Origin of the sequence: Luteibacter sp. UNCMF331Sha3.1 (assembly GCF_900109915.1) — a bacterium.
GTDB lineage: Bacteria > Pseudomonadota > Gammaproteobacteria > Xanthomonadales > Rhodanobacteraceae > Luteibacter.
Map to the genome: position 1 here is coordinate 1,531,276 of NZ_FOBU01000002.1, position 57,671 is coordinate 1,588,946.

The 57,671-nt window shown below is 66.8% G+C and carries 48 protein-coding genes (2 of these 48 only partly in view); 31 read left to right on the top strand and 17 right to left on the bottom strand.

Annotation, left to right across the window (positions count from 1 at the left end; all coding sequences use genetic code 11):
* Window positions 1-3,210, bottom strand: partial view of an autotransporter-associated beta strand repeat-containing protein gene (locus BMX32_RS15345; protein ID WP_089980031.1) — the 5' end (the start) only. It extends 7,680 nt beyond the left edge of the window; only the first 3,210 of its 10,890 coding nucleotides appear in the window; it begins with the start codon at window positions 3,208-3,210; its stop codon lies off the left edge, out of view.
* Window positions 3,211-3,743: 533 nt separating this feature from the next.
* Here BMX32_RS15345 and BMX32_RS15350 point away from each other — a divergent pair.
* From BMX32_RS15350 to BMX32_RS15395, 10 genes are all read left to right on the top strand, one after another.
* On the top strand, window positions 3,744-6,326 hold the full coding sequence (locus tag BMX32_RS15350) for a bifunctional diguanylate cyclase/phosphodiesterase (protein WP_089980033.1): 2,583 nt from the start codon (window positions 3,744-3,746) through the stop codon (window positions 6,324-6,326).
* A 553-nt stretch (window positions 6,327-6,879) separates the two neighbouring features.
* The gene (locus tag BMX32_RS15355) at window positions 6,880-9,069 is read left to right on the top strand and encodes a polysaccharide biosynthesis tyrosine autokinase (protein ID WP_089980034.1); all 2,190 of its coding nucleotides are present in this window, start codon (window positions 6,880-6,882) and stop codon (window positions 9,067-9,069) included.
* Between the two features lie 41 nt (window positions 9,070-9,110).
* Entirely contained in the window at window positions 9,111-10,343 is a 1,233-nt protein-coding gene (wcaK, locus tag BMX32_RS15360) for a colanic acid biosynthesis pyruvyl transferase WcaK (protein ID WP_089980038.1), read from the top strand.
* Window positions 10,344-10,345: 2 nt separating this feature from the next.
* The gene (locus BMX32_RS15365; protein ID WP_089980039.1) at window positions 10,346-11,593 is read left to right on the top strand and encodes a glycosyltransferase; all 1,248 of its coding nucleotides are present in this window, start codon (window positions 10,346-10,348) and stop codon (window positions 11,591-11,593) included.
* A complete protein-coding gene (locus tag BMX32_RS15370) occupies window positions 11,590-13,014 on the top strand; it encodes a lipopolysaccharide biosynthesis protein (RefSeq protein WP_089980040.1) in 1,425 nt (474 codons plus the stop codon). The genes BMX32_RS15365 and BMX32_RS15370 overlap by 4 nt, the downstream gene beginning before the upstream one ends.
* Before the next feature lies 1 nt (window position 13,015).
* Window positions 13,016-13,909: a glycosyltransferase family 2 protein gene (locus BMX32_RS15375; RefSeq protein WP_089980041.1), complete on the top strand. Its 894-nt coding sequence runs from the start codon at window positions 13,016-13,018 to the stop codon at window positions 13,907-13,909.
* A 2-nt stretch (window positions 13,910-13,911) separates the two neighbouring features.
* A complete protein-coding gene (locus BMX32_RS15380) occupies window positions 13,912-15,114 on the top strand; it encodes an O-antigen ligase family protein (protein ID WP_089980043.1) in 1,203 nt (400 codons plus the stop codon).
* A complete protein-coding gene (locus BMX32_RS15385) occupies window positions 15,107-15,616 on the top strand; it encodes a serine O-acetyltransferase (RefSeq protein ID WP_089980045.1) in 510 nt (169 codons plus the stop codon). The genes BMX32_RS15380 and BMX32_RS15385 overlap by 8 nt, the downstream gene beginning before the upstream one ends.
* Window positions 15,613-16,434 (top strand): glycosyltransferase, encoded by an 822-nt coding sequence (locus BMX32_RS15390; RefSeq protein ID WP_089980047.1) that lies wholly within the window; start codon window positions 15,613-15,615, stop codon window positions 16,432-16,434. The genes BMX32_RS15385 and BMX32_RS15390 overlap by 4 nt, the downstream gene beginning before the upstream one ends.
* Before the next feature lie 11 nt (window positions 16,435-16,445).
* Window positions 16,446-17,906, top strand: coding sequence for a right-handed parallel beta-helix repeat-containing protein (locus BMX32_RS15395; protein WP_089980049.1), 1,461 nt, complete (start codon window positions 16,446-16,448; stop codon window positions 17,904-17,906).
* 14 nt (window positions 17,907-17,920) lie between these two features.
* On the opposite strand, the gene BMX32_RS15400 is transcribed toward BMX32_RS15395, so the two are convergent.
* The 3 genes from BMX32_RS15400 to BMX32_RS15410 form a co-directional block, all read right to left on the bottom strand.
* The gene (locus BMX32_RS15400) at window positions 17,921-19,096 is read right to left on the bottom strand and encodes an acyltransferase family protein (RefSeq protein WP_089980052.1); all 1,176 of its coding nucleotides are present in this window, start codon (window positions 19,094-19,096) and stop codon (window positions 17,921-17,923) included.
* Window positions 19,097-19,098: 2 nt separating this feature from the next.
* Window positions 19,099-20,076 (bottom strand): UDP-glucose 4-epimerase GalE, encoded by a 978-nt coding sequence (gene galE / locus BMX32_RS15405; protein WP_089980054.1) that lies wholly within the window; start codon window positions 20,074-20,076, stop codon window positions 19,099-19,101.
* Between the two features lie 63 nt (window positions 20,077-20,139).
* Entirely contained in the window at window positions 20,140-21,591 is a 1,452-nt protein-coding gene (locus tag BMX32_RS15410; protein ID WP_170843688.1) for an undecaprenyl-phosphate glucose phosphotransferase, read from the bottom strand.
* Window positions 21,592-21,991: 400 nt separating this feature from the next.
* On the opposite strand from BMX32_RS15410, the gene BMX32_RS15415 reads away from it, so the two are divergent.
* The 6 genes from BMX32_RS15415 (at window position 21,992) to BMX32_RS15440 (ending at window position 28,561) form a co-directional block, all read left to right on the top strand.
* The gene (locus BMX32_RS15415) at window positions 21,992-22,321 is read left to right on the top strand and encodes a hypothetical protein (protein WP_139206755.1); all 330 of its coding nucleotides are present in this window, start codon (window positions 21,992-21,994) and stop codon (window positions 22,319-22,321) included.
* A gap of 206 nt (window positions 22,322-22,527) precedes the next feature.
* The gene (locus BMX32_RS15420; protein WP_089980403.1) at window positions 22,528-23,565 is read left to right on the top strand and encodes a polysaccharide biosynthesis/export family protein; all 1,038 of its coding nucleotides are present in this window, start codon (window positions 22,528-22,530) and stop codon (window positions 23,563-23,565) included.
* A 47-nt stretch (window positions 23,566-23,612) separates the two neighbouring features.
* Window positions 23,613-24,950, top strand: coding sequence for a UDP-glucose dehydrogenase family protein (locus BMX32_RS15425; RefSeq protein WP_089980061.1), 1,338 nt, complete (start codon window positions 23,613-23,615; stop codon window positions 24,948-24,950).
* Between the two features lie 13 nt (window positions 24,951-24,963).
* Window positions 24,964-25,632 carry a YjbF family lipoprotein gene (locus BMX32_RS15430; protein ID WP_170843689.1) on the top strand — a complete coding sequence of 223 codons (669 nt, stop codon included), beginning with the start codon at window positions 24,964-24,966 and terminating at the stop codon, window positions 25,630-25,632.
* A complete protein-coding gene (locus BMX32_RS15435; RefSeq protein ID WP_089980065.1) occupies window positions 25,629-26,411 on the top strand; it encodes a capsule biosynthesis GfcC family protein in 783 nt (260 codons plus the stop codon). Before BMX32_RS15430 ends, BMX32_RS15435 begins: the two co-directional genes overlap by 4 nt.
* Window positions 26,412-26,431: 20 nt before the next feature.
* Window positions 26,432-28,561 carry a YjbH domain-containing protein gene (locus BMX32_RS15440; RefSeq protein ID WP_170843690.1) on the top strand — a complete coding sequence of 710 codons (2,130 nt, stop codon included), beginning with the start codon at window positions 26,432-26,434 and terminating at the stop codon, window positions 28,559-28,561.
* Here BMX32_RS15440 and BMX32_RS15445 read toward each other — a convergent pair whose 3' ends face one another.
* On the bottom strand, window positions 28,562-28,999 hold the full coding sequence (locus BMX32_RS15445; protein WP_089980070.1) for a low molecular weight protein-tyrosine-phosphatase: 438 nt from the start codon (window positions 28,997-28,999) through the stop codon (window positions 28,562-28,564). It lies immediately after the preceding gene.
* An 82-nt stretch (window positions 29,000-29,081) separates the two neighbouring features.
* Between BMX32_RS15445 and BMX32_RS15450 the strand changes: the two genes are divergently transcribed.
* Entirely contained in the window at window positions 29,082-29,696 is a 615-nt protein-coding gene (locus BMX32_RS15450) for a phosphatase PAP2 family protein (RefSeq protein ID WP_089980072.1), read from the top strand.
* Between the two features lie 242 nt (window positions 29,697-29,938).
* On the opposite strand, the gene BMX32_RS15455 is transcribed toward BMX32_RS15450, so the two are convergent.
* On the bottom strand, window positions 29,939-30,592 hold the full coding sequence (locus BMX32_RS15455) for a MarC family protein (protein WP_089980074.1): 654 nt from the start codon (window positions 30,590-30,592) through the stop codon (window positions 29,939-29,941).
* Between the two features lie 222 nt (window positions 30,593-30,814).
* Here BMX32_RS15455 and BMX32_RS15460 point away from each other — a divergent pair, with 222 nt between their 5' ends.
* From BMX32_RS15460 to BMX32_RS15485, 7 genes are all read left to right on the top strand, one after another.
* Entirely contained in the window at window positions 30,815-31,099 is a 285-nt protein-coding gene (locus tag BMX32_RS15460) for a hypothetical protein (RefSeq protein WP_089980075.1), read from the top strand.
* A 4-nt stretch (window positions 31,100-31,103) separates the two neighbouring features.
* Window positions 31,104-32,672, top strand: coding sequence for a multicopper oxidase family protein (locus BMX32_RS15465; protein WP_089980078.1), 1,569 nt, complete (start codon window positions 31,104-31,106; stop codon window positions 32,670-32,672).
* Window positions 32,669-33,799, top strand: coding sequence for a hypothetical protein (locus tag BMX32_RS18710; RefSeq protein ID WP_170843691.1), 1,131 nt, complete (start codon window positions 32,669-32,671; stop codon window positions 33,797-33,799). Before BMX32_RS15465 ends, BMX32_RS18710 begins: the two co-directional genes overlap by 4 nt.
* Window positions 33,799-34,350, top strand: a complete 552-nt coding sequence (locus BMX32_RS18715) for an SCO family protein (RefSeq protein ID WP_170843692.1) — start codon at window positions 33,799-33,801, stop codon at window positions 34,348-34,350. The genes BMX32_RS18710 and BMX32_RS18715 overlap by 1 nt, the downstream gene beginning before the upstream one ends.
* A 49-nt stretch (window positions 34,351-34,399) precedes the next feature.
* The gene (locus BMX32_RS15475) at window positions 34,400-34,696 is read left to right on the top strand and encodes a hypothetical protein (protein WP_089980080.1); all 297 of its coding nucleotides are present in this window, start codon (window positions 34,400-34,402) and stop codon (window positions 34,694-34,696) included.
* An 85-nt stretch (window positions 34,697-34,781) separates the two neighbouring features.
* Entirely contained in the window at window positions 34,782-35,159 is a 378-nt protein-coding gene (locus BMX32_RS15480; RefSeq protein WP_089980081.1) for a hypothetical protein, read from the top strand.
* Between the two features lie 115 nt (window positions 35,160-35,274).
* The gene (locus tag BMX32_RS15485; RefSeq protein ID WP_244511575.1) at window positions 35,275-36,192 is read left to right on the top strand and encodes a helix-turn-helix domain-containing protein; all 918 of its coding nucleotides are present in this window, start codon (window positions 35,275-35,277) and stop codon (window positions 36,190-36,192) included.
* A 9-nt stretch (window positions 36,193-36,201) separates the two neighbouring features.
* On the opposite strand, the gene BMX32_RS15490 is transcribed toward BMX32_RS15485, so the two are convergent.
* Window positions 36,202-36,510, bottom strand: a complete 309-nt coding sequence (locus tag BMX32_RS15490; RefSeq protein WP_089980085.1) for a hypothetical protein — start codon at window positions 36,508-36,510, stop codon at window positions 36,202-36,204.
* 55 nt (window positions 36,511-36,565) lie between these two features.
* Entirely contained in the window at window positions 36,566-36,874 is a 309-nt protein-coding gene (locus BMX32_RS15495) for a DUF3247 family protein (RefSeq protein ID WP_089980087.1), read from the bottom strand.
* Between the two features lie 218 nt (window positions 36,875-37,092).
* Between BMX32_RS15495 and BMX32_RS15500 the strand changes: the two genes are divergently transcribed.
* The gene (locus BMX32_RS15500; RefSeq protein WP_089980089.1) at window positions 37,093-37,989 is read left to right on the top strand and encodes a manganese catalase family protein; all 897 of its coding nucleotides are present in this window, start codon (window positions 37,093-37,095) and stop codon (window positions 37,987-37,989) included.
* A 56-nt stretch (window positions 37,990-38,045) separates the two neighbouring features.
* Here the strand turns inward: BMX32_RS15500 and BMX32_RS15505 are convergent, their stop codons facing one another.
* Complete coding sequence (locus BMX32_RS15505; RefSeq protein WP_089980091.1) at window positions 38,046-39,533, bottom strand: hypothetical protein; 1,488 nt, start codon at window positions 39,531-39,533, stop codon at window positions 38,046-38,048.
* Window positions 39,534-39,595: 62 nt separating this feature from the next.
* A complete protein-coding gene (locus BMX32_RS15510; RefSeq protein ID WP_089980093.1) occupies window positions 39,596-40,051 on the bottom strand; it encodes a nuclear transport factor 2 family protein in 456 nt (151 codons plus the stop codon).
* A gap of 120 nt (window positions 40,052-40,171) precedes the next feature.
* On the opposite strand from BMX32_RS15510, the gene BMX32_RS15515 reads away from it, so the two are divergent.
* Together BMX32_RS15515 and BMX32_RS15520 are read left to right on the top strand one after the other, a co-directional pair.
* Entirely contained in the window at window positions 40,172-40,546 is a 375-nt protein-coding gene (locus tag BMX32_RS15515; RefSeq protein WP_089980095.1) for a TraR/DksA family transcriptional regulator, read from the top strand.
* 266 nt (window positions 40,547-40,812) lie between these two features.
* The gene (locus BMX32_RS15520) at window positions 40,813-41,634 is read left to right on the top strand and encodes an alpha/beta fold hydrolase (protein ID WP_089980408.1); all 822 of its coding nucleotides are present in this window, start codon (window positions 40,813-40,815) and stop codon (window positions 41,632-41,634) included.
* Between the two features lie 72 nt (window positions 41,635-41,706).
* On the opposite strand, the gene BMX32_RS15525 is transcribed toward BMX32_RS15520, so the two are convergent.
* Genes BMX32_RS15525 through BMX32_RS15540 form a run of 4 tightly spaced genes read right to left on the bottom strand, consistent with a single transcriptional unit; the run spans window position 41,707 to window position 48,251 of the window.
* A complete protein-coding gene (locus tag BMX32_RS15525; protein ID WP_170843694.1) occupies window positions 41,707-43,113 on the bottom strand; it encodes a family 4 glycosyl hydrolase in 1,407 nt (468 codons plus the stop codon).
* The gene (locus BMX32_RS15530) at window positions 43,091-44,038 is read right to left on the bottom strand and encodes a carbohydrate kinase family protein (protein WP_343123859.1); all 948 of its coding nucleotides are present in this window, start codon (window positions 44,036-44,038) and stop codon (window positions 43,091-43,093) included. Before BMX32_RS15530 ends, BMX32_RS15525 begins: the two co-directional genes overlap by 23 nt.
* Entirely contained in the window at window positions 44,017-45,384 is a 1,368-nt protein-coding gene (locus BMX32_RS15535; protein ID WP_089980100.1) for an APC family permease, read from the bottom strand. The genes BMX32_RS15530 and BMX32_RS15535 overlap by 22 nt, the downstream gene beginning before the upstream one ends.
* A gap of 2 nt (window positions 45,385-45,386) precedes the next feature.
* On the bottom strand, window positions 45,387-48,251 hold the full coding sequence (locus BMX32_RS15540; protein ID WP_244511576.1) for a TonB-dependent receptor: 2,865 nt from the start codon (window positions 48,249-48,251) through the stop codon (window positions 45,387-45,389).
* Between the two features lie 591 nt (window positions 48,252-48,842).
* Between BMX32_RS15540 and BMX32_RS15545 the strand changes: the two genes are divergently transcribed.
* Window positions 48,843-51,737 (top strand): TonB-dependent receptor, encoded by a 2,895-nt coding sequence (locus tag BMX32_RS15545; RefSeq protein WP_089980104.1) that lies wholly within the window; start codon window positions 48,843-48,845, stop codon window positions 51,735-51,737.
* Window positions 51,738-51,750: 13 nt separating this feature from the next.
* Here the strand turns inward: BMX32_RS15545 and BMX32_RS15550 are convergent, their stop codons facing one another.
* Window positions 51,751-52,689, bottom strand: a complete 939-nt coding sequence (locus BMX32_RS15550; protein ID WP_089980107.1) for an AraC family transcriptional regulator — start codon at window positions 52,687-52,689, stop codon at window positions 51,751-51,753.
* 115 nt (window positions 52,690-52,804) lie between these two features.
* Here BMX32_RS15550 and rclC point away from each other — a divergent pair, with 115 nt between their 5' ends.
* Window positions 52,805-53,377 carry a reactive chlorine resistance membrane protein RclC gene (gene rclC, locus BMX32_RS15555; RefSeq protein ID WP_089980108.1) on the top strand — a complete coding sequence of 191 codons (573 nt, stop codon included), beginning with the start codon at window positions 52,805-52,807 and terminating at the stop codon, window positions 53,375-53,377.
* Window positions 53,378-53,390: 13 nt separating this feature from the next.
* On the opposite strand, the gene tehA is transcribed toward rclC, so the two are convergent.
* Entirely contained in the window at window positions 53,391-54,371 is a 981-nt protein-coding gene (gene tehA, locus BMX32_RS15560) for a dicarboxylate transporter/tellurite-resistance protein TehA (RefSeq protein ID WP_089980110.1), read from the bottom strand.
* Between the two features lie 163 nt (window positions 54,372-54,534).
* Here tehA and BMX32_RS15565 point away from each other — a divergent pair, with 163 nt between their 5' ends.
* Entirely contained in the window at window positions 54,535-54,876 is a 342-nt protein-coding gene (locus tag BMX32_RS15565; protein ID WP_089980112.1) for a carboxymuconolactone decarboxylase family protein, read from the top strand.
* A gap of 44 nt (window positions 54,877-54,920) precedes the next feature.
* Here the strand turns inward: BMX32_RS15565 and argS are convergent, their stop codons facing one another.
* Window positions 54,921-56,684, bottom strand: coding sequence for an arginine--tRNA ligase (gene argS, locus BMX32_RS15570; RefSeq protein WP_089980411.1), 1,764 nt, complete (start codon window positions 56,682-56,684; stop codon window positions 54,921-54,923).
* Between the two features lie 91 nt (window positions 56,685-56,775).
* Between argS and BMX32_RS15575 the strand changes: the two genes are divergently transcribed.
* A protein-coding gene (locus BMX32_RS15575) for an NAD(P)/FAD-dependent oxidoreductase (RefSeq protein WP_089980114.1) crosses the window boundary here: on the top strand, window positions 56,776-57,671 show its 5' portion. It continues 412 nt past the right edge of the window; the window shows 896 of its 1,308 coding nt (coding positions 1-896); its start codon is at window positions 56,776-56,778; the stop codon falls past the right edge of the window.

Genomic DNA, 57,671 nt, shown 5'->3' on the forward strand with positions numbered 1-57,671 from the left:
GAAGCCGCGATCCGTCGACGTGGTGCCGCCGGTGTACTGAAGCGCGCCGCCCGACTGCAGCACGAGGCTCGCCGGATCGCCGGTGCCCGCGCCGATGCCGCTGGTCACGCCGCCGTTGGACAGCGTGCCTGTCGAGACGACGCCCGCGGCGACCGTGAGCGGGCCGACGAAATCGTTGGCGCCGTTGGACAGCGTCAGCGTGCCCGAGCCGGTCTTGGTGAAGCCGGCGTCGTCGGGACTCGTGACGACCCCGCCGAACGCGAGGTTCGCGGTACCGTCGACCTGGATCGTGCGGGCCGGACCGCCGTTGACCAGGGTGAAACCGCGATCGCTCGTCGTGCTCGGGCCCGTGTAACGCAGCGTGCCGTTCTCGATGACGAGGTTCACCGACCCGCTGCCCGATGCGCCGATGGAGCTCGCGGCGCCTCCGTTCCCGATGCTCCCGACGGAGAGCGTACCGCCGCTGACCGTCGTGGAACCGGTGTAGGTATTCGTGCCTGAAAGCACGACGCTGCCGGTACCCGAACCGCCCGAGACGAAGCTCGTCGGGCCACCGTTGTCGACGATCGCCGAAGCGATAGTGAGGGTGCCGCCGCTGTTCTGCAGCACGCCTAGCGGACTGCCGCCTGCCCCTCCCGTCAACGAGCCGCCGGTGATTCTCTGCGCCGCGACGCCAGCCGCTGGCGAAACGATGATGCTGCCGTCGACGCTCAGCGTATTCGCGGCGCCCACGTTCACGGTCGACCCTGCCGCGGCCGCGTACTTCAGGCCGCCCAGCGCCACGCTGCCGGCGAGCGTGCCGAAATACGCCGTGTTCGGCGCGTTGCCCTCGTCGCTGACGATGTCGCCGGTGAGCCACTGCGAGGCATCGTCCTTGTTGGCGTACGAGGTGAACGCCGTGATGACACCGCCGGATACCTGCGCATAGTCGGTACCGTTCACGGTGGCCCAGCCGCCCAACGCGCCATCCGCGTGCGTCGTGGTGAGGGTGGTGCCGGTGTCGAATCCGAAGTCCATCAGGCCGCCCGTGCGGTCGATGGCACCCAGCCCGACCGTCAACGAGCCGCCCGTCCCGGACGTCGCGTTGATGCGATTGCTGCCGGCCGTGATGGCCAGTCCGTTGAAGCTCTGTCCATTGGCGGCGGCTCGACCCTTGATCGACAGGACGCCGCCGGCCATCGAAAGCGAGGAGGCCGAGCTGACGATATTGCCCGTCGGTGCACCCGGGGCGGAGAAATCCAGCGCGAGGGTTCCGCCGCCGATGGACGTGCTACCCGTATAGGTGTTGCTGCCCGTTAGCGTCTGCGTGCCGGCACCCAGCTTCGACAGTCCGCCCGTGCCGGCGATGCGTCCGCCATAGGTCGTCGCACCCGTCGTCGCGTTGAGCGTGAGGGTCCCGCTACCGAGATCGACGATGCCACCGGTGCCGGCGAGCGATGGCGCCGCGATCGCGAGATCGTTGAGGTCCAGCGTGCCGCCGTTGACGATCAGGCCCTTCGTCGTGCCGAAGGCGCCCGCGCTTCCTGCCACGAGCGTGCCCGATCTGACGGTCGTGGTGCCCGCGAACGTGTTCGCACCACCGAGTACCCAGGTGCCCGTGCCATCCGCTACCAGGCTTCCCGTACCCGCAAGGATCCCGGAGAACGTGTTCGTGCCGCCATACGTGCCCCCAAGGGTCAGGCTATCCGTGCCGTTCCCGCCCGTGGCGAAGTTCGTCGCGCCGCTGAAGTCGAGCCCGCCCGTGCCGTCGTTCGCGAAGACGTTGCTGCCGTCGACGGTCAGCGCACGATCCGACGTCGTGGCGCCGCCGGTATAACTGAGCGTACCGGCCGCTATGTTGATGCCGCCGTCGATGCCGGTACCGAACGAACTGGTGGTGCCGGTGTTGGTCAGCGAATCGGCCTTCACCGTGATCGTGCCGATGCTCGTCGGCCCGCTATAGGTGTTGTCGCCATTGACGACGATCGTCCGTCCCGCGCTGCCGACGAATCCGATGGTGCGCGCGGAAGCACTGCTGATCGTGCCGGTCAGCTCGAAGTCGGCCGTCACGGCGTTGAACGACATGCCCAGATTGAACGCGTTGGTCGTGGCGATGTCGCCGGACAGCTTCAGCGTTCCACTACCGCTATTGCGCAACTGATTGCTGCCGCTCGACGTATTGACGAAGCGGAAGCCGCGATTCGATGCATTGCCCGAGCCGGTATAGATCAGGGTGCCGCCCAGGCCTCCGCCGGCCTGTACGACGACCGTGCCCTCCGCGACACCCGTGGGCGCGCCAAGGGAACTCGCCTCGCCAAGATTGCCGATGGACGTAAAGCCATAGGTGCCGCCGGTGAAGAAATTGGTCGCTCCCCGGTAGTCGCTGGCCGCATTGCTCATCGTGACGCCACTTCGCGCGCTCACGCCCCCGGGCCCGGTGATGGTCGCGGCGCCGGCGTTGCCACCGGAAAAGACCGCTGCCGTTCCGGCGATCGTGACCTTGCGCGTGGCGGCGAGCGACCCGGCGACCGTGAGACCCGTGCCGTTGGCGAGTATGACGCCGTTGCCGGCCGCGCCCAGTGCCGCGTCGTCCTTGATGCCCAGGGTTCCTCCAGTCACGTTGACGTCGCCGGAGAACGTGTTGGCGCCATTGAGGACGATGCCGCCGCCGCCGCTCTTCGTCAGGCCGGCGCTTCCCGCTATCACGGAATCGATGGTCGACGTGCCGGTGTTGACCGCGATTCCCGGGGTCGTTCCCGCCAGCGTGAGCGTGCCGCCGCCCAGCGAGTAACCCGTGGTGTTGAACGTCACGGCGTTCGCCGTGAGCGCACCGCTGAGCGTAACGGAGCCTGCCGTGCCGGCGAAGACCGCGTTATCGAGGCCCGCATTGTTCCAGACGACGAAAGGCCCGGCGATGCCATCGGCCGCGGAGTTCCAGTACGGCGACGACGTATTCCACGTGCCCGTGCCGCCGCTACCGGCGGAGCCGCCGTTGAAATCCCAGTAACGATCGACGGCATGCGCCTCTGGCGCATGCAGCGCGCCAAGCGCCATCAGCAGGCCGACGCGCAGCGTCCACGCGCCTGCTGCGCCACGCGACGCACTTGCCCGTTCGTCGACACCCTTGGTGGCCGCACGGCCGCGGCCCTTGCCGTGGCGGCCAGCGAGTTCGGATGCGACCACCCACGTGCCCAGTGCCCTGGACCATACGATGCGGAATGCACGATTCATCTTGTTGCCCCTGCTCTTCGTTCAGACGGAATGGATGTCGTCAGGCCCGGACGCGGACGCGCCCCTGGGTCGCCATACGGCGAGGGGTCCTGAATCGATAGATTCGGTAACCGGGAGGAATGGCGATGAGCTGGATCGCGCGTCATGCGCGTGACGTCGGCAGCCATGATCCGTGCGCGCGAAAAGTCCTCGCATCCCTCTTATCCGGCTCCGGTTCGCTGCCGGCATCGCGCGTGCGACGAGACCCGCTCCATGACCGGTGCCTCGTCAGCGGCGCGCTCGATGCCCCCTGTTCACCGGTCACCATAGCGAATGCTGTCCGTGACACGTTGTGAGAAAGGTCACCCTCCATGTGATCGATTTCACACTTTATACACATCGGTGAAATCGCGGACTGGTCGTACGACCGGTCCGCGACGCGCCATGCGGCGTTTGTGCAAAAAGGGCCCTGCGACGATGGGTCGGTTGCCGGGGGCGACAGGGGTTGCTAGCTTCCCTGCAGACACGACCTGCCATCCGCCCACCGAGGATCCATGCTGCGAGCGACCCCCCACCTCTCGGCGCGGCTCATTGGCATCGTCGGTGGCCTGCTCGCTCTGATCTTTGGCGTCGGCCTGGTCTACGTCGTGGTTTCCGACCGCACCCGGCGACTCGATGCCGCGCTCGCGCAGAGCGCGGCGTTCGCCAACGGCGGCCAGCGGCTGCTGAACGCGCAGTTCCTCAACCTGCAGCGTGCGATGGAAGGCATCGCCGAGGACAGCCGGCAACTGATGGCGTCGGTACCCGGGAGCGCACCCTCGCTGATCGCGCAGAACATGGAAGGCGTCTCACGCCGTCAGGGCGAACTGCTCGATCTTCTGCTGGTGAACGCGGCGGGAGAAGCGATCACGCCGGGCGCCGGTGACCCGACATTGCCGACCTGGACACGCGAGGACGTCGCCGCGACCGCGCTGCTCCGGCTGGGCCCCCTGCAGAACGTACACGGGGAATGGATCCTGCCCATCGCCGTCCCCACGGGCGACGGACGCTGGGTGCTGGCCAGGCTCAGGCAACGCCAGTTGCAGGATGTGGTCGATCATCTGCGCTGGGGTCGCGACGGCGTGGCGACGATCACCGATCGCTTCGGCACGATCCTGGCGCGCACGGGCGACGGCTCGAACGTGATCGGCCGATCCACCAGTGCCCTCTTCGTGCCCGCCGCGCCCGATGCCGAACGGCGTGTCAGCCGGATCGACGGCAAGGAGCGCCTGATCGCCGTGAGCGCCCCCGAAACGTTCGCCCTCTGGGTAGGGGTCGGTGTCCCCGTCGCGGAGGTACTCGGACCCTGGTACCGGTTCGTCGCCTTCTGCCTGCTCATTTATATCGTGTACTGGGCCGGCTTCATCTACCTCTACCGCCACCTCGCGCTGGCCGCGCACGATCAGCGCGAATACGTGGCGCACCTGACGGAGGCGACGGTGCGGCTGGCCGAGGCGGAGCAGCGCTTCCGCCTCACGTTCGACAAGAACCCGTTGCCGTTCTGGGTCTACGACGTCTCGACCCTCGCTTTCCTGGAGGTCAACGAGGCCGCCGTGCGCAATTATGGCTATACGCGCGAAGAGTTCCGGTCGATGCGCATCACGGACATTCGCTCCGCCCACGATGCCGACAGCCTCAAGGACGTGATCGCCTCGCTGCGCCTCGGCCACGACGGCGATCCGGACCGCGTCTGGATCCATCGCCGCAAGGACGGCAGCACGCTGGACGTGGTCGTGCACGCGGCGGATATCGACATGCCCGGCTACACCGCCCGCCTGGTACTTGCTCAGGACGTGACAGAGCGCATCCGCTCGGAGCGCGCGCTGACCTACCGCGCGACGCACGACACGACCACCGGCCTGCCCAATACCGATGCGCTCGTCGACTATCTCGACCGCGGTCTCGGCCCCGACGCCTGGTACGAGGTGGTGTACGTGCACTTGCGCGGCGTCGACCGCGTCAGCGACACGTTCGGCCTCGACGCGGGACGCAGCGTCCTGCGTAGCATGGCGACCCGTCTCGGCGGCGTCGCGGCGGCGCATGGCATGGTCGCGCATCGCCCCGGCGAGCGCTTCCTGCTCGCCGTCACCGATCCCGCTCGGCGCGACGATGCCATCGCGGCGATCCGGGCCGCGGTCAGCGAACCGGTGGCCCTCAACGACACGCTGCACACGCTGGAACCGCAGATCGGACTGGCGACGCATCCCGACGACGGTCGCGATGCGCGTCAGGTCATCGCCAACGCGGCACTCGCCGCGCATGTGCGGACCGACGACGCCGACGACGTGCATCGCTTCGTGCCCGCGATGGCCGAGCGATCCGTGGCGCGCCTCATCCTGGCGTCCCGCATGCGCGAGGCCATCGACGCCGGCCGTCTTGCGATGCACTTCCAGCCCGTGGTCGATGCGCATGGCGGCCAGGTGCGCAAGGTCGAGGCACTCGTGCGCTGGCCCCAGGCGGATGGTTCGTGGATCCCGCCCAACGTCTTCATTCCGCTATGCGAGGAAACGGGACTGATCGTGCCACTGGGCGAATGGGTCGTGGAGACGGCAGCGTGCGCACACACGTCGCTCGCCGACGCGGGCCTCGGGCACCTGTCGATCGCCGTCAACGTCTCGGCGTTGCAGTTCCGGCGCACCGACGTGGCCGCGCTGGTACGAGACACGGTCCGGCGCCACGACCTGCCCTCGCATGCGCTGGAACTCGAGCTCACCGAGAGCAGCCTCATGGATCCCGTGCACGCCGTCGGCGTCCTGAGCCAGCTACGGCAGCAGGGGACGCGCGTGTCGCTCGACGACTTCGGTACCGGTTTCTCGAGCATGGCCTACCTTCGCGACCTGCCGATCGACACGCTGAAGATCGACCGTTCGTTCGTCGCGGACATCGATACGGACGAGCGCGCCGCGTCCATCTGCCATTCGATGATCCAGCTGGCTCACACACTGGGTATGTCGGTCGTCGCCGAGGGCGTGGAGCGCGCCGCGCAGGAGCGGTGGCTCCGCGACAGCGGCTGCGACTATCTCCAGGGCTTCCACGTCGGTGCACCGGTGACGCTGGCGGAGCTCGTGCCCAACCTGCGGGCCGCCGCCGTGCCGTGACCGCGCCGGTCTCATGCACCGCGACATCCGAACGGGTGTCGCACCATGAATTGCGACTCGAAAACCACGACGCGCTGCACAAGAACTGAACACGGCATTAGCATTTCGTCGAAGCATGACGTAGCGAATTTAACGATATTCTCACGGCGCTGCCTTAATACCGCCATACAGATGCTGGTTAGTTGACGCGCGTCGCAAAACCGGCGCGCATCGCTTTGAGGCCCTGCGCGTCCCCTCTATGCTCAGGCCTTCATCGAACCTCCACGACGCGGAACGGGGGTACGACGACGGCGAAGGACATCGTGGTTTCCACGAAAGGCGTCGGCCCGGGCATCGTCACCGCCCCGGGCCACGATGACGCCCGCCCCACGACATCAACCGACGCGCCCGCGGGCGCGAAGAGCGCGTGCCCGATGGCGCGTCGCATGGAAGCGAGTGCGCGACACCTTGAAAACAGGCATTTCCAGCGTGAAGGAAGCTTCCCCGGCCATTCAGACTAGACACGATATAAACGTCTAGACGTCCATTCACTTTCTGGAAACAAAGCAGCCGCATGACGACGAAGATCGATCCCGCCCATGACGACGACACCATCGACCTCAATGCGTTGTTCGGCACGTTGCTGGATCACAAGTGGCTGATCGTCGCCATCACCGCGACGTTCTTCGTCGCCGGCGTGCTCTATACGATGTTCGCCACGCCGATCTACCAGGCCACTGCCGTGGTGCAGGTCGAGCAGAAGACCCCTAGCCTGCCCGGCCTCAGCGACCTGACCCAATCGCTGGGAACGAGCGGCTCGCAGGCCACCACCGAAATCGCGCTTCTCACCTCGCGCCTCGTGGTCGGCCAGGCGGTCGACGACCTCCATCTGGATATCATGGTGCAACCGCGGCGCTTCCCCGTGATCGGCGAGTACCTGTCGCGCGGTCGCAAGCCGGGCTCACCCGCGCCGGCGCGTTTCGGTCTCAGTCGTTATGGCTGGGGCGGCGAGCTCGTCGACATCTACAAGCTCGACCTTCCCGACACGCTGACCGGCCGCAAGCTGGAACTGCGCGCGGAAGAAGGCCACCGCTTCGCGCTCTACGACGACGACGGCAAGCGTCTGCTCGAGGGCGCGGTCGGGCAGCTCGTCAGCGCCGGTGGCATCACGATGCAGGTGAAACAGCTCGCCGCAAATCCCGGTACGCGGTTCGACCTCGTGGTGCAGCCGAAGCTGACGGCCATCGGCCGCCTGCAATCGGACATCGTGGCGCTGGAGCAAGGCAACGACTCCGGCATCATCGGTCTCACCTACAACCATGCCGATCCCGACCTGGCCCAGGCGGTGCTGACGCGGATCTCCGCCGCCTACGTCCGCCAGAACGTCGAGCGCAACTCCGCCGAGGCCGCCAGCCAGCTGCAGTTCGTCAAGGAGCAGCTGCCCAAGGTGCGGCAGGAACTGGATCGCGCGCAAGCGGCGATGAACGCCTTCCAGACGAAGTCGCACGCGGTCGACCTGAGCATGCAGACCAAGGGCCTGCTCGACCAGATCGTCGCGGTGGAGAACAACATCCAGCAGCTGCACCTGCAGGAGGCCGACGTCGACCGTCGCTTCACGCACGACCATCCCGCGTACAAGGCGCTTCAGCAGCAGATGGGCCAGCTGCAGGCGCAGAAGGACCAGATGCAGAAGCAGATCGGCGACCTCCCCGACACGCAGCAGCAGATCCTCAAGCTCAGCCGCGACGTGCAGGTGAGCAGCACCACGTATACCAGCCTGCTCAACCAGGCCCAGCAGCTCGACATCGCGCGCGCAGGCACCGTGGGCAACGTGCGCGTGGTGGACGCCGCCGCCGTCGACCGCACGCAGCCCGTGCAGCCGCGCAAGGCGCTCGTGGTCGTCGTCGCGACGTTCCTCGGCGGTTTTCTCGCGCTCGCCTTCGTGTTCCTTAAGCAGATCCTCAATCGCGGCGTCGAGGATCCGGCCGCGATCGAGGACCTCGGTCTCCCGGTCTATGCGTCGGTACCGCTCAGCGCCGGTCAGAGCTCCCGGTCGATACGGACGCGGCGCGGCCACGGTGCGCGCGGCCCGTTGCTCGCCATCGGCGATCCGGCGGACCTCGCGGTCGAGGCGATCCGCAGCCTGCGCACGAGCCTGCACTTCGCGCGGCTCGAGGCGAAGAACAACGTGCTGATGATCACGGGCTCCAGTCCCTTCGCCGGCAAGACCTTCGTCTCGGCGAATCTCGCGGCGGTCATCGCGCAGGCCGGGCAGCGCGTGCTGTTGGTGGACGGCGACATGCGTCGCGGCACGCTGCACCAGCTGCTCGGCACCGAGGCCGCCAACGGTATGTCCGACATCCTGGTCGGTGACGCCACGATCGAAGACGTTCGCCGCAAGGGTCCCTTGCCGAACATCGATTTCATCAGCCGGGGCCGCGTGCCGCCGAATCCGTCCGAACTGCTGATGCACGAGAACTTCACCCGTTTCATCGAAACCGTGATACCGGCCTACGACCTCGTGATCATCGATACGCCGCCCATTCTCGCCGTCACCGACGCGGCCGTCATCGGGCACTACGCCGGCACGAGCCTGCTCGTCGCGCGTTTCGGTCTCAACAAGGCGCGCGAGCTCGCACTGGCGAAGCAGCGTTTCGAGCAGAACGGCGTGTCGCTGAAAGGCGCGATCTTCAACGCGGTGGAACGGCGCACGTCGGGCTACTCGACCTACGCCTACTACAAGTACAAGGCCGAACCGGCCTGACCCGTTCCTTCGACACCGGATACATGGACGAAACGAGCACTATGGCGCGCATCCTGATCATCGGCAACCACACCTGCGGCAACCGCGGCGACTGCGCGATCCTGCGTGGCCTGCTGCAGTGCCTGGAAGACGCGTCGCCGCACAGCCACATCGACGTCACCAGCCGCTTCCCCGTCAGCTCGAGCTGGCTGCTGGGGCGCAAGCTCCTGCCCGATACGCTGAACGCGTACTACCACGAGGCCGGCAAGAAGCGGTTCGGATCGCTGCGTGCCCGCGCACTTCGCCGTATCGTGCCGCGCGCGCTCTTCGGCCACCTCCGCCGCCGTTGGTGGTCGCGCTTCGTACCCCTGCCCCGTCGCCATCGCGACTACGTGGCGGCGCTGCGCTCGTACGATCTCGTGATCCAGGTCGGCGGTTCGTTCTTCGTCGACCTCTACGGACCGACGCAGTACGACCAGAGCATCTGCGCGATGCTCGCCGACCGGCCCGTGTACATGATCGGACACAGCGTGGGGCCTTTCGATCACGCGTTCTTCCGCACCATGTCGCAGGACATCATGGCGCGCGTGAATGCCCTCGCCCTGCGAGAGGAAGTCAGCGTGCGCCACATGGTGGCGAGCGGCATTCCACAGGACAAGGTGCGCTGGGCCGCCGACACCGCATGGCTGGTCGACGCGGGTGCGCCGGTATCCGTGGATACCGCGCGCCCCACCGTCGCCGTCACCTTCCGCGAACTGGCTCCCTTCGACAAGCGACTGGGCGTGACGCAGGCGCAGTACGAAACGGCGTTCGCCGCGCTGCTCGACGACGTCATCGATGCCGGCTACCGGGTCGCGGCGTTCTCCACCTGCACGGCGATCGACGGCTACCCGAAGGACGACCGGATGATCGCGCTGAAGGTGAAGGCCCGGCTGCGCCGGCCCGACGCGTTCCACGTCGAGATGGACGAACTCAACGACGTCGAACTGGGCCAGCGTCTCGGCGCCTGCGTGCTGACCATCGCGACCCGCCTGCACAGCGCCATCATCTCCATGAACTTCGGCACGCCTGCCGTCGCGCTCAACTACGAGCACAAGTCCGAAGGCGTGATGAAGCGCCTTGGAGTCGACGAGTTGGCGATGCCGGTGCCCGCGCTGCTCGACGGCTCGCTGCGGGACAAGGTGCTCGCCCTCCTCGCCGACGAGGCCCTGCGGCCCCGCGTCGCCGCCGCCGTCGTGCGCGAGAAGGCCTTCGCACGCGAAGCCGTGCTCGCCACGCTGGCGATCGGAGCGTGACCATGACCGTCCTCTTCGTGCTGCCGGAGTTTCCGCGCTACTCGGAAACGTTCGTGATCGATCAGATCGTCGGACTGCTCGATCGGGGCTTCGACGTGCGCATCCTCGCGGTGAGCCGCGGCCAGGACCCGAAGACCGGCGACATCGTGTCGACGCGCGGGCTGATGGACCGGGCCACGTTCGTGTTCCCCCAGGCCGCCAGTGGCGCCCGCAAGTGGACGCTGCTGCTGCGCCGGCTGCGCGACGTGCTCCCCGGCCTGCCCGACGCGCGCGTGCGACGGGCGCTGTCGGTGCGTCGCTATGGGCATGCGGCGAAGAGTCTGGTCCTCGCCGGCGCCGCGCGGCGCCTGGCGCAGCCGCTCCGTGCGGACGCGATCATCGCGCACTTCGGGCCCATGGGCGTGCTGGCCGCGAACCTGCGTTCGCTGGGACTGCTGGAGGGGCCGCTGTTCACGGTGTTCCACGGCTACGACCTTTCCCAGCACGGCGTGCTCGCGCGGCATGCCGACGACTACCGCCGCCTCTTCGACAGCGGCGAACGCATGCTGCCGATCAGCGAACGCTGGGCGCTGAAGCTCGCCATGCTCGGTTGCGACACCGACAAGATCCAGGTGCACCGCATGGGCGTGGACCTCGACAGCTTCCCTTTCCGCGCGCCGGTCGCCGGCATTCCCGATGCGTCGCGTACGCTGCGCGTGGTCAGCGTGGCCCGGCTGGTCGAGAAGAAAGGCGTCACCTATCTCTGCGAAGCCATGGCGCTGCTGGCCGCGCGGGGCGTACCCGCCACGCTCGAGGTGATCGGCGACGGTCCATTGCAGGCGTCGCTCCGGCGCTTCGTCGACGACCGCGCGCTCGGCGACCGGGTGTTCCTGAGCGGGCGACGCGACAAGGCCTACGTCCAATCCGCGCTCGCGGCGGCCGACGTGTTTGCCCTTCCGAGCGTGACCGCCATCGACGGCGATCAGGAAGGCATTCCGGTGTCGCTCATGGAAGCGATGGCCAGCGGCGTGCCCTGCCTGTCCACCGTCCATAGCGGCATCCCCGAACTCATCGAAGACGGTCGCTCCGGCTGGCTGGTGCCCGAGCGCGACGCGCCCGCGCTGGCGGACAGGCTGGAAGCGATCCAGCGCGGAGACTACGACATCGCCGCGCTGGCGCGTCGCGCCCGCTATACCGTCGAAGCCCACTTCGACCAGCGGCGCCTCCACGACGAGCTGGCCACACGGCTCGCGATGGAGACGCCGGCATGATCTCCGCGCGCCGGGACGCCCTGTGGACCGCGGGTTCGACGATCGTCAGCGCCGCGAGCCAGCTGCTGCAGATCGCCGTTCTCGCCCATCACGTCGACGCGCACCTGCTCGGCGCGCTGGCGATCGTCAACGTCGTCAACGCCGTCGCCACGCTGCTGCAGGACATGGGCCTCAGCAGCTATCTGATCCACCGCCAGGACATCACGCGGCCGGAGCGCACCTCGCTGTTCTACATCAGCGTGGGCCTCGGACTGCTGTCCGCGCTGGTGCTGCTCGGCCTGTCGTGGCCGGTCGCCGGTTTCTACGGCTCGGAGGACCTGGGCGGACTGCTGCGCCTGTCGACCATCAACTTCGTGCTCCTCGGCTTCGCGGCGCAATATCAGGCCAGTCTGATCAAGGCGTTCCGGCTTCCGAAACTCGCGCGCATCGAGGTGATCGGCCGACTGTCCGGTCTCGCGACGCTGCTCGTGCTGGTGCTCGGCTTCGGCGCCTCGATCGAAGCGGCGGTGTACGCGATGATCATGAACAGCCTCGTGCGCCTCGTCTGCTTCGTCGCGGTCGCGGAACGCGACTGGCACCCGGGGCGCGCGCTCGACCGCGGCATCGTACGCCAGGCCCTGCGTTACGGCGCGTTCCAGCTCGGCTCGCAGGTGATCAACCAGCTGCGCAGCCAGGCCGATCAGATCATCCTCGGCAAGTTCCTCGGCCTCGCGTCGCTGGGCGTGTACTCGCTCGCGAAGGAACTGGTCCTGCAACCCACGAAGCTGATCATGCCCGTCGTGCAGCGGCTGGCCCTGCCGCGTCTCGCGACCCGCCAGCACGACCACGAGGCCATGCGCCGCATGTACCTCACGGGGCTGCGCGGCGTCGCGGTATTCAGCGCCTGCGTGTTCGTGATGCTCGCCGTCGTCGCACCGTTCGCCGTCACGATCCTCTACGGGCAGCGCTACGCGGGCGTATCGGCGCTGATTCCGCTCATGCTGCTCTTCGGCATGCTCCGCCCGCTTGGCTCGCTGATCGGCGCCCTGAGCCAGAGCCTCGGGCGCTCGGACATCGAGTTCGTCTGGAACCTGAAGATCTGCGGCATCACGCTGGCGGTGAGCATCGCGGGCGCGATGTCCCGGTCCCTCGCGGTGATGGCGGTCGCGCTGGCGGCCAGCCAGGTCATGGCGACCGTGCTCTCGTACTACTTCTTCTCGTCGAAGATCATCCGCATCACGGCGGGCGAGTTCTTCCGCGCGTGGGTCGTGGAAACCTTCCTGCCCTACGCGTTCCTCATGCTCGCCGTGGTGCTCGCACCGGGCGAGGACTGGAAGGCGAGCGTGGTGCGCTTCGCCCTCGTCACGCCGCCGCTGCTCTGGATCGTCTGGCGCAGCCGCGACACCTTCCTCAGCCGATCCGTCCAGCCCGTGGGCGTCTGACATGCATACGAACGAATCCTCGCCGCCGCTGGTGAGCGTCTACATTCCCACGCGCAATCGCTCCGCGCTGCTGCGCCGGGCCATCGATTCGGTGCTCGCGCAAAGCTGGCCGGCCATCGAGATCCTGGTGTGCGACGAAGCGTCCACGGACGATACCGCGGACGTGATGGCGGACTACGACCGCATGTTTCCCGGCCGTTTCACCTATTTGCGCAACGAGACGCCCCAGGGCGCCTGCCGCGCGCGCAACCGTTGCATCGATCATGCGCGCGGCACCTACGTGACCGGGCTCGACGACGACGACCTGTTCCATCCGCAGCGCATCGAGTGCCTCGTTCGCCTCTACGAACGCCATCGGCCTTCCTTCGCCTGCACCCGATTCCGCTATTTCGACGACGAGGGCCGCATCGCCGCGCAACGGCAGCGCCGTTTCGACGACAGGGAGCGCGATGCCTCCGACGAGCTGACGCTGCCCGCGCTGCTCTACAGCAACCTGGCGGGCAACCAGGTGCTCACCGAGCTGTCGCGCATGCGCGAGCTCGGAGGCTTCGACGAGGCCATGCCGTCGTGGCAGGACTACGACATGTGGATCCGCCTCGCCGAGCGCTTCGGCACCGCCGTGCGTTCGCCCCACGTGCTCTCGTTCGTGGACGACGACCGCTCGCGCGCGCGCATCCGCAACTCGAATCGCCGCGCCGAGGGCAGCGCGTTGTTCCTCGCGAAGCACGCCGGACTGATGAACGCCGACCAGCGTCGCAACCACCGCAACATCCAGTACGTGATGAACAGGGAGCGCCCGCCCTTGCGCGACATCGTGCGCAACATGAGTGTCGGCGGCTACAAGTCGACCGTGAAGGTGTTGATCCACAAGTTCTTCGGCGTGGCGATCGGCTGACGATGGTCATCAACCGGACACGTGCCGCGGCGGTGACGCTGATGGCGATGATCTTCGTGCAGGTGCCGCTGTCGCACAGCGCGTCCAGCAAGTCGCACGTGAACGTTTACCACCTGCTCCTGCTCGTCTTTCCGCTGCTCTACCTGCCGGCCGCCCGCTATCTGAAGGTGAACCCCGCCACCGCGTTCATCGGCACCATGATCGCGACGTCGGCCGCGGCCGGCGCGAGTTATGGCGGCGGGCTTCGCTCCACGCTGCTGGTCTTCGTCGCGTCGTCGTATTTCCTCGGCGTGGTCTTCGGCCGGAAGCTGCCCGAACTCGACCTGCGGCGCATCTTCATCTGGGTGCTCGGCTGCTGCATCGCCTTCCTGCTCGTCCGCGACGCCGTCTATGCCGGCTCGCTCGGCGCCGTCTACGCGCGCAGCGAGGGCGCGTCGGGCATCCTCTACATGTCGACCGGCGGACGCAACATCGAAGCCAGCCTGCTCGCGCTGCTGTCGATCCTGATGCTGGGCACGCGGGCCTACCCGATCGCCGCCGGCATCGCGCTGCTCACGAGCGGCATGATGCTCTCGCGCGCGGGCCTCATCGGTACCGCCGTGTCCATCGGCATCGCGGCGTATCGCGCACGCAAGACACGCCAGTTCTATTTCTACGCCTTCGCCGCCGTCGCCACCGTCGTGCTGATGGCGGGCCTCGTGCTCTCGTCGGTCATCGACATCCCGGTGCTCGACCGCTTCAACCTGCAGGCGGAAACCCAGCTGGAGCACAAGAACGTCGGACGCCTGGCGCTGTGGAACACCGCCGGCCTCGCCCTGGACCACAACCTGCTCGGTTACGGCGTGGGCAACGGCGTGCCGATGATGGAGGACCTCTCGGGCCTGAAGTTCGTCGAGAACAACGTCCACAACATCTACCTGCAGTTCCTGCTGGAGGGCGGCGTGCAGTCGCTGCTGCTGTTCCTGCTGATGGTCGGGCACATCCTGATCAGCCGGACCGAAGGACAGCAGCGCAACATCAAGGCCTTCCTGCTCTGTTACCTGATGCTGGCCTTCATCGAGTTCAGCGGCTACGAGGCCTATCTCTGGTTCTTCGTCGGCATGTTTTACGCGCGCGGCGACAGGCGTCGCGCCGAGCGGCGCGCGCTGGCCCGAGCGCCCTCTTCCGCCCCCGGGCCCACCACGCCGGAACTTTCCCATGCTTGACGATTTCCGCGCCGACGTCCGCCGGCTCAAGGCCCAGCCCGGCTACCGGGGCATCGCCTGGTGGATGCTCGATCAGTCGTTCTGGGTGATCCTCACCTATCGCGTGCTGGCCAGCGCACGCGGCACGCCGTTGCACGCCCCGGTGCGCATCCTCGAGAAGTTCGCCGAGTTCGTGTTCAAGTGCTACGTGCCGACCACCGCGACCATCGGTCCGGGCCTCGTGATCTGGCATGCCTTCGGCATCATCGTGAACGGCAAGACGCGGATCGGCGCCAACTGCACGCTCTACGCGCGCGTCTGCATCGGCAACCGCTGGCCGGGCGACGGCACGCCGGTCATCGGCGACAACGTCACCATCGGCACGGGCGCCTGCATCTTCGGCCCCGTCGTCATACCCGACAACTACGTGGTGAAGGCGAACGCGGTGCTCACCCCCGCGTCCTTCGCCCGGTCCGCCAACCCACCATCCCACCCCGAGCCTTCCACTGGAGTCGCGTCATGAGCGAGGCAGCCGTTCGACTGTCCATCATCATCATTACCTGGAACGAGCGGGAGAACCTGGAGCGCTGCCTCCACTCGCTGATGGACAAGGTGGATTTCGACCGCGACGAGGTCATCGTCGTGGACAACGGTTCGCGTGACGGCAGCGCAGAGTTCGTCGCGACCCTGCCGCAGGTGCGGTACTTCCCGCTGGCCACGAACCTCGGGGTGGGCCCGGCGCGCAACCGCGGCCTGTTCCTCGCGCGCGGCAAGTACTGCATGACGCTCGATAACGACACCATCTTCCTCACTCCCGATCCGGGCAGCATCGTGGAGGACTTCTTTCGCGAGCATCCCGACGCCGGGGTGGTCGGTTTCCAGTTGCTCAACGTCGACCGGACCCGCCAGGACTCCACGCGACGCTTTCCACGTTTCTACCAGCCCATCGCCGCCCGCGTGCCGTTCTCGCGAAAATTCGGCTTCGTCCGTCGCGAACTCGAGCGACACCTGATGCTGGACACCCGCTTCGAGGACGGCACCGATCCGCTCGAGGTCGATTACGTGCTCGGGGCCAACCAGACCTTCACCAAGGCCGTCGGCGCCATGCTCATGGGCTACGACGATCGCATCTTCTTCGGCCCGGAAGACGCCGAGTTCTGCGTGCGGACGCACAAGCTCGGGCTGCGCAATTACTACAGCCGGCGCATCTCCATCGTGCACGATTACAAGCGACGGACACGGAAGTTCTCGAAGCTCACCCTCAAGCATCTCGCCGGCTTCGCCTACATGCTTCGCAAACACGGCGGCGTGTACCGTTTCTCGCTCAGCGAGCGGCGCTGAACGTCGTGGGCATGCGTCGGCGCGCGTTCCTCGGGCACGTCATGGCCGGCGCGGCGACGTTCGCCGTGCTGCCCCGGCTGGCATCCGGACAAACCGGCGGCACGCGCTACTACGTCGATGCGGCGAGCGGCGACGACGCGCACGACGGGCGCAGTCCCGACCGCGCGTGGCGAACGCTCGCCGCCGTGAATCGCCAGCGCTACGCGCCCGGCGACAGCATCCTGTTCCGCCGTGGCGGCGATTATCCGGGGGTCTTCCATCCCAGCGGGTCGGGCCGTGCCGGCGCGCCGATCGTCGCCGACGCTTACGGGCAAGGCGCCGCGCCCCATCTCCATGCGGACGGCGCCGCGGCCGCGACCATTCGCCTCGAGAACGTCGAGTTCTGGACCCTGCGCAACCTCGCCGTGTCCAATCGCGGCACGACGGAGGGCGCGAAGCGCACCGGGGTGCACCTCTTTCACCACGACTTCGGCACCGTCCACGGCATCGTCGTGCAGGACCTCCACGTGCACGACGTCAACGGTTCGCCGGTCAAGAAGGAGGGTGGCGGTAGCGCGATCCTCGTCGAGGCGAACGGGAAGACCCGACCCACGCGCCACGATGGCCTGTCGATCGTCGACAACGTCATCGAGCGTTGCCAGCGCGACGGCATCCTGTTTCTTTCCGCAGGCAGCCGCGCGGGCGGGCTGGCGAGCGGCGTCGTCGTTCGCGGCAACCGCCTGACGGGCGTGCCGGGCGACGGGATCCTGGTAAAGGGCTGCCAGGGCGCCATCGTCGAGCGGAACACCGTGGCCCAATGCGGCGCGCTGCCACGCGGCGAGGCCGCCGCGGGTATCTGGCCTTTCGATTGCGACGGCACGTTGATCCAGTACAACGAGGTCAGCGGTCACCGCGCCTATGCCGATGGGCAGGGATTCGACGCGGACTTCCACTGCCGCGACACGGTGATCCAGTACAACTACAGCCACGACAACGCCGGTGGCATGGCGCTCGTCTGCAACGACGGCAGGCAGGGCGGGATCGGCAACACGGCCACGATCGTCCGCTTCAACGTGAGCATCAACGACGGGCTCCGCCGCACCGGAAGCGCGGTCGTGCGGCTGTCCGGGCCCGTGGCCGGCAGCCGGATCTACAACAACATCATCATCGTGCCGGACAAGCCGGACCCCGGCGCGGAGGTCACCGTGTTCCGGGCCACGAGCTGGAAAGGGGTGCCCGACGACACCGCCATCCACGACAACATCGTCCTTGCGACCCGCTCGCCCGGCATGGACATGGGTCCGGCGACGCGTACGAGGATGGAGGCCAACCGGATTCTCGCCGACGCCAGTCATGCGTCATCGCGCGCGATGCTTCAGCGGGTGCGCGGCCAGCGTCCCACGCTCGCGCAGGTGAACGCGCTCGTGAAGGCGTGCTTCGTCGACGGTAAGGCGGTGCCGGACGCGGATGCGCTGATCGCGAAGCTGGCCTGATGCCGCCCGTTCGCTCAGGGTGCGCCGGCTTTCGCCATCGCACCCGCGCGCCGGTCCGCGAGGGCCCGGATGATCCGCTTCCCGAGCGCCTGACCCGGCACCTCGATGAAGCGATAGGTCAGCGTCGCCAGCACGACCGTGCCGGCGAGCGCGATCAGCACCGTCGCGAGGAAATACGCATCCGGCGAGAGACGCTCGCCTGCGTGGACGACCGCCAGCACCTTTCTCGCCACCTGCAACATGAAGAAGTGCACGAGGTAACCGCTGAAGCTGATCTTGCCGATGTGGCGGAGCGGCAGGTTCACCAGCCAGCGGTAAGGGTCGCGATGCAGACACAGGGTGATCAGCGCGAAGGCGCCGCCATAGGCGAACACCGCGCGCGGGTCGTTCGTCCACTGCGGGACGATGAGCAGCACCAGCGCGCCGAGCCCGAACCAGAGCGCGTTGACCGCGCGGCTGCCACCGTGGAAGAACGCGGTCAGCCTCCCGGCACGATCGAACAGCACGAAGTAAGCACAGATGCCGGCAAGGAACACGGGCAGCTGGTTGGGCAGCCAGACGAAGGCGAAGCGCGTCCACAGCTCGGTATCGTCGATCGGCGGGTGGGCGAGCAGCGGTGTCCACGCGACCAGGTCGACGACGAGCACCGCCAGCAAGGCGGCCAGCGCGGCCCGGAACGAGGTGAGTGCGAGGAACACGAGCGGAAAGACGATGTAGAACGACATCTCCACGCCGATCGACCATCCCCCCGGCACCACGTCGTTCGCGCCGAGCAGCCACGCCGGATTCCATCCGTTGGTGAAGGTCAGCGTGCCGAGGATCGTGCCGATGGGTGGCAGCGCCTGCCCCTTCATGAAGACGGGTGCGAGGCAGTACACCGCGAACGCGGCGTAGAACATCGGGGCGATACGGAACACGCGGCGCACGTAGAAGTTGAGCCAGGGTTCCGACTCGCCGCTTCGCTTGCGCGCCGAGAGGAACAGCGTCAGGGCGCTGATCACGAAGAACAGCTGCACCCCTCGCGCCCCCTGCTCCGCGTAGCGGCTGAGCCATGGCGACAGTGCGGCCGCGTGGCCCATCGCCTGGTACAGCTCGACGTTGCGCTGCGCATGGCTGGCCAGCACGCCGATGATGGCGACGCCACGGAGGGCGTCGATGTAGTCGAGCTGGACCTTCGGCGCCGCCTGCATGGTCAGAACCGCGGTTGCAGATGCCAGTGCCACGCACTGGAAAGGATCTGGTCGAGCTGCGCGATGCGCGGCTGCCAGCCGAGGGTCTGCCGCGCCTTGACGCTCGATGCGACGAGCGTCGCGGGATCGCCCGGCCGGCGCTCGACGAACGCGTGCGGCACGGGGCGCTCGGTGACGCGTGCCGCCGCCGCGATCACCTCCCGCACGCTGAATCCTTCGCCGTTGCCCAGGTTGAAACGGAAGGCGCCGGGATTCTCGCAGAGGTATTCGACGGCCAGCAGATGCGCCGACGCGAGGTCGTTCACGTGCACGTAGTCGCGGACGCACGTGCCGTCGCGCGTTTCGTAGTCGTCGCCGAACACCTTCAGGCCGGGTCCGTGGCCGAGCACGGCCTTCAGCAGGTTCGGGATCAGGTGCGTCTCGGGATTGTGTGCCTCGCCGATGTCGGCCGAGGGATCCGCGCCCGCGGCGTTGAAGTAGCGCAGGGCCACGGAACGCAGGCCATAGGCCTTGAAGGCGTCCTCGAGCACCCGCTCGATCATCAGCTTGCTCTGGCCGTACGGGTTGATCGGATCGGTCGGGTGGGCTTCGTCGATCGTGTCCGAGCGCGGGTGGCCGAACACGGCCGCCGTGGACGAGAACACCAGCTTGTCGATGCCGACTTCCCGCATCGCCGCGAGCAACACCAGCGTGTTGCCGACGTTGTTCCGATAGTACTGGTAGGGATCGATGACCGATTCGCCGACCAGCGAGCGCGCGCAGAAATGCATCACCGCGTCGAAGTGGTGCGTCGCGAAGAGGCGCCAGAGCGTGACCGCGTCGCCGATGTCGCCGTGCACGAAGGGAACGTCGTCGGGCACCGACTCACGGTGTCCCGTCGAGAGATCGTCGAAGACGACGACCTCGTGCCCCTGCTGAATCAGGTATCGCACCATGTGCGAACCCACATAGCCCGCACCGCCACAGATGAGAAACTTCAATCAATACCCCGTACGAACGAGAAGGTTGGAACGCCGCCCTGCCAGGCGGTCCCTGTCACTGAATCAGGCGGACTCCTCGCTGGGATTGCTGGTACCCGGAGCGGCCTGCGCCAACGAAGGCAAGGCCGGCGCGGCGGCGGGCGCCTCGGTGTGCACGAACCCCTTGAAGATCGTCAGGAAGATGATGCGCAGGTCGAAGAGCAGCGACCAGTTGTTGATGTAGTAGAGGTCGTACTCGATGCGCTTGACGAGGTCGGTGTCGCCACGCCAGCCGTTGATCTGCGCCCAGCCGGTGATGCCCGCCTTGACGAGGTGCTTGTGCATGTAGCCGGCGATCTCGCCCTTGAACTTCTCGACGAACATCGGCCTCTCCGGGCGCGGTCCGACGATGGACATGTCACCACGCAGCACGTTCAGGAACTGCGGCAGTTCGTCCAGGCTGGTGCCGCGGATGAACTTGCCGAAGCGCGTCGTCGTCTTTTTGGTCGCGTTGCCCCACTGCACAGCACCACCCTTCTCGACATCGACGGGCATGGAGCGGAACTTCAGCATCTCGAATTCCTTGCCGTCGAGGCCGACACGATGCTGGCGGTACAGGATCGGACCGGGACTGGAGAGCTTGACGCCGATGGCGAGCGCGATCATCACCGGGCTGATCATCACGAGGATCAGCCCCGCGATCACGCGGTCTTCGATGGCCTTGAGCACCCAGGCGTGACCGTGCAGCGGACTTTCGCGAAGCGTCACGACCGGCACGCCGCCGCAATCTTCCATGCGATGGTTGATGAGTTGCCGACCGAGCATGTCCGGCACGAACTTCACTGCCGTGACACGCTCGTCCATGCGGTCGAGTACGTAGCTGATCGCGCGATGCGCGCTGACGGGGAGCGCGATGAGCACCTGGTCCCACTCACCGCGATCGAGGATCTGATCGAGGTTCTGCAGCGACCCGGCGAGCGGCACGTTGCCGGGCACGCCCGTATCGCAGCTGGTCTTCACATACGCGGTGATCTTCATGCCCAGGCCGGGATCGGCGAGCGTCTGTGCCGTCATGTGCAGGCCGGCATCGGTCGCGCCGACCAGCAGGCAACGATGCACGCCGACGCCACGACGGCGCAGGTACCACAACGTGAGCACGTTGACCTGACGCACGACGGCCATGAACGCAAGACCGAGGAAGAACGTGAGCGAGACCCACGCACGCGAATAAAGATCGCTCACCTTGAGCAGGTAGCCGAGCGCCATGATGACCGCGAAGCCTGTCGCCCACGATGCCGCGATGCAGCAATACTGACTGAAGGAGCGCTCGCCGAGCGGCCGGTCATAGGCGCGGAATGCGACGGACGCCGTCAGCGATCCCAGCACCAGAATCACCAGCGCGACGGCATAGAGGCTGCTCATCCGGAAGGTGTCGAACCGGATGAAATAAGCGAGATAGGCGGCCGCGATCATGCCGAGCGGGTCACTCGCCCGGAGCTCGAGGTCCAATAAAGCATTGAATCTGGACAATTGCATGACAGGTACCTTCCGCCGCAGCGAGATGCGCCGGCCAGGCCGGCTTGCCAAGGTACGTGCCCCCTGTGGAGTCGCCTCGCATCCACTCCATGGACGCTTCGCGATCCAACACGCTTCCACCGCATCCGGAGAGCAAACGGATACGACATACGAATGTTCGCAAGCTTCTGCCGCGTTCGATGCATGCTGCATCGCGGGGAAAATGTCGGCAATCCACGCACCAAGTATTTGCGAGTCGTGTCACAAAAAGAGTTGTCGGCAGCGTGCGTTCAGCTGATTGCCTTGACCGTCGCAGTATGTATGACGGTGAATGTCCCATGCTTGCGACGCGCAGCGCGCTTGCATGTTCCCTCGCGCATCGTCATCGCGCCTTCGTTCCGAATCACAGGAGATCACGCTCGTGAGACGTCTACTCATCGCATGCGCCATCCTCGCCATCGCCGTTCCCGTACTCGCGCAGTCGCAGCGCGGAACCGCCGAGGCACCACCCTCCACCGCTCCGCAAAACCCGCAAAAACCACGCCTCGCGACGCCTTCCCAGGCTCGTCAGGCCGCCCAGGGCGCCATCACTCCGGCGCGCGTCGGCGCAGGCACGGCGGCGGTGGCCGCTGCCGCGGGCGCCACGGCTGGCGACGCCAACGGCACCGGCAACGATGGCACCGGCGGTACGGGTGGGACCGGCGGAACGGGCGGCACCGGAGGCACGGGCGGAACCGGCGGCACCCACTAATCATCGTGATACGGCGTCTGGACGTCTAAATGTCCATGCGTATTCCCGAGCCGTTAATATTGAATCGGTTTAAGTACGTCGCTGGCCCAAGAGGCACACGGCGCCTCGACTGAAGGATCCCGCCCACGATGAAGTTCCTGCCGACCCTCGGTCTGGCCGGGTGCTGTCTGTTATTGCAAGCATGCATCCTGGCACCCGGCCAGCATATGAAATCCGCCGAGCTGAACGACAGGCAGAGCGCCACCGGTAGCCGCTACCAGCTCGTCCCCATCACACCGAAACTCATCGCGATGGACCGCGCGAGCGCGGCGGTACCGGGCATCGATCCGGCCATCGCCGCGTATCGACCCGAGGATTACCGCATCGGCCCCGGCGATTCGCTCTACATCACGGTGTGGGAGCATCCGGAGCTGACGTCCCCTGCCGGCTCGCAGCAGCAGACCGCGGCGAACGGTCGCCTCGTGCGCACCGACGGCACCTTGTTCTATCCCTATGTGGGGCTGCTGCATGCTTCGGGCCTGACCGTCGAGGAACTACGCGTCGCGATCACCGATCGCCTGACGAAGTACGTCGAGAAGCCGCAGGTCGACATCAGCATCGTCAACTACGCGAGCCAGCGCGTGACCCTCGGCGGTGCCTTCGTCAAGACCGACCCGCAGGACATCACGGTCACGCCGCTGACCCTCGCGCAGGCGGTCGGCGTCGCCGGCGTGAACGCGCAGCTGGCCGATCTTTCGGATGTCGTGCTCCGGCGCGACAACCACGAGTACCACCTGAACCTGGACGCGCTCTCGCATTCGCCGCAGGGCGCGCAAGACATCTACCTCAAGGGCGGGGACAGCATCTACCTGCCCTATAACGATCGCCACGAGGCTTACGTGCTCGGCGAGGTGCTGCGTCCGCAGGCCATCGCATTCAAGACCAGCGATCTCAGCCTCACGCAGGTGCTCGGTCGTGCGGGCGGCCTGAATCAGACCAGCGCCAAGGGCAAGGCCGTGTACGTCATCCGCGGCGTGGAAAACATGGAAAAAGCGCCGGCGACGATCTACCAGCTCGACAACACCTCGCCGTCCGCGTTCGCCGTGGGCGCGCAGTTCGCCGTGAAACCGGGCGACGTCGTCTACGTCGGCCCCGCGGACATCACGCGCTGGAATCGTTTCATCAGCCAGCTGCTGCCGCTGTCAGGCCTGATCAGCAACGCGGCCAACGCGCAATACAACCTGGACCGCGACCGCCAGCTCTGACTGCTCGCGGCGCCCCACCGTTCTTCCAAAATCGACAGGCGACACAGATGAAGGTCACTATCTTCGGCACTGGCTACGTGGGATTGGTCACGGGCGCGTGCCTCGCGGAAATGGGCAACCACGTCGTGTGCGTGGACGTGGACCAGGCCAAGGTGGACGGCCTGCGCAACGGCATCATCCCGATCTACGAACCCGGCCTCGAGCCCATCGTCAAGCGTAACCATGCCTCGGGCCGTCTCGACTTCACGGTCGACCCCGCGCCCGCGATCGCTCACGGCGACCTGATCTTCATCGCGGTCGGTACGCCGCCCGACGAAGACGGCAGCGCCGACATGAAGTACGTGCTCAGCGTGGCGCGCACCATCGGCGAACATCTCGATCGCTACGCGGTGGTGGTGAACAAGTCGACCGTTCCGGTCGGCACCGCGGACCGGGTGCGTGGCGCGATCGACGAGGTACTCGCCGCGCGTGGCGTCACGGTGGCGTTCGACGTGGTGTCGAATCCGGAGTTCCTGAAGGAAGGCGACGCGGTCGAAGACTGCCTGCGCCCCGATCGCGTCGTCGTGGGCGCATCCAGCGAGCGCGCGGTGGCCCTGCTGCGCAAGCTCTACGCCCCGTTCAATCGCAATCACGACCGCATGGTGGTGATGGACGAGCGCTCGGCCGAGCTGACGAAGTACGCGGCGAACGCGATGCTGGCGACGAAGATCAGCTTCATGAACGAGATCGCGAACATCGCCGAGCGCGTGGGCGCCGACGTCGAGCTGGTCCGCCAGGGCATCGGCTCCGACCCGCGCATCGGCTACCACTTCATCTATCCCGGCGCAGGCTACGGTGGCTCGTGCTTCCCGAAGGACGTGCAGGCACTCGAACGCATCGCCCGCGGCAGTGGCTACGATGCGCGCCTGCTCGCGACCGTCGAGGCCGTGAACGCGGACCAGAAGACGCGGTTGTTCGAGCAGCTGCTCCGTCATTTCGACGGCGACGTCGCCGGGAAGACCGTCGCGCTCTGGGGCCTGGCGTTCAAACCGAACACCGACGACATGCGCGAAGCGTCGAGCCGCCGCCTGATGGAGGCCCTGTGGCAGGCCGGCGCGAAGGTGCGAGCGTTCGATCCCGAGGCACGCGCGGAAGCCGCGCGCATCTACGGGGAGCGAGACGACCTCGTGCTCTGCGAGTCGGCGTACGAGGCGCTGCAGGGTGCCGACGTGCTCATGCTCGTCACGGAGTGGAAGGCGTTCCGCAGTCCGGACTTCGCACGCGTCGCCTCGATGCTCGCCACGCCCGCCATCTTCGATGGCCGCAACCTCTACGATCCGGACACGGTCGAGGAGGCCGGGATCGCGTACTACGGCATCGGGCGCGGTCGCTCGTTGCAGCGCTGATCGGCGGGTCTCGATGAAGTTTGCGGCGCGGACGCGCTGGTCCGGAACCATCGCACTGGCGTCGATCGCGATCGCGGGCTGCACATCGGTGTCGCGCGGCAGTCTCGAAGCCGTCCGGCTGGCGGTGCACGGCGAGTCCGTGCACCCCACCGCGGCTTCGGTCGCGGCGACGCCGTATTACCAGATGCAGGTCAACGGCCCGCAGGGCGAAGCGATCCTCATCCTCGCCGCCGACGACGACGGACGCCTCGGGTGGTATGGCAGCGGCAAGGACATCGTCGTCACCCGCGACGGGCTCGTCGTGAAGACGGCCGGGCTGCCGCAGGATCTCGACGATTCGGCGTTCGTGGGTCCCGACCCGTTCCACGACGGTCTGCAGACGCTTACCGCTGCACGCGATGCCACGCGCCGCCTCGACTGGTCACCCGGATATCGCTACGGCAACGTCGCGCAGTCGCATCTGGAACCGCGCGGCATGGAGGATGTCGACATCCTCGGCACCGTGCACCGGCTGCGGCGCGTGGACGAGACCCTGCGCATCGCGTCCGTCGGCAGCACGTTGCACAACCGCTACTGGGTGGACCCGGCAGACGGATTCGTCTGGAAGAGCCGGCAGTACGTCGCGCCCGGCCTTCCGCTGGAACTGATCCAGCTGCGTCCCTACCGGCCGGGCGCACCATGAAGACGCTCGCGCTCGCTTTCATGCTCTGCGGCATCGTCCCGGCCGGTGCGCATGCCGGCACGCTGGACGTCGCGGCACGAGGCGCCGTGGCACGGCCCGGCACGTCGTCGTATCCGGACGATGCACGTCTATCGACCGTTGCCCACGCCGTTGGCGTCTCTCCCGATGCGTACACGATCGGCGCGGCATGGCTGCAACCATCGCTCCACGTCGATCAGCTTCGTCTGAAGGCGGGCCTGATGTACGAACTCGGCGCCATCCGTCGGCAGGCCATGGGCATGGGCAACGACGCGCTCGCGGAAGGCGCCGCATCGTTCCAGGCGTGGTTCGACACGCTGCCGGTCACGGGCCGTCGGCCGCAGAGCGTGCTCGACCCCTTGCGCCTCGACGTTTCCCCGCCCGACGATCGGCCGGTGCACGCCGGCGACACGCTCGTCTACCCTGCCCGGCCCTCGATGGTCCGCATCGTCGGCGCCGTCGCTCGAGCGTGCAGCCTGCCGCAGGTCGCCATGCAGGATGCGCGCCGGTACCTCGCGGACTGCCCCGTCACCCGTGCGGCGGATCGCGACGCGATCTACGTCGTGCAACCGGACGGCGGCGTCTTCGAACAGAACGTCGCGCTCTGGAATCGCGCGGATCCGCGCCCCGTCGCACCGGGGGCGTGGATCTACGTGCCGTTCGATCGCCGCGCCATCGCCGGTGCCGCCGACGACACCTTCAATCACGACATCGCCACGTTCCTCGCCACGCAGCTGCTGGACGGTGACGCATGGCGTTGAACCGGCCGGTATGGCGAGGCATGTGTTGTGCCGGGATCGTGCTGTGGGCCGGTGGCGCGGCCACGGTGCGCGCGCAGGAGGTATACACACAGAGCGATTTCGGCGGCGTGGGCCTGATGCAGACGCCGACGGCGCGCATGGCGCGCGAAGGCGAATTCAGCTTCGTCGTCAGTCGCACCACGCCGTACACCAACTACAACGTGTCCATGCAGCCGTTGCCGTGGCTGGAGGGCTCCTTCCGTTACACCAACGTCAGCAATCGCCTCTACGGCCCGCGATCGCTCAGCGGAAGCCAGACGTACAAGGACAAATCCATCGACGCCAAGGTGCGTCTGTGGGAGGAAACGCGCTGGATTCCGCAAGTAGCCGTGGGCGCGCGCGACGTGGGCGGCACCGGCCTCTTCTCCAGCGAGTTCGCGGTCGCGAGCAAACGCGTCGGCCCGTTCGACATCAGCCTCGGCCTGGGCTGGGGCTACCTCGGCGCCCGCGGCGACATCCGCAATCCGCTCGGTTTCCTCGACGAGCGCTTCGACACGCGCCCCACCGGCGGCACCGGCACCGGCAAATTCAGCACCAACAAGTTCCTGCGCGGCCGCCCCGGTTTCTTCGGTGGCATCGAGTACCGTTCGCCCTGGCAGTGGCTTCGCCTGAAGGCCGAACTCGACGGCAACGACTATCGCCACCAGCCGCAGAACAACAACCAGCCGCAGCGCTGGCCCGTGAACCTCGGTGCGGTGTTTCGCGTTCATCGCAACGTGGACTTCACCCTCGGCTACGAACGTGGCGAGGTCGCCACGGCAGCGGTCACATTGCACACGAATCTCGCCACGCACGTCGATCCGCCGAAGGTCTACGATCCGGCGCCGGAAGCCGTGGCGTTTACGTCGACGCCGGTCGACGGCCCCGCGCCGGGCACCGAAACACCGGAAAGAAAAACACCCGAAGCGGTCGACTGGCAGGAAACGGCACGTGCACTCGGCGCCAACGCCGGCATCGATGTCACCCGCATCGGGCGTCGCGGCAGCGAGCTCGTCATCCACGGCGAACAGCAGCGGTTCTTCTATCCCGCCGAGGGCGTCGGTCGCGCGACCCGCATCGTCGACAACCGTGTCGGCAACGACATCGATTGGGTCACCGTCACGAGCGAGCGCAAGGGCATGCCGCTCGTCGAATCCAGTGTGCACCGGCCGCGCTTCCTCGAGCTGCTCGACCATCGCCTGGACCTGCAGGATTTCCGCCGCAGTGTCGAACAGAACCCGGTCACGCCACGCGAGGAGGAAACGCTGTACGTCGCGCCGCTCAAGCGGTTCACCGGCGGCTTCTCGCTGGGCTATCAGCAAAACGTCGGCGGCCCCGACGCGTTCGTGCTCTACCAGATCTACGGCGCCGCGTCGGGCACGTTCAACGTGAGTCGCAACCTTTGGGTCGACGGCACGTTGTCGGTGAATCTCGCCAACAACTACGACAAGTTCCGCTACGACGCGCCCAGCGCGCTACCGCGCGTGCGCACCAACCTGCGCCAGTACCTCACCTCGTCGGACACGACACTGCCGAATTTCCAGGTCACCGGCACCCGCCGTCTCGGCGACGACCTGTATGGCCTCGCGTATGGTGGTCTGCTCGAAAGCATGTACGGCGGCGCCGGTGGCGAAGTGCTGTATCGCCCCTTCGGGGAACGATGGGCCATCGGCGCCGACCTCAACTGGGTCAAGCAACGAGGCTTCAGACAGGACTTCTCGTTCCGCAAATACCATATCGTCACCGGACAGGCGACCGGCTACCTCGATACGGGTTTCCAGCACGTGACGCTCGCCGTCAGCGTCGGACGCTATCTCGCCGGCGACTGGGGCACCACGATCGACGTGTCGCGCCAGTTCGCCAACGGCACCCGCATGGGCGCCTACGCCACGATCACGAACAAGTCGGGCGGAAACGGGTACGGCGAAGGCAGTTTCGACAAGGGCATCTACGTGTCCATTCCGTTCGACCTGCTTCTTCCACACTCCTCGCGCAGCCGCGCCACGCTGCTCTGGCAACCGCTGATCCGCGACGGCGGCGCGCGGCTGAACAAGCGCTACACACTCTATACCCTCACCAACGACCTCGATGGCGAACTGTTCGACAAGAACCTGGGCAAGATCGCCGACTGATCAGAGGTACCTGACCCAGCTCTCCACGCCTTCCTCGATCAGACCGTATACGTGCTCGTAGGCCGGCCTCTGCTGACGATACGGATCGGGCACGTCGCGTCCCTCGCGCCAGCGATCGAACAGGAACACCTTGCCGCTGGCTTCGGGCGCCATGCGGACGATCGCCGCGACGTGGCTCTTTTCCATCGCGAGGATCAGATCGGACTGGCGGAGCATGCCGCCGTCGAGCTGGCGAGCGCGATGGGCGTCGCCATCGACGCCGTGTTCGTGCAGGAGCGCGAGCGCCGTCGCATCGATCGGATGATCGACGAGCGCACCGAGGCCCGCGCTCGACACCTGCGCGACGTGGCCTTCACCGAGCCGGCGACGCAGAAGATATTCGGCGGTGGGACTGCGGCAGATGTTGCCGATGCAGACGATCAGTATCCGTTGAAACATGGCTGCTGCGATACTTGGGAAGCATTCGATGATAAACGATAGGCATGACGACATCCCCTCTTCACGGCACCGGTGACGGCGCATGACCTTCTGGCAAGCCGTCACGTCGTTGGGCGACAGCGCCTTGCTGCTGCCCGTCATCGTCTGGATGGCCGCATGCCAGTTCGCCGTCGCGCCGTATCGCCGCGACGGCTGGCGATGGATCGTCACGGCCGTGGCCTGTGGCGGCATGGTGTCGTTGTCCAAGCTGCTCTTCATGGCCTGGGGCGTCGCACCCGCCGGCATCGACTACACGGGATTCAGCGGCCACACAGCCCTCGCGATCACGGTCTGGACCGCCTTCGGCGCATTGGCCGGACGCGGCATGCGATGGCGCATTCTCCCCATCGCCGCTGGCGCCCTGCTGGGCATCGCCGTAGGTGCCTCGCGTCTCGCCCTCAAGGTGCACAGCCCGTCCGAAGTCTGGCTGGGCGCCCTGCTCGGCGCCATCGTCGCCGCATGGTTCGTCGTCGGCATGAGCAAGGCCGCACCCACCGACCGCCGCGCGACGGCATGGCGCCTCACCCTCCTCGGCGGCACGCTGGCCATCGGCCTCGTCTGCTACGGCCGGGTGTTCCCGTCGCAGCATCTGCTGCAGGACATCGCACTGTGGTTGAGCGGTCACGGGCAAGTGTTCACCCGCACACCCGCTCATTGAGCCCGCTCGTTTAGGCAACCTCGCCGCGAGCACCCTTCGCGCGTCAGCGCGCTTCCCACAAAAAAGATGCCGGCGCTCTGCCGCACGCAACCGTCCCTTTCCGGGGAGGCGTCGGCTCCCGTTTTATGAGCGTCTCCGCAGGGAGGCGAAGGCCGGACCAGGACTTAGCGAAGAAAACGGCAGCCGACGCCTCCGCTCCGCCACGCGCATGGCGAAACGCGATGGCGAAGCCGAGCCGGAGGTTAAGGAGAAGCCGTCGGATGCAGATTCAGCAACTCCGACAACCCGGACCAGAGCAACTGGACGCCGATGCAGAAGATGACGAAGGCCAGTAGTTGCAGGATGACCTGCGTGCGCTCCTTGCCGAGCTTGTGACTCAACGTGTCCGCGAAGCGCATGCACAGATAGATGCTCACGGTGAGCACCGCCAGCGCGATGGCCGCCGCCACGATGTGGATCCAGCCCGCGCCCTCGCGCGGGGACCCCGTGCCGATGGCGATGGCCACGGCGATCGCCCCCGGCCCCACCGTGATCGGTAGCGTCAGCGGATAGAACGACGGATCGCCCCGGTGCTTGTGCACGGTCGCCTCGTCCTCATCGTCGTCGTCCTGTCCGTTGAGCATCCGCCAGCCCGCCGCCGCGATGACGATGCCGCCGGCGATGCGGAGGACGGGGATCGATACGCCGAAGAACGACAGCACATAGGCACCGACGAGAAGCGAGCCGATCAGCAGCACGAGGCTGTTGGTCGCCACGCGGCGGGCCAGGCGTGCCCGCTCGGCCGAGTCCGCGTGCGGCACGATGCCGAGCGACAGCAGCGCGGAACCGGGCGGGTTCACGATGGGCAGCAGGCTGGCCAGGATCACGAGCGTGGCCTGACCGATTTCCATGAGCATCGAAAGGGTATCCGTGAGAGGAGACGCTGCGCATCATCGCGGGCGCCGCCGGCCGGGTCTTTCGTATCCGCACCCCGTTTGTGGAATCGAACGGTGCAAGCCGCCCCCATGCCCGGCGTTCGAATCGGAAACGGACCCTGCGTACCGGAAAGACCGGGTTGCCCGGCGTGCGGACGATAGGTCCACCGGCCGGCACGGTCGGCCACTCCTCCAGGACACACCATGAATGCCAAGACCTTTCTCGCCGGCGCGCTGCTCGGCGCCGTCCTTTCCGTGGGCTGCGCCGCCGTCGCCCAGGAACGCCCCTTCGTCGACATCGGCGATCGCCACGGGAACCTCCGCGACGCGCAGCAGCACATCGTTCAGGCCTGGGAAGCGGTGAACCGGGCCCAGGAAGCCAACGACTCGCGCCTCGGCGGCCACGCCGGTCGCGCCAAGGAGCTCCTGAGCCAGGCCAACGAGGAGCTGCGCCTCGCCGCCGACGTCGCCAACGACCGCGGCCGCTGATGACATGATGGGCTCCGTCGGCAAGCGCCGCCTCGTGTCGGCGTTGAAGGACTGGCGCTGGTGCCTCGGGATCGTACTGGCCGCGTTCGCGGCCAATACGATCGCCGCGATGCCGGCGGACGACGACCTGCGCGAGCCCCGCCAGTTCACCTATGGCGCCGACGGCGTCACCAACGTCACCCTCACCGCCGCCGAAACGAAGGTGATGGTGGGCGACACGCCGTATACGTCGCTCGTCTACAACGGCAGCTACGATGCCCCGCTGATCCGGTCGCGCCCGGGCGGAACGATCCGGTTGACGCTGGACAACCGCATGGACGAAATGACCAATCTGCACTTCCATGGCATGCAGGTATCGCCGCTGGACGACGGCGACAGTATCTTCCGCGACACCGGTCCCCACCAGACCGGGCAGTACGTGCTGACACTGCCGCCCGGACATTCGCCGGGCCCCTACTGGTACCACAGCCATTTCCACAAGGGCGCCGAGCGTCAGGTCTCCGGCGGCCTGTCGGGCCCGATCCTGGTGGACGGCCTGTTCGACCAGTTCCCCGAACTCCGCGGCGTGCGCGAGCGCAATCTCGTGCTGCGCAATTTCCAGAAGACCTTCACCGGCCGCCTCGCCAGCGAGATCGTCACGGGGTCGCCGTCCATCCGCACGATCAACGGCCAGCGGGAGCCCGCTATCCGCATCCAGCCGGGCGAGACCCAGCTTTGGCACATCTACAACGTCGATGCGAACCAGTATTTCCGCATGCATCTCGCCGGCCTGCGTGTGCAGGTGATTTCCCAGGATGCCGATACCACCGTCAAGGAAGTCGTCACCGACGAGATGCTCCTCGGACCCTCGGCCCGCATCAGCATCCTCGTCACCGGCCCCGCGCCCGGCCGCTACCCACTCACCACGAGTGCCGCGAACACCGGCCCCGCCGGCGACACGTACCCGGCGGCGACGCTCGGCACGCTGGTTTCGTCGGGCGATACGGTACCCACGGTGCGCATCACCGGTGCGTATCCGCAGGTGCCCGACCTGCGACGGGTTACCGTGGCGGCGCATCGACGCTACGTCTTCCAGGACGCCGAGGACGATGCCAACACGTTCTACATCAATGGGCGCCGTTTCGACCCGGGCCGCGTCGACACCACCGTGAAGCTCGGCGACGTCGAGGAATGGACCCTGTTCAATCCGAGTCAGGAGCTGCACCAGTTCCACATCCACCAGCTCGATTTCCAGGTGACGAAGATCAACGGCAAGCCGGTCGATTTCATCGGCTACCGGGACAACGTGTTCATACCCGCGCTCGGCTCGATCACCTTGCTCGTACCGTTCACCGATCCGGTGATCCTCGGCAAGTTCGTCTACCACTGCCACATCATGGAGCACGAGGACGGGGGCATGATGCAGGTGGTCCAGGTGGTGCGCCCGGCCGATTACGCGCAGGCCGTGAAGCTCGAACCCCTCGGCGGCATCTACGGCGACAACCAGACCTGCGCCTACTTGCGCAACACCGGCCGCGATGCGATCGACGCCACGGCACCGGCGCCGGCGCGCACGCCGGGGAGCCCCCCATGACGCGCGGTGGCGCCCTGCTCGCCGCCGGCTGCGCGCTCTGCGCCTGCGGCGGCGCCGTCGCATCGACCGGTCGTTACCCGGGCTTCGGCATCGACTACGGTACGGCCATCCAGTACGACTTCAGCAGCCTTCGCGTCCCCACCGCCGGCGGTTCGGTAACGACGAACGGCTACTTCGACATCACCAACGACCTGCATTTCCGCTTCGACCCGAACAACGAAATCTGGCTGAGCACGGAGATCAGTCCGGTCACCAGCGCGCGGCCCGGCCAGCGCCGCTGGTTGGGCGGCACGGGGCTCAACGTGGCCGACCTGCACTGGTACCACCAGGGCGAGGTCGACACCTGGCGTGTCGGAAAGATCGACATCCCGTTCGGGCGCGCGCAGACCGCCGCGCCCGGTCTGTATACGTCGGACTTCGTCGCCCCCTACGCACTGGGTGGCATGATCGGCGCGACCTACGAGCGGCGATTCTCTTCCGACACGCTCGGCACGCTCGCACCAAGCGTGAGCGTCTACGCCGTCGACACGTCGGTGCTGAGCCGCGCGTTCCTGCGCCCCTCGGCGCAGGCGCGACGCAGCGACGGCGGCGCCGCCAACACCGGCAAGCCGAACAACGTGGCCGCGGTGCTGAACTGGCGCGCGCCGGCGGCCCTTCCCTATCTCGAAGTCCAGGTCGGTTTCATGGCGAACCAGAAGGGCGACGCGAACGCTGCCAATCCCACCGCATCGAACGAACGACTCCGCACGGCTTCCGTGCGCTACCTCATCCCCATCGAACCCACCACGTTGCTCTCGCCGACACTCTCCGCACGCTACGTCGATCTCGTGCCGTTCGTGGAATACGTGCGCGTCAGCAACGAGAACGGCGTGCCCGGTTACGACACGCACTACCTGACGACGTCACTGACCGTCGATACGGGTCGCTTCGCGTGGGGCCTCACGCATACGAACCGGCGGATCTCGCCCGTCGGCACGCCGACCAGCAACGAATACCTCACCGAGGCGAGCGTGGTGTACCACCTCACCGGGTTGATCGACCTTGGCCTGTCCGGCGGTCGCTCCCGTCAGGGCGGGCAGACCTCCAACGTCGCGGGCGTGCAGATCGTGCTCAACGGAGCCTTCTGATGACTCGCTGGCTTTACATGGGGATGTTCATCGTCGTGCCCCTCACCGCATACGCTGCCACGTCCGGGGTCGGCGGCCCGTTCCAGCTGGTCGACCAGGACGGCCATACCGTCACGGACCGTAGCTTTCGCGGGCGGCCGCTGCTGATGTATTTCGGTTACACGTCGTGCCCGGACATCTGTCCGGTCGACGTCGCGAAGATCGCGCAGGTCGCCCGGTCGGTGCGCACGAAGACGGGCATCGACGTGACACCCGTGTTCGTGACCGTCGACCCGGCAAGGGACAACAGTGCACGCATGAAGGCCTACGTACGGGCGTTCGGGTCGAATGTGGTGGGGCTGACGGGATCCGACGCTCAGATCGTACAAGTCACCGACGCGTACCACGTGTATTTCAGCAAGGTACCGGTGGCCGGCGGTTACATGATGGATCACTCGACCGTGCTGTACCTCGTCGGACCGGAAGGAAACCTGCTCGACCATTACGGCCGCAAGCTGTCCGAAGACGACATCGCGGCGCGTGTGGCGGACACCCTCCAGGCGCAGCGTTAGCGCCCGACTTCCGCCGGCGACGCCGGCCAACCCAAGAAGGAGATTTACCATGCTGCCCAGGTCACATCGTTTCCTCCTCGTCGCCGTCGCCGTTGCGGGTTCGGCGTTCTTCAGCCAGGTCGTCATGGCGGACGGAGGCAAGGATTACCCGCCCTTCGCGAAGCTCGCGACCAAGACCGAAGCGGGCGACATGCGCATCAATCGCGATGCCATCACTCCCGCGCTCGAGAAGAAATATCCCCGGCTCGAAGGGCTCAAGTCGCATTGGGAAGACGCCGACATCGACCACGATCGCGTGCTGAACAAGAAGGAGTACGAAGACTACGTTTCGGTGTCCCACGGCTGACGCTCCGGAGGGAGACATCCAGCGCCCGGACGGCTTCCCGCCGGTCGCTGGATGCCTTCCGGACGCCTCGCCATCCGCATTCGTCATGAGCCCATCGTCGATCGCCCTGGCCGGACTCCATTCGGCCGTGCTCGATTACCGCGCCCATCGCTCGGATCTGGGGGCGCTCTTCGCGACGGTGCTTGCCAGTCAGGGCCTGATCCTCGTCGAAGGCACGTCCGCCCTGGACGCCCGCCCCCTCGTTTCCCTGCGCTCCGGCCGAACGTGTCTCGTCCTCTTTTCCACCGAGCCGCTCGCCTGTCGGTATGCCGCCGCCCATCCGTCGCACCACCCGTGGCTGACGGACCTCTGGTGGCTCGTCGCGGGCATGCCTTCCCACTGGGGCATGGACATCAACCCGGCCGGTCCCCGCGTATGCATCGACGCATCCGCATGGCACGCTTTACGCATGGATATCCATTGACGGCCCGAGTGGCGTAAGTTATCGCGGAAGCCACCGGAAACGCGCCATGTCGCCAGGGGGAAGGCGTGGCACAGGGGATCTTGCGACCCACCGTCGGGAGGGAGCCGTCGTGTCGATGCCGATGTTTGCAGGGCCGGACGATTTACGGGAGGCAGGCCGCACGGAACGCGCGTACGAAAAGGCCATCCACCCCATCGTGTACCGGGAACTGGCCTGGCGCGAACCGATACCCTCGACGCGCTGCGACGATCGCGTCGTCGCGTCCCGCTGGACCTCGCCGCCCCGGGATGACCTCCACGCCATCACGCCTGGCGACAGCCACGTCGTGGCGATCTTCCTCCGGGCGACGCGCGGCACGATCCGCGTGGATGGACAATCGCTATCCGACGGGGTGATTCCGGCAGGCAGCGTGGTCGTCACCGCGCCCGGCCAGGCTATCCATGCGACGTTCGGCGAGCCTATCGACTGCCTGCATCTGCGCATGGTCGATGCCTTCGTCGCGGAACACGGGCCGATCGACGCGGCACCGCTGACGGGTGTGTATCGCGACGATGCGATCGAGAAGCTGGCACGAGCCCTGCTGGCGGCACACGACACGGGCTGTCGCGTCCTGAGCGCCGAGTCGTTGGGGCGTCCCATCGCATCGCGCCTGTTCCATTTGCGCATGTCGGGGGCACAGCGCATGCATGCCACCCCCCGGATCACGATCCAGGGCTGGCGACTGGCACGTGTCACCGACTACGTCGGGGCGAACCTGGACAAACCGATCACGCTCGCCGACATCGCGCGTGCCGCCGGACTGTCACCGATGCACTTCGCCGCTCAATTCCGGGCGGCAACGGGACACAAACCACACGAGTACCTGCAACTTCGACGGATCGAGCGCGCAAAGGAACTGCTCGACCGCGGACATCTCTCGCTGATCGAAATCGCCCTCGAAACCGGGTTCCGGACGCAGGCCCACTTCACCACCGTATTCAAGCGCTTCGCGGGAAGCACACCGCACTCGTGGCGTGAGCGCGAGCGCCACTGATCCGGGAGACTATTTCTTCGACTTCAAAGGGTCGGCGGCAGCGGGAATGCCGCCCGCGTTATCGGTACCCTGACCGGGCGGCGGGGTGACGGTGGGCGTGCCATACGCGTCGCGCGGTCGCGGATCCGGTTCTCGCTTCGAATTCATGCCGTCGTCCATGTGCTCCTTACCGGCCCGCTCTTTCGATCGTCGGGTCTCGCGCACGTTCTGCGGCTTGCCACCGTTGACCGACTGCGTATCGTCGTTCGTCGGCGCCGTCCGGTCTTGCATGACGGGTGAGCCACCCGTGCCGAGCAGGAACATCATGGTCAGGATCATGGGTCACCTCCAGCGGTGAGCATGCTCGCGCCACCGTGAGCGCAACGTGGCGGTATCACGCGCGGGACGAACCCTTGGTCACCGAATCCAGGTGGTCGACCCGGGTGATTTCGTCGAGCCAGACGAGCTCGGTCCAGCCCGGCCTCCCGGGATCTTCCAGCTTCACGACTCCATTGGTGCCCTCGTTGTCGGCGGCGTCGCGGAACGCCTGCACGGTGGGCGTCACCGTGACGACCCCTTCGATGGCGCCCCTGTCGCATGTATGCACCCGCACGCGCGCATTGACGGGGAGCTCCGTGACCCGACGTTCGAGCCGCGCAAGATCGGTGGCTTCCGTATAGACCTTCCCGGCGATGCGTCCCATGGCTGTCTCCCGTTGTCCGAAAGCGGAAGCATGGAGGCACGCCCGTCACGCCGGCACCGTCGATCCGTGAAGACGGGCCTTACGCCCAGGCGTGCCAATCCATGGAACGCATGGCCCTTCACCTGAGTGCACGGCCGATCACGCACGGTGTTCCCGCTATCCACGCCGCGCGGCCGACCATGCGATCTCCAGCCACGCCAGCCCGGAGCTGACCTCGCATGTTCAATCACAACAAACGTCTGCAGTACACGGTCCGCGTCAGCGAAACCAACCCAGCGCTCGCCAACCTCATGCTCGAACAGTTCGGGGGCCCCCAGGGCGAGCTAGCGGCCGCCATGAGATATTTCACCCAGGCCCTGGCAGAGGAGGATCCGGGCCGTAAGGACATGCTCCTGGACATCGCGACGGAAGAGTTGAGTCATCTCGAAGTCATCGGGTCTATCGTCGCCATGCTCAATCGCGGCGCCAAGGGCCTGCTTGCCGAGACCGTGGACGAACAAGCCGAAATGTTCCGCGCGCTGCAAGGCGCGGGCAACGACAGCCACGTGACCCAGGTGCTCTACGGTGGCGGCCCGGCGCTCGTGAATTCGGCGGGCGTGCCCTGGAACGCCGGTTACATCGACTCCATCGGGGAGCCGTCGGCCGACCTACGCTCCAACATCGCGGCGGAAGCACGCGCGAAGATCGTTTACGAACGCCTGATCAACGTGACCGACGATCCCGGCGTGCGGGACGCTCTCACCTTTCTCATGACGCGTGAAATCGCTCATCAGAAGTCGTTCGAGAAAGCGCTCTATGCCATGGACAAGAGCTTCCCGCCCGGCAAGCTGCCCGGCGATCCGCGGTTCACCGACACTTACGTCAACGCGTCGCGCGGCGCAGGCGATACGACGGGCCCGTGGTGCGAGGGCAAGGGCTTCAGCGAGATCATGGTGCCCGACGAAGAAAACCTTCCCGTCGATGGCGGCGACGGCACGGCGCAGGTGAAGATGACTGCCGAAGAGAAGGCGGCGGTGAAGGCGTTTGCCGCGAGGGGCGCGTCGGATCCGGAACGTGATCCGGTGACCGGGGCCGATCTGGGAACGCTGCAACAGGAGCCGGCGCCCGCCCATTGACCCCTCTGCATCGACTGGCCGGCCGCCGGTGGCATCGCCCCTGGCGGCCGGGTTATTCATAGCCGGGCCGGATCGGACTCGAGTGTCATCCGCTCGTTGACCGCGACATGGATCCGCTCGCGCTGGGCTTCGCGCGCACGGGTGGGCGGCTTTCCGTCATCCTCCGCGTCGCGCAGCAGTTCGAGCATGTCCTGTGTGGACGAACGACTCGCAGGCACGGTCGTATCCTCGACGAGCCTGCCCATGATGTATCTCATGGTGCGCGTGGACTGGCTCGCCGACTGGCTGAGCGTCGCCTTTACGAGGACGCCGTTGCGATAGGCGATCTCGGCGAGACTGTCCGATCGATCGTCGATCTGCGTATAGATGTAATTCTGCGACGTGGGATTGTCGGTCAGCGACAGTGTGGCACCGGCATAGAGCGGCGAGTGGAAGCTCGCAAGCAGGTGCGTCGATCGGTGCTGGGACAGCTCGCGATCGCGCATGCCGGGGCTTGCGATGTGCGTTTCCTGCGCCATGTCGTAAGAGAAACCGTCGGTTTCGTCGGCGCGCATCGGATTCGAGGCGACCGGGCGTTGCGAGATGCTCGCCCGGAAATCGGCGAGGCCACTGAGCATCGCATGCTCGGACTTCGACAGCACCGATGCCATGGGCCGCGTGTTACCCACCGGCACGTCGTCGGCGCCATGCAGTTGCGTGAACGCGGCCTTGTACATCGTGGCGAGGGCACGATCGCCGTGGCCACGCGCGGTGGCCTTGTCGACCTGCTCGAGATAATTGCCCATCGCGTTCCTGCGCTGCGCGGCCGTGCCGAGCATGGCGGGGTTCGATGCGTCGACACCGATGTCGATGGTGCCACCGGCGGCGACCACCTTGAGCGAGCGGGAGGTCGTGTCGGCATGCATGGCGAGCGTGGTCGGCGTCTCCGTGCCGATGCTGGCGGACATGTCGATCGACCCGAACACCGTCCTGTCGAAGGATGCCAGTGCGGTGACGTCGATCGCCGGCGGCTTGGCGAGGAGGCCATCGATCGCCTTCTGGAAGCCGTCGGCCAGGCGCCCCACGGCCGCCCTCTCACGGTCGTCGAACGAACCGCTCGCCGTGGCCTGGACCATCAGCTCCCCCTCGCCCCCCATCACCGCGAACGTGACGTGCGCGCCGCTCGCCGTGGCGACCGACAACCGGAATGCCGTGCCCGCGGCCCCGGACGATGCACCGATGGACACCGACTGCACGAACTCGCCGCCGTCGGCGGCGAAGTTCTGCACCAGCGCCGCGCCCAGACCGCTGAAGCGTCCCGTGTCCGTCGGCGCGGCGTACTGCCGCGCCATCCTCAAGGTCACCGCGTCGTTCGAACGCACCTGCCACACGACAGGCGATGGCTTCACGTAGACCGGCGAGGCGGGAGCGGACTGCGCACCGGACAGGCTCACGATCGCCGAGGGTAGCTGGCGCGGGCCATCGGGGGCGGCACGGGCCGTGACCGGCGTCGCGAGAGGCGATGCCGCCGATGGCGGCGACACGGATGTGAGGACGGGGATCATGGCACCTTCGCGGACGCTCCTTGTGTGGAGCGTAACGGCGGGTGCCTCCCATCCTTTAGCGATCAGCGCGCCGGGCAGTCGGTGCGACTGTTGTCGGCGATGCCCGCAATCACCCACTTGCCCTGCGTGCGTACGAGGTGGATCAGGTCGGAGCCGCAGTGATGCACCTTTCCGTCCACCAGGAACTCATACGGCGCCCACACCATCGCGAGGTCGCCATCGATGCGGACCAGCGGATCGTGGATGCGCTCCTCGATGCTCCCCTTGCCGGGCTTCACGTGATCGACGAATTCGCCGAGCGTCATCCGTTTCACCTGACCATCGCGCAGGAGGGCCACACTACCCTCCGGCTGCACGGTTGCCCGCATGGCGGCCTGATCGTATTTCGCCATGCCGGCGAACATCGCGTGCACGGGCGCGAGGACGGCGCCCTCGTCGGCCTGCGTCGCGGCGAACGCCGGCGCGGCGGCAAGGCCGGCGAGCAGGACGACAAGGGCTTTGAACGGCTTGCGATTCATGTGGACTCCCCGTGCGACGATGAGCGGCCATCCTAACCACTCGCCGGCACAGGAATCCACAATCCCCGCGCACCCTTCCCTGTTAAACCACCCGCTTTCCCAGCCCCACGGAGTTCACCCATGTCCACGCCCCACCTCGACGACGCCTTCCTCGCGAGCCAGAAGCAGCGCCTGCTCACGCTGCGGCAGCAGCTCATCGCCGCAGGGGATGCCGCGGGCGCCGACGAGCAACTGCTGCAGTCTGCCGCCGGCGGCGAGCCACAGGACGCCGGTGACGATGGCGAACGCTTCGCACAGCAGGAGAACGACGAGGCGCTGCTGGCCCACGACGAAGCCCGGCTCGCTGCCGTGGACCGCGCGCTGGAGAAGATCGACGAAGGCACCTACGGTTTCTCCGACCTGAGCAGGGAGCCCATCCCCCGCGCACGCCTCGAGGCCGTGCCTGAGACCACATTCACGGTGGAAGAAGCCGCCGACCGCGAGCCGCGTCGATAGGCGACGACGTCACCATCGTGTCAGCAAAAAGACCGCACGGATGTCCTAGCGCGCGCCCGCACGGTTCTCTTCCAATGGGCGCGCCCATCAAGGAGATACCCGTGACCGATTCCCATGAACTCGCACCCGATGCCGGACGCCGCCATTTCGTCGTGAGCGCCGGCGCCGCCGCGACCGCCACCCTCGTCGGTGCCGGCGCGATGGCCGCCGCCTCGCAGGCGAGTGCCGCCCCCGCTACCACTTCCTCGAAAAAGAAGGACAGCTCCATGTCGTTCATCACCACCAAAGACGGCACCCAGATTTTCTACAAGGACTGGGGCACCGGTCAGCCCATCGTGTTCCACCACGGCTGGCCCCTGAGCGCGGACGACTGGGACGCCCAGATGATGTTCTTCCTCGCCAACGGCTTCCGCGTGATCGCGCATGACCGCCGTGGCCACGGCCGCTCGACGCAGACCGACCATGGCAACGACATGGACACGTATGCCGCCGACGTCGCCGAACTCACCGCCCATCTCGACCTGAAGAATGCCGTGCACATCGGCCACTCGACGGGTGGTGGCGAAGTGGCTCGCTACGTCGCGCGCCACGGCAAGGGTCGCGTCGCGAAGGCCGTGCTCGTCAGCGCCGTGCCGCCGATCATGCTGAAGACCCCGGCCAATCCGGGCGGCCTCGACATGTCGGTATTCGACGGTTTCCGCAAGGATCTCGCCGCCAACCGCGCCGAGTTCTACAAGGCCGTGCCGATTCCGTTCTACGGCTTCAACCGTCCGGGCGTGAAGACGCTCGAGGGCGTCGTCGGCAACTGGTGGCGCCAGGGCATGATCGGTGGCATCAAGGCTCACTACGATTGCATCAAGGCGTTCTCGGAAACCGACTTCACGGAAGACCTGAAGGCGATCACGGTCCCGACGCTCGTCATGCACGGCACCGACGACCAGATCGTGCCGTACAAGGACGCCGCCCTCCTCTCGTCGAAGCTCATCCCGGGCGCCGAACTGAAGCTTTACGACGGCTACCCGCACGGCATGCTCACGGTCCACGCCGACCAGCTGAACCAGGATCTCCTGGCCTTCATCAAGAAATAAGAATCAGAAAAGCGTGACACCCTTTGAAGCCGCTCCCCCGGGGAGCGGCTTTTTTTCTGGTGGAAGAATCAGTCAACCGACCGGTCCCGAGCAGACGCACTCGCCGTCTTCGTTCACATGCCCGAGCATCGCGTCGAGCAGATCGCCGGTCGGCGACCACTGGCCGATGGCGGGATGGATGAGCATCGCCTTGCGGGCGTCCAGCCGGTTGCCGTCGAGCACCGAGGCGATCGCCGCGCGTTCATACGCCTTGACCGAACGTACCAGGCCGTGGACCGCGTCCGGTAAGGGAGCGATCGGGCGCGGCACGATGGTGTCGAACGCGATGTCGGAAGCGATCTCCACGATGTCGTCGTCGGGCAGGTCGGGCAGCGCGCCGCCGTTGCGCGTGTTGACGACGATGCGCGCGGGCTTCGCGCCGGTCAGCGCGCTCATCACATCGATGGCGATGCGGTGGTATCCCGTCGCCACGCGGAATGGATCGCCTTCGAGGCTCACGCCCTGATCGAACGCCGAGCCGCCTTCGGCCTCCAGTTTCATGTACGAACCGGACCGCTGATTGAGATAGGCCGCGTAGATGTCCACTGCCGCGTCGCCCTCGCCCGCATCGAGCCGCGAGCGAAGGGTCGCCAGCAGATCGTCGTTGAGCCGCTGGATTTCCGCACCGCGGCTGCCGCCCTGCCTGCGCTGATTCACCAGCGCGCGCCGGCGTTCGTAGTAGAAGAACAGATACTCGGTGGGAATCAGTCGCAGCGTGCGGATCATCGCCACGTCGAACAATGGCGCGAGGTAAAGCTGGCGAAGCATGGCCTCGCTGTCGAGCAAACGGTCGAATACGTCTTCGCCACGCACCCGCACGCCCCGTACCCAGCCGAGGTGGTTCAGGCCCACGTAGTCGCATTCGACCTCGTGCGCGGGCTCCCCCAGCGCGCGAGCGATGTTGTGGAACAGTTCCGTGGGCGTGTCGCAGATGCCGACGATGCGCGCCTTGCTGTGGTCGCTCACCGCCTGCGTGACGAGGCCGGCCGGGTTGGTGAAGTTCACCAGCCAGGCGTCGGGGCTGAGGCGTTCGACGAGCTTCGCCTGTTCGATCGCGACGGGTACGGTGCGCAGGGCCATGGCGACGCCAGCGGGACCCGTCGTCTCCTGGCCGGGATACCCGTGCTCGATGGCGACGCGTTCGTCCGCCGCGCGACCGGCGATGCCGCCGATGCGGATGCTGTTGAGCACGAAGTCCGCACCTTCGATGCAATCCTCGATCGACGTCGCACCGCGCAGCCTGAGCGCGCCGCCGAACCGCGATACCACGGCGCGCCCCAGGTCGACCATGATGCCGAGGCGAGCGGGATCCGGGTCGTACAGCACCATTTCCGCGGCGCCCAGCGCTTCGGCGGCCTCGTTGACACCGAATACCACCAGAGGCGACCGCACACCGCCGCCTCCGACCAATGCGATCTTACGATCCATACGTGCGCTCACGAAGAGTCCTTGACTGAGAAGAATGAGGTAAGGCCTGCAGGGCACCCGCCGCGGTGGTGCAGAGTGCGCCGCTGACGCAGGCGAACTGCACGCAGCGCTCGAGCGGCTCGCCGTCGAGCAGGGCGTCGATGAGGCCCGCGTCGAACGCGTCGCCGGCCCCGGTCGTATCGACGGCATCCACACGGGGCGCGGCGACGTGTCCCGCGACGCCGGCGTCGACATACCAGGCGCCGTCGGCACCGAGCTTCAGCACGGAGCGCACCAGTCCCGTCGCGCGCGCCCAGGCGGCGTACGCGTCGGCGCCCGTGGTGCCGGCGACGATCGCGGCTTCCGTCGCGTTCGGCAGGAACAGGTCGACTTCGCGACAGGTCGCGACGTTGGTCGGATCACGCAACCAGTCGGGGCTGAACCCGACGTCGATCGAGGTCGTGCAGCCGGCGTGGCGCAGCGGCGGAAGGATGCGCTGGGCGAGCTCGCGTCCCAGTGGCATCGCGAAATGGACATGTCGTGCGGCGCACAGATCCGCGACGACCGCGGGGACGTCGAGCAGATCGGGGAGGCCGCGATTCGCACCGGCATACGTGAAAAACGAACGGTCGTCCGGCATCGACACGCTGATCGTGATACCGGTACCGTCGGTACCCAACCGGATGCCGCCCATGCCCACGCCGAATTCGGCCAGGCGGCTCTCGAACCAGTCGAAGTCCGCGTCGCCGATGAGTCCGACGAGACGGACGCGCCGCCCCAGGCGCGCGAGGCCGCACGCCGTGTTGACGCTGCCGCCGCCGAGCTCGCGCTTGTAACGCTCGGCGAACGCCTCCTCGCCCGGCGCCGGCCACGCGGGGAAACCGCTGAACACGTGGTCCGCGTAGATTTCGCCGACGACGGCGACGTCCCACGGTTTCATGTGCGCTGGAAAGGCCACGTGCCGGTCCTCCGTGCTTGCCATAGAAAGATGAGGCTCCCGACGACGACGGCCAGCACCGCGACGAGCAGCGCGGTCCAGCCGGCGGTGGCGACAAGGTACAGCCATCCGACCACGCTGACGACGATCGGTAGCGGATAGAGCGGCATCCGGAATGCATCGACCGCAGGGTGCCGACGGCGCAGCGCCACGACGGCGAAACACTGGGCGATGTACTGGAAGAGGATCTGCACGACCATCAACGTCGCGATCAGGCGCTCCAGCGAGAGGAAGCAGGCCAGCGCGGACGTGACGCCCACGAAGACGAGCGACACCGTGGGGAAGCCGCCACGCGGGTGGAGCCGTCCGAAGACACCGAAGAACTGACCGTCGCGCGCGGCGGCGAAGGGAACGCGCGAATACCCGAGAAGCACGACCAGCGCGGAACCCCAGCTCGCGAGGAGGATCAGGCTCACGGCCAGCGTGCTGCCGGCATGCCCGTGAATCGCCTGCATGAAATCGGCGACCACGGCCTTCGACCTCGCCGCCTCTTCCCATGGCAAGACGCCGAGGATGCTGATGTTGAGACCCAGGTAGAGCACCGCGACCAGCGGAATGGAAAGCAGCACGGCGAGGGGGATGGTCCGTCGTGGTCGCCTGACTTCGCCACCGAGCATGCAGACGTTGTTGTAGCCACCGTAGTCGTAGACCGCGATCAGGGCGACGGCGCCAAGGCCTAGCCAGAAGCCATGCGAGTCGTCGGAACGCGCATGCAGGAATCGCTGCGCCGTCGCCATGTCGAAATGCGCCATGCCGCTGACCACGATCCATGCGCACGCCGCCACCACCACCACGCTGACGAGCAGCGAGAGCTTCTGGATCTGCCCCACCCGCCGGTAGAGCACCGCCGTGTTGAACAGACACAGACCCGCGGCCAGCGCCACGCGCCCGGCATCTCCCAGCCCCGGAAGGAGGTAGCCCGCGTACTGGGAGAAACCCACCGCCGCCGACGCGATGGACAGCGGCGCGGTGAGCAGCGTTTGCCAGAGGTAGAGAAACCCGAACAGACGGCCGGCCCGCTCGCGGCCATAGGCCTCGCGCAGGTAATGGTACGGCCCGCCCGATTCGGGAATCGTGGAACCGAGCTCGGCCCAGACCAGCCCGTCGCACAGGCAGAGCACGGCGCCGGCGACCCATCCCAGCAGCACGCCGGGGCCCGCCAGCGCCGACAAGGCGAGAGGAATCGTCACGAACGGACCGATACCGATCATGTTCAGCACGTTCGCCGACAGGCCGCCCCACAGGCCTATCGCGCGCGGCGGAAGGCCTTGCCCGCCCGCCGCGCCATCGGACGATTCGGCTCGCATGCTCAGAACGCGTACTTCACGGTGACGAGCGTGGTCATGCCGGCATTCACGATGTCCGAGTTCGCGAGGCTGTTCCTGCCGATGTGCGACCAGTACGAGTATTGCCTCGTGAGATTGCTCACCTGCAGGTCCATCTGGAAACCGTTCTGGAACTGGTAGCCCGCGTGCAGGTCGACACGGCGGATCGGGCGGATCCACAGATCGTCCCACGGATCGTTCTGGTTGAGGAAATCGTAGGTCGACAGGTACGAGCCCGTGTAGTGGTAGCTGAGGTTGAGCGAGAACCCCGCCTTCTCGTAGAACAGCTCCGCGTTCGCCATGCGCTGCGGCGCGGACTGGAGGCGCTCGTTACCGAAGCCTTCGCGCCCGAGGTCCACCTTCGAGTTCTGCCGTGTGGCGTTGACGCTGAAGCCCAGGCCGTCGAACGGTTCGGGCAGGTCCTGGAACTTCTGCCGCCACGTCGCCTCGAGGCCATACACCTTGCCGTCGCCGCCGTTGGTCGGCGTCTTCGTGAGGATCGTGCCCTCCCCCGTCGTGTTCGGATTGGCCTGGCCGCCGCCGCTGTCGTAGATGTAGTCGCGCAGTTTCTTGTAGTACGTCGACAACGACACGTAGCCGCCGCGGTCGGTCGTCCATTCGGCGCCGAGGTCGACGTTGGTCGACTTGATGGGACTGAGATCGGGATTGCCGCGGGTGATCGTCGTCACGCCGTCCGACGTATTGATCTGCGAGCCGCCCCCGAGCTGGACGAACGCCGGTCGCGTGTAGCTCTGCCAGATCGCGCCGCGCAACACCACGTTGCCGCCCGGCCGGTAGTTGACGAAAAGGCTGCCCAGCGGCTCGTTGTAGATCGTACGGTTGTTCTGGAACGCGCCGGGCAGCTCGTTGCCGTCCGCATCGGTCGGCGTGGTCCAGAACGTGTTGTGGATCGACGTGTGTTCGAAGCGCACGCCGGGAATGATCTCCACCGGCCCCTGGTTGATCGTCGCCATGGCGTAGGCTGCCGTGACGGCCTCGGTGCCCCGCATGGTGTCGCAATTGTAGTTGTTGAAATCCAGCGACCCGCAGGTGTCGAGATCCGAGGGCAGGAGGTGCTGCCGGATCAGCGCCGCCACGGCCGCGCGGCTGACGTCAGGCGTGCGCCAGTGGAACTTGTCGGGAAAGATCGACGCGTACTCGCCCTTGAAGATGCCGAGGTCGTTCAGCGTCGTCACGCCATCGTTGATCCCGCCGGTCGACCAGTCGCGGTTCGTGAACTCGCGCGAGCTGTCGCTGTACTTCATGCCGAACTTCACCGACGACACGGGGCCGTCCTCGAAGTCGTACCGGAGGTCCAGTTTCGCGCCGCCGCGTTTCTGGCCCGAGCGGATATGGGTCACTTCGCCATAATCGTTCGCCCACATCGCCCCGATGTCGTTCACCGAGCCGAGCAGCCCGGGTGTCAGCTGCGGGTACGGGAATCCGTTGCGCCCGTAGCGGAGCAGCGAGCTGCCACCGTAGGCGAAATTCGCCTGCGAGTACTTGTCTTCGCGCCCATCGATCTCTACGTGCTCCGGCCGGTCGTTGTGGCCGAAGCTCCAGAACACGTTCGGTGAGATGGTCCAGCCGCCGGCCGTCTTGTCCGCGCCGAACTGGAAGGTGGCGAGGTCGGCACGCTCGGGGTTGGTTTCGAACCAGAAGCGGTTCGCGATGCGCCCGATGTTCGGCGCATACACGCCAGCGGTGCCCGTGGGCACATAGGTCACGTCGGAGGGAAGCAGCTGGTTGTACGTCGTGTTCTGCTCGGTCAGCGCGTACGCGTAGGTCATCCTCGCATACGCCTTAAGGGTCGGATCGACGTTCCAGTCGAACGAGAAGTTGCCACCATAGCGACGTTCGAATCCCGAGGCGATGCCGACGTTCGTGCCCAGGCTCGTGAGATTGCGCGCGGGGTCGTAGCCGGGCGCGTTGTCGCCTTCAGCGGTGGCATGCAGGAACGCCCACGATCCGTCGTTGGACGCGCTTTCCGCCGCGCCGATCTCGCTGTTGGCGATGTTCCGGTAGTCGTAATACCCACTGACGTAGACGCCGAACTGTTTCTCCGAACCGAACTTGCCCTGCACTTCCGCGGCGAGCCCGCCGCCGAGGCCGCTGTCACCGTAATCGCGCGCGCGACTCTCGCTACGCCCGCTCGCCGTGACGCTGCCGCTGAAATCCTTCTTGAAATCGAAGGCGCCCGGCGTGCGGAAATCGATGGTGCCGCCGATCGCATCGCCGTCCATGTCGGCCATGGACGTCTTGTTCAGCACGATGGTCTGCAAGCCCGACGGTGGCAGGAGGCTCAGCTGCACGCTGCGGCTGTACGGCATGCCCTGCGCGACGCTCGACCCGTTGACGAGGTTGACGTTGTATTCCGACGGCAGGCCGCGTACCGACGTGAACATGCCCTCGCCGCGCGCGGCGCCGTCGATGCCGCCGAAATAGCCGGTGCCCGTCGTGGTGACGTTGACGCCGGACATCAGGCCGAGTGCTTCGGCCACGTTGTGCACGGCCGTGCGTTGAAGATCGCTCGCCGACAGGACCTCGACGGTGTTCACCGAATCCATGCGCATGGTCGTCGCGTCGTAGCGGTTCGCCACCACGCTCAGCGCCTTCATCTGCACGGCCTTTTCCGGTTTCGCCGGCGCGGCGCCCTCCTTCGGCGCCTCCGTCCCCGCGGCAGCCTGATCCTGCTGCTGCGCGATCGCCGGCATGGCGGCGGATCCGAGGATGGCGCAGAGCGCCACCACGAGCGATTTCCTGTTCGGACAATAAACGTTACGCACGATGCACCCCACCCGCGAAAGTGTAAGAGTCGACGCGCGGCCCCTCGCCGCGCGAAGCGTCATGACCATCGGCGGGTTCGTAGCGACGTCCGCGCGCGAACGGCCGGGCGCGCGCAGTCATGCGGGCGCACGGAGGCCGTCCGTCGGAACGGAAGGAACGTGCCGATCAGTCGTTGTCGATCAGCGGTGGGTGACCGGAGGCGAGTAGCCGGCGACGCATTTGCCGCGCGAGCGCAACGCACTCAGCTTGGCGCGCGCCAGGATCGGATGGCCGTCGGCCATGACACACGGGAACGGGCGACCCGCAAGCACGCAGCCAGTATTCGCTTGGGTTGAATCGAGGCGACGCATCGAAGGCTGTCCCGTCATTCACTCGCGAGCTGCGCGACCGCGATGCCCCATGCATACGCGGCGTTTGGCGATGCCCTTTGAGAAGGTTCTCATCGCCGACACAGGTATAGCGCACGGTAAAAATCACGTCAACGGCCGGATTTGCATGGGCGCGTTGATGTTGCGACGCGTCACGCGAGACTGAACGATGCGACACATTCGTGCTGCGTCGCCAGATGACATCGTTGGCATCGCTCCACCATCCTCCGCGACCGCGGCGTTGGGGGGCGACCGCGATTCCTACCGAACGCAGGGAAAAAACGCATGATCCGTCGCTACACGACGCGTGGCAACGCCGCGCGCGCCCTTCGTCCCCACGCGCTCGCGAGCTCGTGCCTCCTCGGCCTCGCGATGGTTTGCGCACCTGTCGCGCATGCGCAGGAACAAATTCGGCAAGATCCGGCGACGCCGCCCTCGCAGGTACCGCCGAACGAAAAGCGCAAGCTCGATCCCGACGCGGCGAGCAACCTCGATGCGATCGTCGTCACCGGCATCCAGGGAAGCATCCAGAACGCGATCAAGGCCAAGGAAAATTCCGACAGCATCGTCGAAGCGATTTCCGCCGAGGACATCGGCAAGCTTCCGGACAGCAGCATCGCCGAGAGCCTCGCGCGCCTCGCCGGCCTGGCGACACAGCGTGTGGGCGGCCGCGCGAACCAGATCTCGATCCGCGGCCTTTCGCCCGATTTCGCCGGCACCACGCTCAACGGCCGCGAACAGGCCACGATCGGCGAGAACCGCGGCGTCGACTTCGATCAGTATCCCTCCGAGCTGATCAGCGGCGCCGTGGTCTACAAGACACCGGATGCGACGCTGATCGGCCAGGGCCTGTCGGGCACGGTCGACCTGCACACCATCAAGCCGCTCGACCTGCCAAAGCGCACCATCGCCGTCAATCTTCGCGGCGAAAACAATTCCAATGGCAGCCTGAACCATGGCAGCGGCGTCGGCGATACCGGCCACCGCGTGAGCGCGTCGTACATCGACCAGTTCTTCGACCACACGCTCGGCCTCGCCGTCGGTTTCGCGCAACTCGATTCGCCGGTACAGGAAAAACAGTACGAAGCGTGGTGGTGGAGCCTCAACAACGGCTCGCAGGGCGCCGAGACGAACTGGGGCGCGCCCCGGACGCCAGGCCTGCCCGACAACGTGCTGTCGCAGGAAGGCATGCAACTGCGCGCGAAGTCCGAGCACCAGTTGCGCAACGGGTTGATGACCGTACTGGAATGGGCGCCGGACGACCATTACCACTCGACGCTCGACCTGTACTACTCCACGTTCGACCAGAAGACGTTCCTCAACGGCGCCCAGTGGTCGAGCAGCCCCTACGACAACGTGTCGTATTCGAACGTCGGCGTCGTGCCGGCCCTGCCGTATCCCATCGTCACCACCGGTCACATCGACGGACTGAAATCGATCCTGCAGAACGACTACACGAAGGAACGCGACAAGCTGTTCTCCGCTGGCTGGAACAACCAGTACGACTTCGGCAACGGCTGGGTCGTCACGGCGGACGCATCGTACTCGAGTGCGAAGAAGCGGCTGCACGACGCGTACCTCTTCGCCGGCCTGCCGGACCAGGCCACCACATCCGTCGATTTCGCCACGCCCGTGCACGACCACTATCCCGATTTCCGTCCGGGCGTGAATTTCGCCGACCCATCCCTCATCGCTTTCACCGACCCGAACAACTACGGTTACAACGGTCGTCAGGAGTTCGACAAACAGAAGGACACCATCAAGGCGTTCCGTCTCGAGGTGACCCATCCGGTGGGGTGGATCTTCAGCGACGCGACGCTTGGCGTGAACTATTCGGACCGCGAGAAGACGAAGCAGGCCGACGTCTTCTTCGCGTGGCTCAACGGCAATGGCTCGACCAGCGACGACTACGTGCCCGGCTTCGCCGCGCCCATCGATCCATCGGCTTTGCATGGCACGACCGACCTCGGCTATGGCGGTATTCCTGCGATCCTCAACTACGACGTGCTGCGAGCGCTCGGAAGCCAGTTCTACCTGACCCAGCGCAATGGGCAGTCCGACTGGAGCCGGAATTACACGGTGCGCGAGAAGGTGCCGGTAGCGTACGTGAAGTTCAATATCGACACGCACCTGGGCGACGTGCCGCTGCGCGGCAACGTGGGCGTGCAGGCCGTGCGTACCGACCAGTCGTCCGAGGCCCTGCAGACCAACGGCGACGCGCTCGTCGGCCGCATCTCCGGCGGCACGCGTTACACCAAGGTGTTGCCGAGCCTGAATCTCGTCGCCGAGATCGCGGAGAAACAGTACCTGCGCTTCGGACTGGCGAAGACGATGGCGCGTGGCCGCATCGACGACGAAAAGGTGGCGACGTCGGCGGGGGTGGCACTGATCAACGACGGCCCCGCCGCCGGGCAGGTGCTCTGGTCGGGCAGCGGCGGCAATCCGAAACTGAAACCGTACATCGCCGTCGGCGCGGATCTGTCGTGGGAGAAGTACTTCGGTACGTCGAGCTATGTCGCGGCCGCCGTGTTCAACAAGAATCTGCTGAACTACATCTACAACCAGACGACGCTCGATTACGACTTCTCGCGCTACGTCAACGACTCGCCCACGCTCACGCCGTCCAGCGTCATCGGCTCGTTCACCCGTCCGGAGAACGGCACGGGCGGCAAGATGCAGGGCCTGGAACTCTCGGGCGCGCTCGAGGGCGCGCTCGTCGCGCCCGCCCTGACCGGCTTCGGCGTGCAGGCGAACTTCTCGTTGACGAACAGCACGCTGCCGACGAGCGCGGTATCGAGCATCGCCGGCAGTCCGTCGACCCTTCCCGGTCTGTCGCGCAAGGTCGCCAACCTGGCGCTCTACTACGAGCGCTACGGCTGGTCGGTGCGCGTCGCCGAGCGCTATCGTTCATCGTTCACGGGCGAGGCGGTGGCCCTGTTCGACCAGCTCGGGTACACGCAGATCCTCGCGGACAAGCAGACCGATTTCCAGCTGGGCTACGCGTTCGACCATGGCACGTGGAACGGCCTGTCGATCCTGCTGCAGGTGAACAACCTGACGAATTCGCCGCAGAAGACGCAGCAGATCGCCGCCCTGCCTAACGATGTGAAGGTCGCCCGACCGCTGAAGTACGACACGTACGGGCGCACGCTACTGTTCGGGATCAATTACAAGCTCTGACGATCCCCGCGGATCAGGTCGCTTCCGGTGGCGGCGCGTGGAGATGGTCGCGCCGGTAGCGCGCCGGCGTCACGCCCATCGTGCGCACGAACGCCTTGCCGAACGCCGATTCCGAGCGGTAACCGACGCGGTCCGCCACGGCACCCGCGGTGAGGTCGCCTCGACGCAGCAGGTCGCCTGCCAGGTGCATCCGCAAGAGCGTGAGCACCTCGTGCGGGGCGACGTTGCCCCGCGCCTCGAAGTGCCGGGCGAACGTCGCACGCGACATGGCCGCTTCCCGCGCCAGCAGTTCCACGGTCCACTCGCGTTCCGGTTCGCGCAGCATGGCGAGCACCGCGCGACCCAGTCGCGGTTCGGCCATCAGCGACAGCAGCGATGGCGGAAGTTGCCCGTCGCGCATGCACGCGCGCAACGCGAACACCAGCAGCGCGCGCGTCAGCGACGTCACCACGGCGAGCGCGCCCGGCTCGAGCCGGTTCACCTCGTCGCGGAACATCGCCACCACCGCGTCGAGCGCGGCGCTTCCGTGCGCTTCGGACACCTTCACGTGCAGCACCGCCGGCAAGGCATCGAACACGAGACGCGCGGCATCCGGTGCGAAGGTAAAGCGGCCGCAGAGCAGATCGAGGTCCGCAGGGCCGAGCGTGTTGCGCTTGATGTGGAGCGCCGCGTCGCGGTCGACCTGCACCGGAACCGCCGCCGAGCGCGGACCGCCATCGTGCACGCGATGGGGCGTGCCTCGCGGGAGCACGATCAGGTCGCCCGGCGACATCGTCACGGTGGGCAGGCCCGGGAGATCCATGAAGGCGGTGCCGGCGAGCACCAGATGGAATGGCGCTTCCCCGTCGAACGACGCGTCGTGCTCGACGCTGAAGCCGCCCGCGAGGTAACAGCGCACGTCGAGCGCACCCTGCACGTTGGCCAGGTCGAGGATTCGGGTCAGGGCATCCATGAGACGTTCGCGCCAATCATTGAGATATCCGAGTATTCATCCTCTCAACGCCTCCGGCAACACTAGTCGGGTCGCGGACATCGACCGATGACCGCCTGTCCTGTGGAGACGTCTCATGAACACCTTGTTCCATCGCGCCCTCGGCGCTTTCGTCCGTACCGAACGCCTCGGCCCCAACCTGATGCGCATCGCCATCGCCGTGGTCTTCATCTGGATCGGCCTGCTCAAGTTCGTGCCCTACGAGGCCGACAGCATCACTCCGTTCGTCGCCAACAGCCCCGTGATGTCGTTCTTCTACGAACACCCGACCGAGTACAAGGCGCATCTGACGCACGAAGGTCAGCTCGTTCCCGAACAGCGGGAATGGCAGACGGCGAACAACACGTACGGTTTCTCGACCGGCCTCGGTGTCGTCGAGCTGACGATCGCCCTGCTCGTGCTCTCGTATCCGTTGTCGAAGAAACTGGGCCTGCTCGGCGCCTTTCTGTCGTTCGGTACCACGCTGGTCACGCTGTCGTTCCTGTTCACGACACCTGAAGCGTGGGTCGCCGCGCTGGGCGACGCCCAGCATGGCTTCCCCTACCTTTCCGGCGCCGGTCGCCTGGTGCTCAAGGACACCATGATGCTGGCCGGCTCGTGGGTGATCGGTGTCGACGCGGCCAAGGCGATCCTTGCCGGGAAGCGTTGATCCCGCGCGGTGGTCAGGCCGGCGACGCCGCCGCGGCGGGTGGCGGGGACGGCAGGAGTTTGCCCTGTGCGATGCGCACCAGCGTGCCCACGATGAGCACGGCCATCACCACGTTGGTGAACACGAAGACGACGGGTGCCATCTGCGCGATGGCGCCCGTCACGCCGCGCTCGGTCATCGCCAGTGCGCCGGTCGACAGGGCGGTGATGCCGAAGCTGAACGCCCAGTACGACGGCGCGAATGGTTGCTTCGTGATCCAGAAGAACAGACGCAGCACCAACAGTAGCTGCACGAGGCCGTAGCCCCATGCGGCCTGGGTCAACAGCTCGGGGTGGCCCTGCGTGTTAGCCAGGAACGCGACGACGGCGACGACGGGCGGCGCGAGCTGGATGCCGATGGTCGGACGGAGCGGGGGTGCGAGCGAGGCCACGTTGAGCAGACGGAATACGACGATCGATTCCAGCGCGAACCAGCTGAAGAGCCCAACCCCGAAGAACAGGATGCCCCACGAGGTGAAGCCGAGGGTACCGGCGCCGATCGCGATGATGAAGTTACCCGCGACGGACGGCAGGTAGATAACCGGCGTGGTCGTGGACACGTCGCGATCGCCTTCCAGCATGCCGCCGAAGCGCCAGACACCGAAGGCCACCTGGCCGATGGCGCCGCCGATCAGCGCGATCACCGCGAGGGCATGGAAGTGGGGTGCCAGTACGACCGCCATGAGCACCGTGCTCGAGGGCGCCAGTCCGACGAAGCAGCAGTTGATCGGGTGATGGATTTCCTCGAGCGCCGCGGCGCGATGGGCGATCCACTTGTACCAGAACGCCGCGGTGAGGATGAGCCACACGACGAACGCGACGGCCATGATCGCCTCGCCGATGTCCGGCGGAAGCCCCCACAGTCGAGCGGCGACACGCCAGCTGCTGCCCAGGCCGACGAGGCCGAGGATCATGCCGAAGAATCCGGCGGGAACCGTGCGAACGGGTTGGGTCATGTCGCGTGTCTCGTGCAGGCGTTGTGGTCTTCCCGATCCAGTGTCGACCGAGACGTTCGGGCCAGAAGACGAGACGTGCGCGCGTTCCCCCGGCGGTGCGATCGGCTCATGATTCTCTTCATCGACGACGCATCCCGTGCCGCCGCCCCACCGGAGAATCACCATGCTCGACTGGGTCGATTATCGCAACCAGCTCATGGGCCGTATTGGCGAAATCGCCAAACTCAGCCCGGCCACCGTCCAGGGTTACCAGATGCTCTCGGGTGCCGGCGCCAGGACCAACCACCTCGATGCGAAGACGCGCGAACTGATCGCGCTCGCCGTGTCGGTGACGACGCGCTGCGACGGCTGTATCACCGTGCATACCGCGGAGGCCCTCAAGCAGGGTGCGACCAAGGACGAAATCGCCGAAGCCCTCGGCGTTGCGGTGGCCCTCAATGCCGGTGCCGCGCTCGTCTACTCGGCGCGCGTGATGGATGCCACCGAGGCGTATTCGAAGGCTTGATGTCGTGTGTGGGAGCCAGCCTGCTGGCTCCCACCCTCATCTGATTACATGCGCTCGGGCACGTCGATGCCGAGCAGATCGAGCGAACGCTCGAGGACGCGGCGAACGAGCATGCAGAGTCCCAATCGCGCCGCGCGGACCGAGGCATCCGGCTCCGCCAGCACCGCGCAGTCCGCATAGAAGCGGCTGAAGCGCTGGGCGAGGTCGAACGCGTGGTCCGCTACGATACCCGGCTGGTACTGACGGCCGGCGGCGGCCACGGCATCGCCGAACCCGAGGCACGACAGCACGACGGCGCGCTCGCTGTCGGCCTCGGGTGCCACCGGACCGATCGTCGCGTCGCCCGCTTTCGCCAGCAGCGAACGCAGTCGCACGCACGCATATTGCAGGTAGGGACCGGTCCGGCCTTCGAAAGCCACCAGCCGGTCGACGTCGAAGACGTAACCCGACAGCCGATCGCCCGAGAGATCGGCGAACTTCACCGCGCCGATGCCGACCTGACGCGCCAGTGCCGCGCGCGACCGCTCGTCCATCGCCGCGCCTTCCGTGGATTCGCGCACACGTTCTTCCGCGCGCGCCACGGCGTCGTCCAGCAGGTCCGAGAGTCGGGCCACACCCCCGGCGCGCGTCTTGAAGGGCTTGCCATCCAGCCCGTTCACCGTGCCGAAGCCGGCATGCACCAGCTCCACGCCGGACCCGATGCCGGCCTTCCCGGCCGCACGGAACACCTGCGCGAAATGCAGGGCCTGTCGCTGGTCGACGACGTAGACGACGCGCGCGAGGCCGGGCATCGTGGCGCGCGCTTCGAGGGTGGCGAGATCGGTCGTGGCATACAAGGCCGCGCCGTCGCTTTTCTCGAGCAGCAGCGGCGGCATCGCGGTGGCGTCTTCCGGCTCCGCGACGTCGATCACCAGCGCACCCTCGCTCCGGCGCGCGACGCCGCTGGCTTCGAGCCGGGCGACCAGCGGCCCTACCGCGTCGCGCACGTCGCTCTCTCCATCGAGCGCGTCGAAGACGACGCCCAGTTCGTCGAAATCGCGCACCTGCGCCTGCAGGCTCAGGGCACGCAGCGATTGCCACAGCGCGAGCAGGCCCGGATCGCCCGCCTGCAACGCGGCCGTGTCGGCACGCGCTTCCGCCATCCGCCCAGGATCGGCGCGGCACGCCGCCGCGGCCTCGGGATACAGCTTTTCGAGTTCTTCCACGGTCACCGGCGCGTTCGCAGGCAGGGCGCCACCGTCGTCATGGAAATACGGCAGATCGGGCGAGCGCCGGCGGATGGCGGCGCTGAGCATGCCCATCTGCAGGCCCCAGTCGCCCAGGTGCGCGTCGCCATGCGTGCGCCAGCCGAGTGCGCCGTGGATGCGGCGCAGGCTCTCGCCGAGCACCAGCGAACGCAGGTGACCCACGTGGAGCGGCTTGGCGACATTCGGGCCGCCGAAGTCGAGCACGACGAGACGCCCCCTGCCCTCGTCGGGAATGCCGAGCTGCGCGTCGTCGACCATCGCCGCCGCGCGATCGGCCAGGAGCGCGTTGGCTATGCGCAGATTGACGAATCCCGGCCCCGCGACCGACACCTCGGCGAAGGCGTCGTCTTCCGACAGCAGCCGCGCGACGTCGTCCGCGATGGCACGCGGTGGGCGACGCGCGTCGCGCGCCGCGGCCAGCGCACCGTTGCACTGCAGATCGCCCAGTTCGGGGCGGTCGGACGTCTGGGCGCGCGCGAGATGCGCGGGAAGTCCGAGCGTGGCGAAGACGGCGGCAAGCCTGGCATCCACCAGGGCCGCGAGCGATTGAAAGGAGGTCATGGCGGTTGTGTACATGACGAAGGTGGTCTTCGCAAGCCGCCGACGATCCGACCGGTATCCTCGTCCGGCAGGCCTTCGAGGAGACACACGCATGGCGACCGCTTCCACCGCAGCGCAACGACACCGCATCGTCATCGTCGGGGGCGGCGCGGCGGGCATCGAGCTGGCCACGCGGCTCGGACGCCAGCGCGAGTTCGACGTCGCGCTGGTGGATCGCGACGCCAGTCATTTCTGGAAGCCGAGATTGCACGAGCTCGCCGCGGGCCTTCTCGGCGACGGCGAGGAAGCCGTGCCCTACCTCGCCCATGCGCAGGCTCATGGCTACCGCTTCGAGCCAGGCGCGCTGAAGCGCGTCGACACCGCCGCGCGCCGGCTCGACCTCGACGGGGTCGTGCTGCCGATGACCGACGAAAAGATCCTCCCGCCGCGTTCCCTCGCCTACGACACCCTCGTGCTCGCGCTGGGAAGCCGGGTCAACGATTTCGGCACGCCGGGCGTGCTGCAATTCTGCGACATGCTCGACAGCCCCGCGCAGGCCATCGCCCTGCGCCGCAAGATTCTCGCGCTCGCCCTGCGCAGCGCGGGCGATCCGCAACGGCGCATCCGCATCGGTATCGTGGGTGCCGGTGCCACGGGCGTGGAACTCGCCGCGGAACTGCATCACGCGTTCAACGACATGCACCGTTACGGTGGCCTCGATCCGGCGTCCAAGCTCGACATCACGCTGATGGACGTCGCGCCGCGCATCCTCCCCGCTGTTGACCCCAGGACGTCGGCGTCGGCTCACCGGGTTCTCGTGCGCATGGGCGTGGACGTGCGGACGGGGGTGGGCGTGGACGCGGTGAGCGCCACGGGGTTCCATCTCAAGGACGGCAGCGTCGTGACCTGCGACATCCGCGTATGGGCCGCCGGCGTGATCGGCCACGACCTGATGACGGGGCTCGGGCCCTTCCAGCTGTCGAAGGACCGCCGTATCGTGGTGGACTC

Excerpts from the sequence above, each read along its gene's own strand:
- BMX32_RS15420 (WP_089980403.1), top strand. The coding sequence starts at position 22,528 with ATGAAATCCGCCGAGCTGAACGACAGGCAGAGCGCCACCGGTAGCCGC.
- argS (WP_089980411.1), bottom strand. The coding sequence starts at position 56,684 with ATGACCTCCTTTCAATCGCTCGCGGCCCTGGTGGATGCCAGGCTTGCC.
- BMX32_RS15400 (WP_089980052.1), bottom strand. The coding sequence starts at position 19,096 with ATGCAGGCGGCGCCGAAGGTCCAGCTCGACTACATCGACGCCCTCCGT.
- BMX32_RS15485 (WP_244511575.1), top strand. The coding sequence starts at position 35,275 with ATGCCGATGTTTGCAGGGCCGGACGATTTACGGGAGGCAGGCCGCACG.
- rclC (WP_089980108.1), top strand. The coding sequence starts at position 52,805 with ATGAACACCTTGTTCCATCGCGCCCTCGGCGCTTTCGTCCGTACCGAA.
- BMX32_RS15355 (WP_089980034.1), top strand. The coding sequence starts at position 6,880 with ATGACGACGAAGATCGATCCCGCCCATGACGACGACACCATCGACCTC.
- BMX32_RS15425 (WP_089980061.1), top strand. The coding sequence starts at position 23,613 with ATGAAGGTCACTATCTTCGGCACTGGCTACGTGGGATTGGTCACGGGC.
- BMX32_RS15455 (WP_089980074.1), bottom strand. The coding sequence starts at position 30,592 with ATGCTCATGGAAATCGGTCAGGCCACGCTCGTGATCCTGGCCAGCCTG.
- BMX32_RS15500 (WP_089980089.1), top strand. The coding sequence starts at position 37,093 with ATGTTCAATCACAACAAACGTCTGCAGTACACGGTCCGCGTCAGCGAA.
- BMX32_RS15370 (WP_089980040.1), top strand. The coding sequence starts at position 11,590 with ATGATCTCCGCGCGCCGGGACGCCCTGTGGACCGCGGGTTCGACGATC.
- BMX32_RS15385 (WP_089980045.1), top strand. The coding sequence starts at position 15,107 with ATGCTTGACGATTTCCGCGCCGACGTCCGCCGGCTCAAGGCCCAGCCC.
- BMX32_RS15565 (WP_089980112.1), top strand. The coding sequence starts at position 54,535 with ATGCTCGACTGGGTCGATTATCGCAACCAGCTCATGGGCCGTATTGGC.
- BMX32_RS15535 (WP_089980100.1), bottom strand. The coding sequence starts at position 45,384 with ATGCGAGCCGAATCGTCCGATGGCGCGGCGGGCGGGCAAGGCCTTCCG.
- BMX32_RS18715 (WP_170843692.1), top strand. The coding sequence starts at position 33,799 with ATGACTCGCTGGCTTTACATGGGGATGTTCATCGTCGTGCCCCTCACC.
- BMX32_RS15410 (WP_170843688.1), bottom strand. The coding sequence starts at position 21,591 with ATGCAATTGTCCAGATTCAATGCTTTATTGGACCTCGAGCTCCGGGCG.
- BMX32_RS15475 (WP_089980080.1), top strand. The coding sequence starts at position 34,400 with ATGCTGCCCAGGTCACATCGTTTCCTCCTCGTCGCCGTCGCCGTTGCG.
- BMX32_RS15515 (WP_089980095.1), top strand. The coding sequence starts at position 40,172 with ATGTCCACGCCCCACCTCGACGACGCCTTCCTCGCGAGCCAGAAGCAG.
- BMX32_RS15365 (WP_089980039.1), top strand. The coding sequence starts at position 10,346 with ATGACCGTCCTCTTCGTGCTGCCGGAGTTTCCGCGCTACTCGGAAACG.
- tehA (WP_089980110.1), bottom strand. The coding sequence starts at position 54,371 with ATGACCCAACCCGTTCGCACGGTTCCCGCCGGATTCTTCGGCATGATC.
- BMX32_RS15465 (WP_089980078.1), top strand. The coding sequence starts at position 31,104 with ATGATGGGCTCCGTCGGCAAGCGCCGCCTCGTGTCGGCGTTGAAGGAC.
- BMX32_RS15505 (WP_089980091.1), bottom strand. The coding sequence starts at position 39,533 with ATGATCCCCGTCCTCACATCCGTGTCGCCGCCATCGGCGGCATCGCCT.
- BMX32_RS15350 (WP_089980033.1), top strand. The coding sequence starts at position 3,744 with ATGCTGCGAGCGACCCCCCACCTCTCGGCGCGGCTCATTGGCATCGTC.
- BMX32_RS15395 (WP_089980049.1), top strand. The coding sequence starts at position 16,446 with ATGCGTCGGCGCGCGTTCCTCGGGCACGTCATGGCCGGCGCGGCGACG.
- BMX32_RS15495 (WP_089980087.1), bottom strand. The coding sequence starts at position 36,874 with ATGGGACGCATCGCCGGGAAGGTCTATACGGAAGCCACCGATCTTGCG.
- BMX32_RS15510 (WP_089980093.1), bottom strand. The coding sequence starts at position 40,051 with ATGAATCGCAAGCCGTTCAAAGCCCTTGTCGTCCTGCTCGCCGGCCTT.
- BMX32_RS15430 (WP_170843689.1), top strand. The coding sequence starts at position 24,964 with ATGAAGTTTGCGGCGCGGACGCGCTGGTCCGGAACCATCGCACTGGCG.
- BMX32_RS15550 (WP_089980107.1), bottom strand. The coding sequence starts at position 52,689 with ATGGATGCCCTGACCCGAATCCTCGACCTGGCCAACGTGCAGGGTGCG.
- BMX32_RS15375 (WP_089980041.1), top strand. The coding sequence starts at position 13,016 with ATGCATACGAACGAATCCTCGCCGCCGCTGGTGAGCGTCTACATTCCC.
- BMX32_RS15450 (WP_089980072.1), top strand. The coding sequence starts at position 29,082 with ATGACCTTCTGGCAAGCCGTCACGTCGTTGGGCGACAGCGCCTTGCTG.
- BMX32_RS15380 (WP_089980043.1), top strand. The coding sequence starts at position 13,912 with ATGGTCATCAACCGGACACGTGCCGCGGCGGTGACGCTGATGGCGATG.
- BMX32_RS15460 (WP_089980075.1), top strand. The coding sequence starts at position 30,815 with ATGAATGCCAAGACCTTTCTCGCCGGCGCGCTGCTCGGCGCCGTCCTT.
- BMX32_RS15445 (WP_089980070.1), bottom strand. The coding sequence starts at position 28,999 with ATGTTTCAACGGATACTGATCGTCTGCATCGGCAACATCTGCCGCAGT.
- BMX32_RS15490 (WP_089980085.1), bottom strand. The coding sequence starts at position 36,510 with ATGATCCTGACCATGATGTTCCTGCTCGGCACGGGTGGCTCACCCGTC.
- BMX32_RS15520 (WP_089980408.1), top strand. The coding sequence starts at position 40,813 with ATGTCGTTCATCACCACCAAAGACGGCACCCAGATTTTCTACAAGGAC.
- BMX32_RS15480 (WP_089980081.1), top strand. The coding sequence starts at position 34,782 with ATGAGCCCATCGTCGATCGCCCTGGCCGGACTCCATTCGGCCGTGCTC.
- BMX32_RS18710 (WP_170843691.1), top strand. The coding sequence starts at position 32,669 with ATGACGCGCGGTGGCGCCCTGCTCGCCGCCGGCTGCGCGCTCTGCGCC.
- BMX32_RS15545 (WP_089980104.1), top strand. The coding sequence starts at position 48,843 with ATGATCCGTCGCTACACGACGCGTGGCAACGCCGCGCGCGCCCTTCGT.
- BMX32_RS15435 (WP_089980065.1), top strand. The coding sequence starts at position 25,629 with ATGAAGACGCTCGCGCTCGCTTTCATGCTCTGCGGCATCGTCCCGGCC.
- BMX32_RS15540 (WP_244511576.1), bottom strand. The coding sequence starts at position 48,251 with ATGACGCTTCGCGCGGCGAGGGGCCGCGCGTCGACTCTTACACTTTCG.
- BMX32_RS15390 (WP_089980047.1), top strand. The coding sequence starts at position 15,613 with ATGAGCGAGGCAGCCGTTCGACTGTCCATCATCATCATTACCTGGAAC.
- BMX32_RS15440 (WP_170843690.1), top strand. The coding sequence starts at position 26,432 with ATGTGTTGTGCCGGGATCGTGCTGTGGGCCGGTGGCGCGGCCACGGTG.
- wcaK (WP_089980038.1), top strand. The coding sequence starts at position 9,111 with ATGGCGCGCATCCTGATCATCGGCAACCACACCTGCGGCAACCGCGGC.